The sequence below is a fragment of the Rhodococcus sp. K11/5 genome (assembly GCF_055193735.1).
Genome location: NZ_CM143721.1, coordinates 285,761 through 341,676, shown reverse-complemented (window position 1 = coordinate 341,676; position 55,916 = coordinate 285,761). Strand labels below are relative to the sequence as shown.

Here is a 55,916-nt window from a genome sequence, read left to right as displayed (position 1 = left end):
GTCGGACGATCTTCGTGCTCCGCCTTCGGGTCGAAGAGGTCGGCGCGGCCGATGCAGAGGGCGCCGTCCAGGCGAGGCAAGCCGCTCAAGACGTTCAACAGCAGCCCGTCGATACCAAGATCCACATGCTGCATCGGCCGCGGTCCCCGCTTCACGACGCGTCCCCCCGAGCGACACGCTTCGACTTCTCGACCGCGCAGTCGATGTGGACGCGGCCCCTGCTGGCTTCCGGCATCGGCTTGTCACACAGCGCGCACGAGCGGGGTTCAGTGGCCTGGGAGCGGTCGATCGGAATGACGTTGGAGACCTTGTTTTGCACAGTCGGCTCACTCTCACGGGCGTGAGCCGACTGTGATTTCGCCCCAGTTGGCTCACGGAGTTTCCCCAGGTCAAGCCCAGTTGGCTCAGCTGGCTCAGCTGGCTCACGTGAAGGCGGCGTGTGATCCGACTGAGCCGACTGCACCGTGGTCTCCGGCAGGGACCAGATCGACATCCGCGGGAACCCCTCATAGGTGTAGATCACGCCCAGTTTCTTCGCCGCCCGCTTGACCGTGGGTTCGGAGATCCGGGCCTTGCGGGCTGCGTCCTTCACCTGCCGCGCTTCGGGCTTGCCGTGCTCGGTGAGGTAATCGGCCAACCATGCCTCGGCCTCGGTGCGGTCGTCGGCGTCCGCTGCGTCGTCGGGCCCACTCAGCAGTTCGCGAGCGTCTCGGGTGGATTCCCCATGCCAGCGGAGCACACCGATCTCGGCGTCACCGTCCTCGGCCGCGATGGTGGTCGACTCGATCGACGCCTCCATCGACCGCACCCGCGGTGCGAGATTCCCCTTTGTGTTCGTGACGATCAGGTGCCCGGTCTCGTCGTCCTGCGCGACGGACAGCACCGACCGAGCGACCTGAGACCACGCAATCGAACCGAGGATGAGTTTGCCGGTGTCGGCCCCGTCCCGCTTCCCGAAATGACAAATACCGAGAACGACGCAGTCCCGTCGGCCGGCGAGCTGCGAGAGGGGCTCGAGGTACTGCCGGACGGCGCGGTCGTCCTTTCCGCTGAGTTCCGAGGACATGCTCGACGTGGCGGCGTCGAGCACCACCACCGCCACATCGTTGTCCGCGATCACCTTCTCCAGCGCGGGGGTGTCGAGCGGGAGAATCAGAGTTCCGTCGTCGGTGGTGTCGGTCTGCACGTCCACGAACAGCACCCGGTCCATGTCCGCCCCCGCCGCTCGGAGCCTCGGCGCCACCGTGAACTCACGGGCATCCTCGGTATGGACGTACAACACGGTGCGCGGCGTACCGGCGAGCTTGCCGTCGGTGGTTCCGGTGGTGACCTGAGCGCAGATCGACGCAGCGATCGTGGACTTTCCGAGCCCTTCACGTCCGGCGAGGAGGGTGAGCGATCCGGCCGGGATCCAGTCCTGAATCACCCAATCGACCCGCCGGGTGACGACGTCGGAGCCGCGGGTGATGCGAAGCTCTCGCGGCCGGGTGCGGATCGGTATGAGGTCGACCATCGTGCCGCCGGCAGCAACATGGTCGGACAAGTCCTTGCCGTGCTTGGGTTCGACGAGGGCGACGTCGGCGTGATCGGCGAGGATCGACACCTGCAGTGCACCGTGCTTGCGGCCCGCGGTGTCCTTGTCCTGGACCACGATCACGCGCTTGCCGAACAGCGGCGTGTAGTCGAACTTCTCGGCCCCCGATGTGGACGGTGTGCACGCGGCGACGACACCGAGAATCTCTGCGGCGTGCACGTCTTCTTCTCCTTCGCAGAGGTACACCACGTCGGCGGCGTCGAGACGATCGGCGCGGTACAGGGCACGGCCGGAATTGTTACCCGGCTGCGTGAACGCCTTCTTGACGGTGCTGCGGCGCTTGATCCTGCCGTCGGCGTATTTGTAGTCGACGTCGTCGTGGTCATAGAGGTCGCGCATCGTGAGGTTCAGGGCGGCGAGTACGTCGGTGGTGTCGCAGTGCGCGTGGCAGTGCACGAGTACGCGGGTCTCACCGTCGGTGACGGACAGCGACGGCGTTCGATCGGGGTGCGCCGGGCAGGTCGCGGAGATGCGTCCGTGCCCACCGTTGGTCATGGTGGCGCCGGTGTCGTTCAGCGCCTCGATGATGCGGGTGTACGCGGTGGTGGTCATGCGGCACCTGCTTCTTCGGAGGCGGCGTGGCGAGCGCAGACCGGCCCAAGATGGCGGCGGACGGACGACGGTGCGACGAGCCAGGTTCCGCAACGTGTGCATTGCACTGCAAGGCGGAAGTGCCCACCCACGAGCGCCGCCATCAGGATCTTGTCGGCGTGGTCGCGGTGCAATTCCAGGTAGTCGTCGAGCAGAACTTCGTAACTCGTTGGGGCGGGCGTAAACTCAGAATCAGAGGTCATGATGGTCCTCGTGTTGTGCCGGGGTCGGATTCCCCTGGGCGGGTGTTCCGACCCCGGCGTTCGTCAAATTGGGCTCGGCAGCTTTTTGACGGTGCTATTCAGTTGTTGTGATGGAACTTCTCCGGCAGTAGGTGACGGCTCCAGCGGCTGTCAGAAATGTGTTCTGCACGATGACGACGGCGGCCAACACGAGCTCGATCGTCGTCACAGCCCCTCCCTAACCTCAGCGGCGGCGCGAACATGCCCCTCGTTGCGGTTGAGTGAGCGCGGTTCGGCGGGGATGCTGCCGAGCACGGTGGCGACGGCGTCGACGAGATCGACGGCTTCGGCAATGGTCATCTGCACCGATGTCGAACCCCACGTCACCGTGACGGTCCTACCGGTGCTGCTGTGCGCTCGAACCGGATCGACGCACACGTCGTCGGTGACGAGGAACGCCATGTCAAACCCCCCTCAGGTGGCGGGGCGTGGGTTCGTGAAAATCGACGCGCAAGGTGCAGGTCGATTCGTCGACAAACACCGTGTACGTTCCGTTGTCCTGACCGGGATCTGCGGACCGTCGGCCCGTGTGATGTACGCGCTCACCGATGTTCGTCGCCCGGTACGGCCACACGTGGGTGGTGTAAACGCCCTCTTCGATGTCGATGCGCGACTCGATCGGCCTGCCGTCCGAATAGTGATCGACCAGTTTCGCGGCCCCGATCAGGTCCATCCGGGCGGTCTCGAGCGCATCGAACTCGGGTCCCTCGGTGTCGGCCCCGTTGCCGTTCATGGAGTCGGGGACCCAGTCGAGGGTGTTGATCGCCTTCCTGACCGCCCACGCCAGCGCATCCTGGGTGGTGTAAGTCATCACTCACCACCCGCCGAGACGGCCGCCGACATGGAGTGAAGAGCACCGACAATCCCCGGCACACTGTCGAGGTCGATCTCGTCGTCGTTCAGAAAGATCTTCTGCGGGCGCCGCTCCAAGCCTCCCGTGCGCGGGTCGAAAACTTCCTCGAGTTCGAGGCGAACAAGGTGGAGTCCGACCGGCCACATGCGTTCGTACGCCCGTAGTTGACGCCCCTCGGCATCGGAGATGTCGAACCGCGGTGGCGTACTCCCCTTCCACCACGAAGGTGGCGGGCTCGCCAGCACCTCGGCGGCTTCCGTGGCCTGGTCTCGCGCGTCGTTGTTGTCGCGGGAGTAGATCTCCACGGAGTCGCGCACGAACGCGCTGACGACGTCCTCGGTGGTGAACTTGTCCATCCGCTGCAAGCCGTAGACAAGCTTGTCGATCTGATCGTGTCGGATGTTCAAGGCGGGCCGGTACGTGCCGACGATCATCGCGACGAACTCGATTGCGAAGGCGCGGGAGAAGCCGGTCATCGTGCACCGCCGGTGATGAGGTGGGCGGCGGTGGTGAGGTCGGCGGCGATGGCGAGGGCCGTCTCCAGACCGGTGACGGTGGCATCGGTGATGATGATCTCGATCTCACCGTCATGGACGGCCAGGGTCCGGTGGTCGAACGTCTGCTGCGCGATGAGGAGGACGTGCTCACCGACCCGGCGCTCCCAATGTCGCTCCGCGAGCATGACACCGCCGTCGATGACCCACACGGACTCGAATTCCGGCGGTGGTGTGCCGACAAAGACGTCGTGGGGTGGTGTGCTCGGCGCGAGCGTGGTCGCGTTGCGGCACCGCTGGCCGACAGCGATCTCGTGGGCCATCAGGTTGACCCAGCCGTTCCAGCGGCCTGCGCCGTTCTCCAGGACGGTCTTCGCCGCGCTGTCGAGCACGTGATCGTCGATCACCACGTCGTCACACGCGAGGCGGTCTCGGATCGCCGCGACGATGGCGGATCGGGCGGGTGGAAGGGCTACAGTGGTGTGCATCAGTGCGCTTCTTTCGTGGTGGTTAGTTGCGGCTGGTTTCCGCCCTCGATGCCCTGGCCGGCGTCGGGGGCGTTCTTCTGTGCATGGAGCTGCTCAAGCTTGTGCGCGTACTTCTTCGCCTTGTTCGCGGATGTCCTCAGTTCGACTGTCAGACGCCGTACCACTGCGGGTTCGATGGCGGCTGGATCGACTGTCTCGAGGATCTCCACGAGCGTGGCGATGCTGGCGTTCGCTTCTTCGAGCATCTGCTGCGGTGAGTTTCTGATCCTGTACTTCTTGCTACGTCGCCCGCCCGTAGGCACTGGGGTCGGAGCGCTGGGATCGTGAACTCGCATCAGGCTGCGGTGATGTCGGCCGGCCGCTCGATCCCCAGCAGTTCGAGTAGTCCGACCGTTGGTACGACGTAGCGGGCGCCCACCTGAATAACTCGGGTCGGAAACTGTCCTTTCTTGGCGAGGGCGTAGCCGGAGCTGGTGCTGATTCCCAGCGCCCTGCAGGTTGTCGGTATATCGGTGCTTGCACCGAGTGCGAGAAGCTCTTCCCGAGTCATGGCCATCCTTGCTTGGTTTAGTAACATCTGGTTGCTCTCCGTGTGACTATCCGGAACGTATCACCGCCCTGCGCTTCCGCGCAACTATTCGGGACGGATGGCGCGGTATCGTGTCGCTATGCCAAGCAATGGGTCGAAAGAATCTCGGGGATCCGCCGAAGCCAAAGCGTGGGCGTTGGACGCGTCGGGCAGGGTTGGCCAAACGGTCGCGATGTTGCGGCGCCAACGTAAACTGACCGCGGTTCAACTGGCCGAAAAGACATCAAATCTGGGGTACCCCTTAACGCGAGGGACCATTTCGCGCATCGAAGGAAACCTTCGAGCCGGAAAGATGGACCTAGCCGAGATACTGGTTCTCAGTGCCGCCTTGGAAATTCCACCAATAGCGCTGATATACCCCCATCTTCCGGATGGTGCCGTAGAGGCACTGCCCGGCGTCCATGCTGCGAGTATTGATGCAGCACAATGGTTTAGCGGTCAGGGTGCCAACCCGTCTGGCGACCGAGTCGATGTACAGGCAATCTCCGTTGCTCGCCAGTACGCGGAACTCAAAGCAAAGCGAGACGTTGCGACCGTGGATGTCGCGCTCTCGAATGCAGATGGTTCCGGTGGGCCATTTGGAACATTGGAAGAAAGCAATCGCGCACTAGCACTCATCAACAAGCGGCTCGACTCGCTGCTGGAACGCATGCGCTCCGAACCGGGTACCTGGACGGTTCACGATGCCTAGGCCACCGCTCGCCCTGGGGACGTTCGGTCGCATCACGTCCACGGAGCTGAAGGACGGGAACGGCGACGGTACGGGCGTCTGGGTTGCTCGCACCCGATACCGCGACTACGACGGGGTCACCCGTCAGGTGAAGGCCACCGGAGCCAGCGAATTGAAGGCGGAGACCGCGCTGAAGGTTGCTCTGCGCGACCGGCATCGGTCTCAGGGCGGCGCGGGGATCACCGGCAAGTCAACGGTCGCAGAGCTGCTCAAGCTGTGGCTGGCGACGCCACCACCGAGGGGGTCGCGGTCGCCTCAGACCCTCGCCGGGTATCGACGGTGCATCGACAAGGTGATTGCACCGGGTTTGAGCCAGGTCCGACTCCACGAGGCCACCACGGGGCGGATCGAGATGTTCCTCCAGGCGCTGCGTACGGACTCGGGGAAAAGGGACGCGCGGGGGATTCTGAGTCAGGCATTCGACCTGGCAGCCCGTCTCGGGGGCGTCGACTACAACCCGGTGGACGCCACGACTCCTGCGCCCACGTCGAGCAACCCTGCTCGCGCCCTCGATGTGGACGATGTGCACGAACTACGCCGGCGGGTAGCGGCTTGGCAGGACAGGGACCTCGGTGATGGCCGGAAGCGTTTCGGCCCCGAACGGGCGTATGACCTGGCGGAAATCGTCGACGTGATGATCGGTACCGGTACCCGAATCGGTGAGTGTCTGGCGTTGCGGTGGCAGGACATCGAGGGGCTCGATAACGACGGTCCAGTGGTTGTCACAGTGGCCGGGACTCTCGTCGAGGTGACGGGCGACGGGATCCATCGTCAGGACCACACCAAGACGAAGAGCGGTCATCGCAGGGTGACCATTCCCCGGTTCACAGCCGATGCACTGAGAAGACAGCGCGGCCGCGGTATCCCCTCGGCGGAGGGGTTGGTGTTTCCGTCCAGGCTCGGCACCCCACGGTGGCCGGGGAATGTCCGCACCTCCTGGCGCAAGGTTCGCGGGGAGGACTACGCCTGGGTGAAGCCTCACAGCTTCCGGAAGACGGTGGGCACGATGGTGGAGCGGGAGTTGGGGTTGTCGGCAGCCTCGGCGCAGTTGGGGCACTCGGGTAGCGCGGTCACCGAGAAGCACTACATCGAGAGAGCCAAGAGCGCACCGGACGTCAGCGGCGTGCTCGACAAACTTGCCCCGCAGTCTTTCCGTGCCGTAAACGTGCCCGGAGACAAAAACAAGGGCAGGCCCTCGGCTGCTAAATAGCCGATGACCTGCCCTGATGTGAGCCGCCTAAGAGAATCGAACTCTTGACCTTTTCATTACGAGTGAAATGCTCTACCGACTGAGCTAAGGCGGCGCGGTCCCGAAGAACCTCGACAAGCTTAGCGGTTCCCCCCGGCCCACTTCAAAACGGGTGGTCAGTGCACTGCCGCGCCCAGGGTGGCGACCATCGCGTCGACGGCGAACTTGGGCTTGACGTTCATCGCCAGTGCCTCCCGACACTCCAGGATCGCCTCGATGCAGCGCAACAACGATTCGGCCGTCGCCACCCGCGCGAGCCCCGCCGCCTGACCGGCCATGTCCGGATGCGTGGCCGTCGACTCCGCGCCGAACGACTGCGCGAGCGCATCGCGATACAAGCCGGCGAGGTCGATGAGCGCACGATCGAGCGCGTCGCGGCCGGTCCTGGTCCGACGCGACTTCTGCCGCGCTTCCAGCTCCTTCAGCACCCCGGCCGAGCCGCGCAACGCACCCGCAGCGCCCTTGCCGGTACCGCCCGCGCCGAGGGACGTCCGCAGCTCGTCGGTCTCGCGCTCGTCGCGAGCGGCATTCATCTCGACGGCGTCGGTCTCGGCGGATTTCACCAACTCCTCCACCGACGCGTACTGCGTGGCGGGCCGGGTGGCGGCGCGGGCGATGCCGAGCGCCTTCTGACGACGGTCACGCGCGTCGGGATCCGTCGCCAAGCGTCGGGCTCGGCCCACGTGTCCCCCGCTGACCGACGCCGCCCACCGAGCGGTCTTCTCGTCGAGCGCGTCGTTCTCCTGCAGCACACGGGCGATGTCGTCGGACTTGGGCGTCACGAGCGCCACGTGTCGGCACCTGGACCGGATGGTGACCGCGATGTCCTCGGGATCCACCGACGGCGCACACAGCAGGAAGAGCGTACGAGCGGGCGGTTCCTCGACGGCCTTGAGCAGTGCGTTGTACGCCCGCTCGCCGAGCCGGTCCGCGTCCTCGATCACCACGATCTGCCACGCGCCGGTGGTGGGCCGTCGGGCGGCCATCTGCACCACCTCGCGCATCTCCTTCACCGAGATGCTCAGGCCCTGCGGGACGATGCGTCGAACGTCACCGTGGGTGCCCGCCATGGTGGTGGTGCAGGCATGGCAATGACCGCACCCGATGACGTCCGGATCCGTGCACTGCAACGCGGCCGCGAAACACACGGCGGCGACGGATCGGCCGGATCCGGGCGGACCGGTGAACAGCCACGAGTGCGTCATGCGTGATCCGATGTCACCGGCGCGCGCGGCGGCCGCGGCATCGGTCAGTTCGGCCACCACCTCGTGCTGGCCCACCAACCGATCGAACACACCTGACATGCCCGCGAGCCTAGTGCTCCGCGCCGACACTCTTTCCGCGCACTCGGGCGATACCGGCCAGCGCCGCGACCACCAGCGACCCGACGACGAAACCGAGCACGGCCGATGCCAGCGTGTTGACGATCCAGGCGAGGACGCCGCCGACTCCGGCCACCCCGGCCACGGCCTCCTCACCGTGATGCACAAGGTCGTAGATCGGGTGGAAACCGAGCTCGTCGATACCCACCAGCAGGATGTGTCCGCCGACCCAGAGCATCGCGGCGGTGCCGACGACCGAGAGCACGCTCATCACCTTCGGCATCGCCTGCACCAGGCCACGACCGAGCTTCTTCGCGAACCCGGACGAGGTGTCGGCCAGCTTCAACCCGATGTCGTCCATCTTCACGATCAAGCCGACCGCGCCGTAGACGATCACGGTGATGACGATGGCCACGACGGTCAGGATGATCAGGCGGTTCCAGAAGCCCTCGCCCGCAATGGTGTTGAGCGCAATGACCATGATCTCGGCCGAGAGGATGAGGTCGGTGCGCACGGCGCCCGCCACCACGGTGTCCTCGTCGCGCGGCTCGTCGGTCTCCTCGTGATGAGCGCCGTGACCGGTGAGGACGCCCCAGATCTTGTGCGCCGCTTCATAGGACAGGTACGCACCACCGAGCATGAGGATCGGGGTGAGCAGCCAGGGCAGGAACTGACTCAGCAGCAACGCGATCGGCAGAATGATCAGCAACTTGTTGCGCAGCGATCCGATGGCGATGCGCTTGACGATGGGCAGTTCGCGCTCGGCAGCGAGGCCGCGCACGTACTGCGGGGTCACGGCGGCGTCGTCGATGACCACACCGGCGGCCTTGGCGGTCGCCTTGCCGGTCGCCGCTCCGATGTCGTCGATGGAAGCGGCGGCGAGGCGCGAGAGCGCGGCGACGTCGTCGAGCAGAGCAACAAGTCCGCCGGCCATCAGGTCCCCCTATGGGAAGTAGTTACCGGGTGACAGTACCGCCGATGTCGGTCGTCTCACGAGTGCACAGCCCCCAGCAGTCCGCACCGGTCCGGGCGGGTGCGGACTGCCGGGCGATGTGCACCTGGCCGTCCGCAGAATTGCGGAACGACACTGTCGGCCCACGGCGCTACGGTCCTACGCACACCCACCGAGAGGATCCCGTCATGGCCGGTACCTACACACCCGTTGCGCTCGACGTCGAGGTGACGGGCGAGAAGTTGGACCTCGTCACCATCCTGGCCGACCAGCGCGGGATGCTCGCGATCACCGCCCGCGGTCTGACCGACGAACTGGCCCGGCAGCGCACGACGGTCAGCGAGTTCACGCTCGGAGCCGTGATCAAGCACGTCGCGACGGTCATCCGCGACAACGTCCAGATGCTCCGTGAACGCGACGAGAACTCGGCGGTCGACATGTCCGCGCTGGAGGATGCGTTCACGTTCGGCGCCGACGAGTCCATCGAGCACTGGCTGAGCGAGCTCGACGCCGCAGGCCGCGAACTCGAGCAGTACATCGCGTCGATCGACAGCCTCGACGAGATGATTCCGCAGCCCACCGCGCCCTGGGCGCCGGAGCGCATCTGGTGGTCGGCCCGGCGTGTGCTGCTGCACCTGCTGCGCGAGATCGCACACCACAGCGGGCACGCAGATATCGTTCGCGAGGCACTGGACGGTCAGACCACTATGGCCGCGATCACCGAGGGGACGGGAACCGACTGGGAGTAGCTCATCCGCACACCGCCCTCGGCCAGCTACTCGCTCGGCGGGGCCTTCTTCGCCGCGGTCTTCTTGGCCGCCGCTTTCTTCGCCGGAGCCTTCTTGGCGGCCGTCTTCTTGGCTGCGGCCTTCTTCGCCGGAGCCTTCTTGGCAGGCGCCTTCTTGGTGGCCTTCTTCTTCACCGGCCCGCGCGCACGGCGGTCGGCGAGCAGTTCCATGGCCCGATCGTCGGTGATCGACTCGACCTCGTCGCCCTTGCGCAGGCTGGCGTTGGTCTCGCCGTCGGTGACGTAGGGGCCGAAGCGACCGTCCTTGATCACCATCTGCTTCTCGCTGACGGTGTCGACGCCGAGTTCGCGCAGCGGCGGTGTGGCCGCACCCTGACGTCCACGACGCTTGGGCTCGGAGTAGATCTTCAGCGCCTCCTCGAGGGTGACCTCGAAGATCTGGTCCTCGGTGGCCAGCGACCGAGAGTCCGTGCCCTTCTTCAGGTACGGGCCGTAGCGACCGTTCTGCGCGGTGATCTCCTCCTTGCTTTCCGGGTCCACGCCGACGACGCGGGGCAGGGACAGCAACTTGAGCGCATCGTCGATGGTGACCGTGGCCAGGTCCATCGACTTCAGGAGCGATCCGGTGCGCGGCTTGGGGCCGGTCGCCTTCTTCGCGGCCTTCTTGGCCGGTGCCTTCTTCACGGTCTTCGTGGCCACGGCCGTACCGCCGCCACCGTTCGAATCCTGTTCCACCGGAACGATGTCCGGGGTCGGCTCGGGCTCCGGCTCGGGCAGGATCTCGGTGACGTAGGGGCCGAAACGACCCTCCTTGGCCACGATCTCGTGACCGGTCAGCGGATCGACGCCCAGCTTGCGACCCTCCTGCGGGGTGGAGAACAGCTTCTCCGCGAACTCCAGCGTGAGTTCGTCGGGCGGCAGATCGTCGGGAAGGTTGGCGCGCTGCGAGATCGGATCGCCCTCGGGATCGTCCGGGTTCTTCACCAGGCGCTCGAGGTACGGACCGTACCGGCCGACGCGCACGTGGATGTCGCGTCCCTCGTCGTCGTCGAACAGGTGGATCGAGTTGATCTCGCGGGCGTCGATGTCCTCGAGGTTGGTGCCCACCATCTTCTTCAGACCGCCGGACCGTGCCACCGAACCCTCGGCGCCGGACTCACCGCCGAAGTAGAAGGCGGACAACCAGTTTCCGCGCTGCGCGCGACCACCGGCGATGGCGTCGAGATCGTCCTCCATACCGGCGGTGAAGTCGAAGTCCACCAACCGGCCGAAGTGCGCCTCGAGCAACGCGATGACGGAGAACGCCACCCAGGACGGCACCATCGCACTGCCCCGCTTGTAGACGTAACCGCGGTCGAGGATGGTCTTGATGATCGACGAGTACGTCGACGGGCGACCGATGCCCAGCTCTTCGAGGGTCTTGATGAGCGACGCCTCGGTGAACCGTGCGGGCGGGTTGGTCGAGTGACCGTCGGGATCGAGGTTCGTGGCCGTGACGGCCTGACCCTTCTCCAGCACCGGCAGCCGGGACTCGGCGTCGTCGGACTGACCACCGGCCTGATCGTCGACGCTCTCGACGTAGGCCTTGAGGAAGCCGGCGAACGTGATGGTGCGGCCCGAGGACGAGAAGACACAGTCCTCACCGGTGCCGGCGGTGCCCGCGATGCGCAGCGACAGCGTCGTGCCGCGGGCGTCGGCCATCTGCGAGGCGACGGTGCGCTGCCAGATCAGCTCGTAGAGCCGGAACTCGTCGGTGTCGAGGCTTCCGTGCAACTGACCCGGGGTGGAGAAGGTGTCGCCGGACGGGCGGATCGCCTCGTGCGCCTCCTGCGCGTTCTTCACCTTGCGGGTGTACTGCCGCGGGGTGTCGTGCACGTACTCCGGTCCGTACAGCTCGGACGCCTGACGACGAGCGGCGTCGACCGCCGACGACGACAGGTTCGTCGAGTCGGTACGCATGTAGGTGATGTGGCCGTTCTCGTACAACCGCTGCGCGATGCGCATCGTGCGCTCGGAGGACATGCGCAGCTTGCGCCCGGCCTCCTGCTGCAGCGTCGAGGTCATGAACGGCGGGTACGGGCGTCGGGTGTACGGCTTGGACTCCGCCGACGCGACCGTGAGATCCTGACCGGCGAGAGCCTCGGCGAGGCGTCGGGCATGGGCTTCGTCGAGGACGGTGACGCCCTCGGACTTCAGCTTGCCGTCGGCGCCGAAATCGCGTCCCGACGCCACCCGGTCGCCGTCGACGCTGACCAGGCGGGCTCCGAAGGTCCGCGGAGACGCCTCGGCGCCCGCGTCGAGTTGGGCCGAGATGTCCCAGTACGACGCGGAGCGGAACGCCATGCGCTCGCGCTCGCGCTGGACGATGATGCGCGTCGCGACGGACTGCACGCGGCCCGCCGACAGCTTCGGCATGACCTTCTTCCACAGCACGGGCGAGACCTCGTAGCCGTAGAGACGGTCGAGAATGCGGCGAGTTTCCTGGGCGTCGACCAGGTCGGTGTCCAGGTCACGGGTGTCGTTGGCCGCGGCGAGGATGGCGGGTTCGGTGATCTCGTTGAAGACCATGCGTCGAACCGGGATCTTGGGCTTGAGCGTCTCGAGGAGGTGCCAGGCGATGGCCTCGCCCTCGCGGTCGGGGTCGGTAGCGAGATAGAGCTCGTCGGCGTCCTTGAGCAGGCTCTTGAGCTCGGCGACCTTGCTCTTCTTCTCGGGGCTGACGACGTAGAGGGCCTCGAAGTCCTGATCGACGTTGACGCCGAGACGGGCCCACGATTCGCCCTTGTACTTGGCGGGCACGTCGGCAGCGCCGCGCGGGAGGTCGCGGATGTGGCCCACCGAGGCCTCGACCACGTAGTTCTTGCCCAGGTACGGCGCGATCTTCTTCGCCTTGGTCGGAGACTCGACAATCACGAGCCGCCGCACGTCAGCCGTGCCGGACGTCGTCTTGTCTCGTGCTGCCACCTGGTGCCGAACCTTCCTGGACTCCGACTTTCGGTGTCCCGTTCACCTGCGCCGATCGTACGAACCGTACGGAGTCGACACAGTACAGCGTGACACACGGGTGCAACTCCTACCTCTGACGCGGCGGGGCGGGGCGCTCGGGTGACGGCGAGCAGTCCAGCAGTTCGCGTCCGGAATTTAATGTACGTACATTGGGTTGCACGGTTCGAGGATCACCCCAGACCCACCCGAGGAGAGCTCATGCTGCTGGAACGCTTCTACGATCAGGACCTCGCTCAGGCCAGTTACCTGATCGGTTGCCAGAAGACCGGCGAGGCCATCGTCGTCGACCCGCGCCGCGACATCGACGAGTACCTTCGCGTCGCCGCCGACAACGGAATGACCATCACCACCGTCACCGAGACCCACATCCACGCCGATTACCTGTCGGGCACCCGTGAGGTCGCCCGGGCGACCGGGGCCACCGCCTACGTCTCCGGCGAGGGCGGTCAGGACTGGCAGTACGGCTTCGACGCCGAGCGCCTGAACCACGGCGACGAGATTCGCATCGGCAACATCCGCATCGAGGCACGCCACACGCCGGGGCACACCCCGGAACACCTGGTGTTCCTGGTGACCGACGGCGCCTTCAGCGACGATCCCGGCTACCTGCTGTCCGGTGACTTCACCTTCGCCGGTGACCTCGGCCGACCGGATCTGCTCGACGAAGCGGCCGGCGGCGAGGACACCCGGTTCGAGGGCGCACAGCAGATGTACGACAGCCTGCGCACCGTCTTCCTCGAACTCGCCGACCACGTGCAGGTCTTCCCCGCACACGGCGCGGGCAGTGCATGCGGCAAGAGTCTCGGCGCCCTTCCGTCGACCACCGTCGGGTACGAGCGGCTCAACGCCTGGTGGGGACCGTTGCTCGCCGCCGACGACCGCGAGGGCTTCGTCGCCCAGCTCCTCGACGGCCAGCCCGACGCCCACGCCTACTTCGCGCGGATGAAGCGGGAGAACCGCGACGGACCGGCGATGCTCGGCGACCTGTCACCGCTGCCGAAGCTGACGGCCGACGAGGCCACGGCGCAGGTCGACGCAGGCGAATCGATTCTGGTCGACACCCGACCGGCCGACGAGGTCCGTGCCGGCACCGTGCCCGGTTCCCTGGCCATCCCCGCCGTCGGCAAGACGGCCGGCTGGGGCTCGTGGGCCTACGACCCCGAATCCGAGAACCGCCCCCTCGTCGTCTTCGCCTCCGGGCAGGAGGAAGCCGATCGCGTGCGTGACCACCTCGTCCGCGTCGGGATCGACCACTACGCCGGCTTCGTGGACTCCCTCGACGGCTTCGAGGTGCGACCGACCGACGTGGTCAGCCCCGAGAACCTCGGCGACTTCGATCACGCGATGCTCCTCGACGTCCGCGGCACCTCCGAGTTCGAGGAGGGCCATATCCCGGGCGCTGCCCACGTCAGCGCCGGCCGGGTCCTGTGGGAGCGCCACGAACTGCCGAAGGACGGCCGCCTCGTCACCTACTGCCAGTCGGGAGCTCGCAACATCGTCGCCGCTCAGGCACTGCGCCGCGAAGGCTTCGACGTCGTCGAACTCGAGGGCAGCTACGCCGGATGGCAGCAGACCAGCTCCTCCTGATTCCTCTCCACCACCGCTCGAAAGGACACCGTGACCACCCTCTCCACCCGTCACCCGTCGGAACTCGCCGCCGCCCACAAGGCCGGCGACCGACCTCTGATCATCGACGTCCGTACCCCGGCCGAATTCGAGGCGATCCACATCCGCGGCTCGTACAACGTGCCGCTCGACCTGCTCGGCGAGCACGCGTCGGATCTGGCCGCACGTGTCCATCCGGACACGGTCCTGGTCTGCGCGTCCGGCGTTCGGGCCGAACAAGCCCGTCAGCGTCTCGCGGCCGAGGGCGTGTCCGACGCCTGCATCCTCGACGGCGGCGTCGGCGCGTTCGACAAGGCCGGCGGTGAGGTCGTGCGAGGCCGCGCTGCCTGGGCCATGGAACGCCAGGTCCGCCTGGCGGCCGGCGCGTTGGTGCTCACCGGACTCACCGCAGGTCGCTTCGCCCACCCGCGCGCTCGTGCACTCAGCGGCGCGATCGGCGCCGGGTTGACCTTCTCCGCCCTGTCCGACACCTGCGCGATGGGTCGAGCGCTCGCGGTTCTGCCGTGGAATCGCGGCGCGCGCGATCTCGGTGGCGCCGAGGCCGTGAACGCCATCCCCCGGCACGGACACTGACCTACCCCAGCGACGACGACACCCGGTCTCCCCTTCACGGGGAGGCCGGGTGTTCTCGTCGTGGACAGAGGTGAATGACAGACACCCGGTCTCCCTTCACGGGGAGGCCGGGTGTTCTCGTCGATATCAGAGGTAGGTGACCGCGAGTTCCGCGCCGATCCCGAGCGCGACGAGGACCAGCAACGACGCGAAGGCCAGGGACAGAGTTCGTTCGGACACTCGATGTGCGGCGAGACGCCCCAGGAACGACGCCAGAATTGCGGTGGCGGTGAACGGAACGACCACGGCCCACTCGATCGTCAGGTCGCCGCCCAGGCGGAACGAGAACGCGACCGCCGAGTTCAACACGATCACCAGCAGCGACGTTCCGGCCGCGACCGGCATCGGCAAGCCGAGCAGGATCACCAACGCGGGCACCACGACGAATCCGCCGCCCACGCCGAGAAATCCGGTCAGAAAGCCGACGGCTGCCGCGGACACGACCACCAGAATGCGGCGTCGCCACGGGCCGGACTCACTCGCAGGCGCCTCGGCCTCGACCGGATCCGACGTTGCCGATCCGGCGAGCACCGGTTCCCGCGTCGCGATCCTCGCGGCTCGGCGCCACTTCACGGCACGGGCGATCATGGCCGTGGCGGACACGACGAGAAGCAGCGCGAACGACCCGAGCAGGACGGGTTCCGGAGCATGCCCGTTCAGCCGGGTGCCGAGGAACGAGAATCCGATGCCGATGACGGCGAACGCGACGCCGATGCCCCATCGCACGTGCCGGTCGCGGTGGTGGGTGAGCGTGCCGACGATGGCACTGAGACCGACGACGATCAGACTCGCCGTGGTTGCCTCCTGCGCTGTCTGTCCGAGCACGTAGACCAGCGCGGGGACCGCCAGCACCGAGCCCCCGCCGCCCAGGCCGCCGAGCACCATGCCGATCAGCATTCCACAGGCGATGGCCAGCGCGATGGTCACGCCGGGCCCTGCGACCGCGGCCGCTCGAACCCCGGCACGAACAGACGCGAACCGTCTTGCCCGGAGAAGTTCGTTCGGATGCGGAAGCGGTCGGCTCGCACCAGCGTCGTGCGCCATTCGAGCGGCTCGTCGTCCACGCAGGACGTGCGGTGGATCTCGAACGCGGGGGCGCCGGGGGCGGTGCCGAGCACCGTCGCCTGCGGTGCGTTGAGAACGACGGCGTCCACCTCTTCGACACCCGCGCTGGGACGAACCCCGCACCGTTTCGCGAGCTCGTCGTAGAGAGCGGTGTGCGAGAAGTCGACCTCGAGCAGGGGCCGGGCGACGGACGCCGGCATCCAGATTCGGTCGAGAGCGAGTGGCTCGTCGTCGGCGAGCCGCAGGCGGTGCAGGAAGATCAACGGTGCTTCCTCGTCGAGACCCAACTGCGCCGCCGCGTAGGCGTCGTGCCGTTCGTCGAGGGTGCGCACGACACTGCGCTGGCTCATTCCGGCGGCCTCGACCGAGGCGAACAGGCTGTACAAGGTTCCGAGGGGCTGTTCGATGCGGGGACGCAGCACCCGCGGTTCCTGCCCGCGAGCGGCGGAGATGACCCCGGCCTCGCGCAGCGATCGCAGGGCCATGCGCACCGTCTGACGACTCACGTCGTACTGCTCGCGCAGCGCGTTCTCACCGGGGAAGGTCTCCGTGAACTCTCCCGCCTCGATGCGTCGGGCGACGTCGTCGCGCAATTGACTCCACAGCGACGCCGAGCACGCGCGTCGTAGCGGACGCGGACCCTCGATAATCGTCGATTCCTGGTGTGCTGTCACGTCCATACCGACCTCCTCTGCACGACATCCATAATGTACGTACATTGAATCGGGCGCAAGCTTTCCCGGTGTGAGGTTGTGCGGGAGGTTCGAGTGCACACCTGTCGGCAGTCCGCACTGGCCCGGAGGCGTGCAGACTGCTGGGGGCTGTGCGGCCGAGACGACGAGTGCTCGAGAGGGCGGCGGTTCAGGGCGCCGTGGGCCACCCGCCGGCGGCGACGGCACCCGCGGGCGCGAGCCCGATGTTCTCCACCAGCCGCGTCAGTCTCTTACGTCCGGTGACGCGCAGCGCCGGGGTGGCGCCGTGCGCTCCCACCAGCGTCGGCGCGATGCCGGCGAGCATGAGCGCCTGCACGAGGAGTGGATGTGTGTCGGGGGCGTGCGGATCGACACCGAGGACGAAGCGCGCGCCCTCGGCCTCGCTACGACCGGAGACCAGCACCCACCCGCGCAACTCACGCGGTCCGGGGACCCAGCCGGATGGAACGGCCTTGACCGCACCCTTGGTCCAGCGCTTCGCGAGGCCGGCGAGTTCGGGCACAGCGGCGGTACGCACCAGGGGATGGCCCTCGTCGGTGCGGGTGATCTCCGCGTCGAGTCCGGTCGACTCGATGAGATCGGCGACGGCGAGCGCTCGCCACTCGGCATCGACGACCACCGAGATGCGCGCCGCGCCGCCCGAGGTCACCACTTGGCCCTGCGCAGCCAGCACCCCGGCGAGGTCGGTCACCGCGGGCGGCACCGAGTCGGCGGAGAAGAAGGACAGCTGGCTCACAGACGCGAGACTAGGTCACCGGGCGCGTTCCGGTGCGGAAGAAGGCCCAGCGCAGGCGTCACGAACGCGAAACGTCCCCGGACACCGTCATGGTGTCGGGGGACGTTTCGATCGAGCCGAATCCCAATGAAGCTCGGAGAAAGTCAGAGCTCGGAGAAAGTCAGAGGGAATCAGACTGCGCGAACACCCGTGGCCTGGGGGCCCTTGGTGCCCTGTCCGACCTCGAACTCCACGCGCTGGTTCTCCTCGAGGGTGCGGAAGCCGCTGCCCTGGATCTCGGAGTAGTGCACGAAGACGTCAGCGGAGCCGTCCTCGGGTGCGATGAAGCCGAAGCCCTTTTCGGCGTTGAACCACTTCACAGTTCCCTGTGCCATGCGCGTCTATCCTTTTCTTGAACACCGGATTCGATGAACCGCACTTACAGTCCACCGGGCCGGTTCCGACCGCCGTGATGATCTCCCCCGAGAACCGGGTCGAGTAGCACGCACCGCGCCCGCAACATCGATCCTGCGAGCGTGAAAACGAACACAGAAGCTGCGACCGAGGACAGTCAACCACGTCGAACGCGCCTGCAACAGTCGGCGAGACAACTAGTTTCCAAAAAAGTTCCCACCGGTCCGTGACCGGTCGCGCAGAGGCGGAGTTCTACCATCGAGACAGCACCCACCGACCACCCGAATCCCACCCGTGAGGCCCCCCGACACATGAGTTCAGCGGCGCCCGAACCCGCCGCATCCTTCGGCGCCACACTGCTCGAACGGGCGCTCGCGGGCACCCCCGCGGGCGAGTCGCCGCTGACCCACCGCGCCGAACTGCCCGCACGCGAGTCTCGCTATGCCCCATGGCCTGCGTGGCTGTCGGACACCCTGACACAGTGCTTCGTCGAGGCCGGAATCAGCCGTCCGTGGACGCACCAGGTACAGGCCGCCGACCTCGCGCACAGCGGTCGCCACGTGGTGGTCTCCACCGGCACCGCGTCGGGCAAGTCCCTCGCCTACCGGATGCCGATCCTGCAGGACCTGTCGGCGGACCCCCGAGCGACCGCGCTGTACCTCGCACCCACCAAGGCGCTGGGTGCCGACCAACTCCGCGCCACCACCGTGGTCACCGATGCCCTGGCGGCGCAGGGCCTTCCGGACCTCCACCCCACCGATTACGACGGCGACACCCCCGTCGAGGTACGGCAGTGGGCGCGGAGCAACGCACGGTGGATCTTCACCAACCCGGACATGCTCCACCTGTCCCTGCTGCAGGGGCACCGACGGTGGACGCACTTCTTCCGCAATCTGAAGTACGTCGTGGTCGACGAATGCCATTCCTACCGTGGCGTTTTCGGGTCGAACGTCGCGCTCATCCTGCGGCGCCTGCGCCGGATCGCCGCGCGTTACGGGGCCTCCCCGGTGTTCGTGCTCGCCAGCGCGACGGCGTCGAATCCCGGCGCCGCGGCCACCCGGCTGGTCGGCGCCGAGTGCGCGGAGGTCACCGAGGACGGTTCCCCACACGGTCCCCGCACCGTGGCGTTGTGGGAGCCGCCGCTGCTGGACATCACCGGGGAGAACGGGGCACCGGTGCGCCGCGCGGCCGGGACGGAGGCGGCGCGCATCATGGCGGACCTGGTGGTCGAGGGGGCGCGAACCCTCACCTTCGTGCGGTCCCGACGCGGTGCCGAACTCACGGCCCTCGGCACGTCACGACTGCTCGCCGACGTCGATCCCGATCTGCCGCAACGGATCGCGGCCTACCGGGCCGGGTACCTGGCCGACGATCGGCGCGCTCTCGAACAATCGCTGTCCGACGGGACACTGCTGGGTGTCGCCACCACCAACGCGCTCGAGCTCGGCGTCGACATCGCCGGACTCGACGCCGTGGTGGTCGCCGGATTCCCGGGCACGGTGGCATCGTTCTGGCAGCAGGCCGGTCGCTCCGGGCGGCGCGGTCAGGGATCGCTGGTGGTGCTCGTCGGCCGGGACGACCCGCTGGACACCTATCTGGTGCACCACCCGGCCGCCCTGCTCGACAAGCCCATCGAAGCCACGATCACCGACCCCACCAATCCGTACCTCCTCGGCCCGCAGTTGCTCTGCGCCGCAGCGGAAATCCCACTCACCGACGCCGAGGTCGAGGAGCTGCACGCCGAGCCGGTGGCGCGCGCGCTCGCCGAGCAGGGGCTGCTCCGACGGCGCGCGCACGGCTGGTACATCACGTCCGACGCCGCTCCGCACGCGGCGGTGGACATCCGCGGCGGGATCGGGAGCCAGATCGCCATCGTGGACGGTGGCACCGGGCGCATGCTCGGCACCGTCGACGCCGGCCGCGCCCCGTCCACCGCGCACCCCGGTGCGGTGCACATCCATCAGGGCGAATCGTTCGTCGTCGACACACTCGACTTCGACGACGGGCTCGCCGTCGTCCACGCCGAGGACCCCGAATGGTCCACCTCCGCCAGAGAAGTGACCGACATCGTCATCGAGGACGTGCACGAGCACCGCCGCCACGGCGAGGTCGACGTGTCCCTGGTCCAGGTCGAGGTCAGCCACCAGGTGGTCGGCTACCTGCGCCGCCTACCGTCGGGCGAGATTCTCGATTCCGTCGAACTCGACATGCCCGTGCAGCGCCTGCACACCCGAGCGGTCATGTACACCGTCACGCCGGAGCTGCTGCAGCGGTACGGCATCGGGCCGGACCGTACTCCCGGATCCCTGCACGCCGCCGAGCACGCGGCCATCGGGCTGCTCCCCCTCGTCGCCACGTGCGACCGGTGGGACATCGGCGGGGTGTCCACCGCCCTGCACGCGGACACCGGACTTCCGACGGTCTTCGTCTACGACGGGTACGACGGCGGGGCCGGATTCGCCGACCGCGGCCACGCCGTCCTGGCTCAGTGGCTGGACGCCACGCGCGAGGCCATCGACTCGTGCGAGTGCGCGGCGGGCTGCCCGTCGTGCGTGCAGTCCCCCAAGTGCGGCAACGGAAACGATCCTCTGGACAAGGACGGTGCCGTCAAGGTCCTCGACGCCGTGCTCGCCGCGATCGCGGACTGACGTCAGGCGTCGACCGTCGCGGGGTCCCCCAGATCGATCGGCAGCGACGAGAATCCGTGCAGCACACGGGTGTCGCGCTTGACGCCCGCGCCGGCCGACGACAGGTTCGGGAACCGATCGAACAACGTCTTGAGACCGACCTCGCTCTCGGCCCGTGCCAACGCCGCGCCGAGGCAGAAGTGACGGCCGCCGGAGAACGACAGGTGCTTGTTCGCGTTCTCTCGCCCCACGTCGAAGGCGTCGGGGTCGGCGAACACCTTCGGATCCCGGTTCCCGGCCGCGAGAACGCACACCACCAGCGAGCCCGGCTGCAGATCTCGGCCTTCGAGCGTGATGGCGTTCTTCGCCACGCGTGCCGTCATCTGCACGGGCGATTCCAGTCGCAGCATCTCGTCCACCGCGGTCCCCCACAGCGAGGGGTCCTCCTGCAGACGTGCCAGCTGATCGGGGTGCTTGACGAGCAGGTCGATCCCACTGCCGAGAAGGTTGACGGTGGTCTCGAAGCCGGCGGCGAGCACCAGTCCGGCGGTGGCCCGCAGCTCGCGGTCGTCGAGGAAGACCCCGTCCTCGGACGCGGCGATCAACTGGCTCAGCAAATTGTCACCGGGGTTGCGGCGCAGATCGGCGATGTGTCCGGCGAGCCAGGCGTCGAACCCGTCGAGGCCCTGTTCGACCTCACGGAACTGAGTCCAGGTGAGCCCGACGTCGAGACTCGGCGCCGCCAGCTCGCCGAACTCGAGGACCTTCTCGCGATCGGACTCGGGAACGCCGAGGATGTCGCTGATGACCGCGACCGGCAGCTTGGCGCAGTACGCGGACACGATGTCGACCGTCCCGCGACCCTCGGCCACCAGGTCGTCGAGCAGACGGTCGGCGACGTTCTGCACGTTGTCGCGCATCTTGTTCACGGCGCGCACCGTGAACACCGAGGAGACCAGCTTGCGATAGCGGGTGTGCGACGGCGGCTCCACGGACAGCAGCGACGGCGGGGCGAGGGGGTGCAACGCACCGGTGCGGGTGAGGCGCTCGACCGAGCGCAACGGCTTCGGCAGATTCCCGCCGACCACCACGGTGCGGTAATCGTCCGACCGCAGCAGGTCGAAGATCACCCCGTGATCGACGGTCAGATAGGCGACCCGGCCCTTGACCAGCGTCCCCTTCTCTCGAATCTCCCGGTACATTGGCAGCGGGTTCGCCCGCGTCACCGGGTCCGCGATCAGCTTGGCCTGAGGATCGCCGATCTTCACCCCCCGCTTGGCGAACAGTCGAACCACGCCGTGGACCGCCATCCACCGCATCCTCGACCGTGCTTCGTCCTTCACCGTGGCCAGTGCCGACATGCATCCCCCGCATCGTCGTATTGCGCGTGACGGCGTGTCACACGTGTGATGTACCCCATGATGCGTGGTCGCCGTCGCCGGTGTCTACCGTCGTGTCATGTCCTCGCGCCGGATCGCCGCCGTCTTGTGGATCGCCACAACGCTCTACTGGCCGATGCAGGTCGTCGTCTCGCGGTCTTGGTCCACCCCGTACAGCTGGCGTGACGACGTCATCAGTGCGCTCGGCGCGGCCACCTGCACCGACTACTGCTCACCCGATCACGCCCTCATGAACGGCACCTTCGTCGTCGTCGGCGCGCTCACCGCCGGCGGCGCGGCGCTGCTGATGCCGTCGGTCACGGGGATCGCCCGGACCGGACTCGCGCTCGTCGCCGCGTCGGGTGTGGCGACGGTCGCCGTGGGTTTTCTGCCGTTGGACGTCTCTCCGGTACCGCACGCCGTGGCGGCGCAGGTGCACTTCGGGCTCCAGGTGGCGGGAATGCTCGCTCTCGCCGGACCTCTGCGACGCCACCACCGCGGCGCGTACGTCTTCACGCTCGCGAGCGTGGCCGTCGCGGCCGTCGGAGCCGTGGCCTTCGTGACGCCGGGAAACTGGGGTCTCGGTGCGGGCGTGACCGAGCGGTTCGCGCTGGACACCCTGAACGTGTGGACCATCGGCATGGGCGCCCTGATCCTCGGCCGGAGCCGCGCCCGCGTCGGGATCTGAGCCCTCACCCCACCGGCCCCGCCCGCGCTCTCGCCACCGCCTCGCGAGAACCGAAGCGCAGCAACATGATCGGAACACGCACCTCCACCTGCACGTCCCATCCCTCCACTACGCACCCGGCCGTCACGGCCCCCATTCGCTCCGCGGACTCCCGCACCGCCGCGCACCCCGCCTCCTCCCCACTGCGCAGCGCCACCGCCCCCGCCAACGCCGACAGATCCGCCGCGGACTGCGCCTGATGACGCGCCGCGACCGACGCCCCCACCGACACCAGCAGCGCCGTCACCACCACCAACGTCAACGCCACGAACGCCCCCACCACCGACGCCGCACCGCGATCCCCCTCGATCATCGCGGTACGGCATCGGCTGTCGCGGAATCGAACTCGTCGACATCCGGCTCCATCGCCGCGTACGCCACCGCCGACACGTCCACCCCCGGAAGCGGCGCCGGCGACGCCACCCGCACCGTCACCACCCCCTCGCTCACCCCGATCTCGACGCGAGCACCCGGCGGCGCGACCCGGCGGGCCATGTCCTCGGCGGCCCCGTCCCCCACCGCGGACAACCGCGCCCCCTCCCGCGCCGCATCCACACAACGGATGTGCGCCGTGACCGTCATCAGCGCACCCAGACACAGCACGACCACCACCACGATCGACGAGATCGCCAGCGCCGCTTCGACGGTCACCCCACCGCCGTCACCCCTCAGACCTGCGTCTGCAGCGCCCTGTCGATGATCGACGTCAACGCCGACACGATGGAATCGCCCGTCACCACCGTGTACAGCACCGCACCGAACGCCGCGGCCGCGATGGTGCCGATCGCGTACTCCGCCGTGGACATGCCGTCGTCCTCGGTGATCACCATCAACACCCGTGCACCCAGTCGATCGAGTACCTTCATCGCGTTCTCCCCCTTCGTGATTCGCCGAGGACGTTCCCCGACGAAGTGTCGGTGCGGCGGTCACAGGAGACCGCCGCGCAGTACGGTTCCCGCCAGCCCCAGGACCACGGGCACGATGCCCAGGCACACGAAGGCGGGCAGGAAGCAGAGTCCGAGCGGGCCGCTGACCAGTACCCCGGCTCGCTCACCGGCCGCCGCGACGCCGTCCTCGGCGCGCGCACGGTGGTCGCGGGCCGCGTCGGCGACGGCGTCGGCCACGGACGATCCCGATCGAGCGGACCGCCGGACGGTGCGAGCCACCGAGTCGACGACCGGATCGCCCTCCGCCGTCGTCCACGCGGCGTCGGAATCGGCGCCCAAGGACAGCAGGTACCCCGCTCGGCCCAGTGCGCCGGACAACGGCTCGGGCGCGACCGGCGCCACCGCGCGGGCGGCGCGTCCCACGTCGAGACCGGCTCGCAGACACGCCGCGAACAGGTCCAGTGCGCCCGCCACCGCGTGCGGGTCGTTCACCGCCCCGGTCTCGACCACCGTCCCGATCACGCTGACGCACAACCGATTCGGCCTCGCCGGAACAGCCAACGCCGCCAGCGCCAGGAGCACCGCGGCGGCCGTCACGCCGTCACCTTCGCCACGATCGCATCGGTCCAGAGCAGACCTGCGCACGCCAGCGTGACGCCGATCAACAACAACGTGCCGCCCAGCCCGCCGCCGAACAGCACGGCCAACGGCGACGCGCCCATCGCCTGGCCCAGCCCGATGCCCAGCACCGGGAGTGCGGCCAACACGGTCGCCGTAGCCCGGGCGCCCGACAGTGCGGCCTCGGTGCGTCGGGCGAACCGCGCGCGGGATTCGAGGTCGGTCCGCACGGCGTCCATCAGCGCACCGAGTCCCAGTCCGTGCCGTTCGGCGACTCGCCAGACGGCCACCACGCGGTTCCAATGAGGGTCCGGTCCCTCGGCGTCGGACAGCACCCCGCCGAGACGGGCGGTGGCCGCCGCCGCCGCGAACCGATCGCCGACGGGCCCCTGCACCTCGGCGGCCGCGGCTTCGCACGCCGCCGCCGGGTGGGCACCCACCGCCAGTTCGGCGACCATCGTCTCCAGGCCCGCGGCGAGGGACGCCACCGCACGATCGGCATCTCGGCGTCGTCGACGACGGTTCCACCGCACCGTGACGGTTCCGCCCAGCACCGCCGCGGCGGCGGCCACCGGCCACCCGGCCACCGTCGCGAGTCCGACGAGCACCACCGCCGCCGGCATCCACATCGGCACGGGCACCTCGAGGTGCCGGCGCCGGGACGACCGGCCGAGCCGAGAACCCGGCCGGACGGTCGGAGCGACGACGACCGCGAGAGCGACCAGCAGGGCGGTGACGCTCACCGCGACGCCTCCCGCCGGGACAACACGGCATCGAGAACGGCTCGGCCGCGGCCGTTCGGCTCCTCCAGCGTCCACGCCGGGACGATCTCCACGACGCCGCGTCGATCGCGATCGAGCACCCCGATGGACGCGAGCACGCGGCGGCCCGACGACGCCCGTGCGGTGTGCAGCACCACCTGCACCGCCGCGGCGAGTTGGCTGTGCAGCGCCGCGCGGTCCATACCGCCCAGAGCCGCAAGGGCTTCGAGCCGCGCGGGGACCTCCTCCGGCGAGTTGGCGTGGACCGTGCCCGCCCCGCCGTCGTGTCCGGTGTTGAGCGCGGTCAGCAGGTCGACGACCTCCGCGCCGCGCACCTCACCGACGACGATGCGATCGGGCCGCATCCGCAGCGCCTGGCGCACCAGATCACGGACGCCGACGTGCCCCACGCCCTCGACGTTGGCATCGCGCGCCACCAGTTGCACCACGTGCGGATGGTTCGGCGCCAGTTCGGCGGCGTCCTCGACGCAGATGATGCGTTCGCTCGGGTCGACCTCGCCGAGAAGCGCGGCCAGCAACGTCGTCTTCCCGGTCCCGGTGCCGCCCACCACCAGGAACGCGAGACGGGCGGCGACGATACGGCGCAGCAGTGCATCGGCCTCCACCCCGAACGCCCCGGTCGCGGCCAGCGCCGACAACCCCTGCGTCGCCGGTCGGAGCACCCGCAGCGACAGGCACGTCCCGTTCTGGGCCACCGGAGCGAGTACAGCGTGCAAGCGCACTCCGAACGACCCGTGACCGACGCCGGGCAGTCGACCGTCGACCCACGGCCGGGCGTCGTCCAGGCGTCGTCCCGCCGACAAAGCGAGTCGTTGCGCGAGGCGCCGGACGGCGGCTTCGTCCGCGAAGGTCACCGGGGCTCGTCGTAGTCCCGAGCCGCGATCGACCCACACGTCCGACGGCGACGTCACCAGGACGTCGGTGACCCCCGGATCTCGCAGCACCGCCTCGAGCGGCCCCGCGCCGCGGAACTCGGTCTCGAGGACGTGGAGCGCGGCGAGCAGATCGGTGTCCCCGAGCACGCCGCCGGCCTCGCTGCGGACCGCATCGGCCAACATCGTCGCGGTGGGCGCTTCCGCCGCGTCGGCCAGACGTGCCCGCACTCGATCCAGCAGGTCCGTCGACACCCACCCCGTCACGACGCGTCCGCCCGGTCGGCGAGCATTCCGAGCACCGTGCCGGCCGCCCGGGCCAGCGGCGAACGCCGTCGCAGCACCAACCCGTGGCCGTCCACCATCGACTCCACCCTCGGTTCCGCCCGGCACGCCGCCAGGAGGGGAAGCGAGACCATGTCGGCGACATCGGCGGCGGTGAGCCCGGTCGGAGACGGCCCTCGGACGACCACACCGACGTTGGCGTTCCCGGCCGACACCGCGGCGGCCGTGCGCATCGACGCGGCCGCCGCGCGAACGCGGGCCGGAACCACCAGCACCACCAGATCGGCCGCGTCCACGCAGGCCTCACGAGCCTCGCCCGCGCCTCGCGGGGCATCACAGATCACCAGATCCCCACCACGGCGGCCGGATTCGACGACCACGCTCACCGCGAGATCGGACCCGACGCTCGTCTCGCCCCGCCCGGCGGACAGCACGGTCAGTCCGTCTCGACTGGGCAGCGCGTGGTGCAGCGAATCGCTCTCGACGCGCCCGCCGTCGACCACCACCAGATCCGCCCACCGCAGACCGGGTTCCTCCTCCCAGCCGAGCACCAGGTCCAGACCGCCGCCGATCGCGTCGGCATCGACCAGAAGCGTGCGGTGCGAACGGGATCCGACCAGGCCGAGCGCGGACGCGAACAGCGAGGCGCCCGCGCCGCCGCAGCCCCCGATCACCGTCACCACTCCGGCACCCGGCGCCGAGGCGGTGGTCGGTTCGCTCGCGAGCAGACTCACGAGAAGGGACTCGTCGGCGGGCAGGCCCATGACGTGGCGGGTGCCGATCGCGGCGGCGGATCGCCATTCCTCGACACCTGCCGTCCCACGCACCACGACGATCGCGCCGGGGTACGTCCCCCGAGTCGCGACGGCACGAGCCGCGGCGCCGTCGAGCAGGAGGACGGCCGCTCCGTCCCGCGCCGCGCGGTCGGGAGGCGCCGATCGCTCGACGAGCGGGCGCCCGGCCGCGGCGGCGATGCGGCGAACGTGGTCACCGAGGAGCGGGTCGGTGGACACCAGGAGGGCGACATCGCGCCGGTCGTTGATCACGGATCGACTGTGCGGCCCCGCCCGGTTCCCGCACCAGAGCCGAACCCCGAAGCCTGTGGACAACCCGCACCCGGGGACAACTTCTGCACGCGAATCGATTTCGGCGTAGTGCGGTCGGGCGTCGCCGACTCCCGCCGCCGAGGCGTGACGAAATGGTCCGGACATGGGACGACCCCCGCCTGGGGGGGAGGCGGGGGTCGTCGGCGTTCAGCCCCGGGGGGTCGGGCTGAACACGCCCGATCCAAGACCGGGCACCCGAAACTCTACACCCGCGAAGTGTCGTGCTCGCAACTGTCGACCGGGAGATTGTTTTCGGCTTTCAAGCAGGTGAGAGTGCGCAAACGCCGGACTCACCCGGTCCCGACGCCCCCTCGGGCGGACCCGAACCTCGGTCGAGACCGAGCGTGCCGCATACCCTGGAGAGCGTGAGCACTTCCACGGCCTCCGGCCGCACCGCCGCGTTCTTCGACCTCGACAAGACGATCATCGCGAAGTCGTCGACCCTGGCCTTCAGCAAGCCGTTCTTCGATCAGGGGTTGATCAACCGGCGCAGTGTTCTCAAGAGCAGCTACGCCCAGTTCCTGTTCCTGGTCTCCGGAGCCGACCACGATCAGATGGAGCGCATGCGCATCCACATCGCGAACATGTGCACCGGGTGGGACGTGGAGCAGATCCGCGCCATCGTCGCCGAGACGCTGCACGACATCGTCGATCCCCTGGTCTTCGCGGAGGCCGCGGACCTCATCGCCGACCACAAGCTGCGCGGGCACGACGTGATCGTGGTGTCCGCATCGGGCGAAGAGGTGGTGGCTCCGATCGCCGAGGCCCTCGGGGCGGACCACAACACCGCCACCCGCATGGAGGTCGAGGACGGCAAGTACACCGGCAAACTCGCCTTCTACTGCTACGGCCCCGGCAAGGTGGTCGCCATGGAGGAACTCGCCGAGGTCCACGGGTACGACCTGTCGACGTCGTTCGCCTACACCGACTCCATCACCGACCTGCCGATGCTGAAGGCGGTCGGTCACCCGACGGCGGTGAACCCGGATCGAGCGTTGCGCAAGGAAGCCGCCGGCAACGGCTGGCCGATCCTCACGTTCTCGAACCCCGTGTCGCTGCGGGCCCGGTTCCAGACGCCGTCGTCCGGCACCGTCGCCGGCGCGGCGGCGGTCTCGCTCGGCGCGGTCGCGGCCGGTGCCGTCACCTACGCACTGCTACGCAAGCGGCGCTGACCCCGACCGGCCTCCGGCCTGCCCGTTGACCCCGACCGGCCTCCGGCCTGCCCGCTCGCTGAATCGATCAGTCACCCCGCCCCCTTGATGTGAAGCGGATCACAGGGTAGACATACAGGCACGGGACGACGGAAGGCCAAGAGCGATTCGGAAGAGAAGAATCGTTCTCCCGACCGTACTTCCCCAGCACGACCACCGAGTACCCACGCGAGCGAGCCAACTATTGGCTGAAGCGTTGTGGGCCTGCGACAGTCGAGCGAATCGAGCAAGAACTCCGCACCGGTTGTGGACACGAACTCGAGTCGTATCGGACCGATCGCCGAGGCCTCGTGGAGTTCACTCCACCACAACCCACCCTGCACGCTTGGTAGCACGGTAGCTCGTGCTCACGGGCGGCGACGTCGAGGTGAGAACTCGGCAGCGCCGCCCGTACTCATGCGCACACCGGTCAGGTGGCCGCGTCGGCGATGGTGGTCGCCTCCGCCGCGCCGGCCTCGAAAGACCCGCAGCACAACATGACCCAGCTCCCGACGCCCTGCTCGGTGCCCAGCGCGAAACCTTCCGCACCCGATCGGTACGCGGAGATTCTCTTGAACCAGCTGATCTCCGGAACGCCGAGGTTGTGCGGATCGAACCCGCTCGACACCGCCACCAACCGGGACGCGGCGCGGGCCACGACTCCGTCCGCCGTCCCGAACGGCTTCAGCGACAACAGCTCTCCGTGCACCACGGCCGCGAGCACCGGTGCCGCCGCCTTGGTACCACCGGTCACCAGGTCGGCGAGCATCGACAGCCGCTCGGCCACCGCGTCACCCGGGCGGGGGCGGCCGAGCGCGTCCTGACTGTCCACCAGATCCGCAGCGGCGAGAAGGTGCAGCCGGGCGAGCGCCTGCAGCGGCGCGCGCTGCCACACTCCCACCATGATGGGGAGTCCGTCGCCGTCGAGCGCCTGGGCGACGCGCAGCGCACCTGCGAGCAGCGGCGGCGTCGCCTGCCCCTCCTCGGGGAGCGCGGTGTCCGAACCGTCGATCGCCGCCGACGCTCGGGCCGCGCGCACCGAGGCCTCGGCCGCGGTGGCGGGCCACCCGCGGCGGTTCGCCTTGTGCCGATGCACCTCGCCGAGGGCGTCGCGAGCACGGTTCGCCGCGTCGCGGACGCCGGGCAGGTCCAGCAGTGGGGCCAGGGGATCGGCCGCACCGGTTGCAGAAGAACTCACCAGGCGAGGCTAACGCTCGGCCCCGGCCGCCCTTCGCTCGGCGGCCATCAACTCGACCCGCTCCTGCCGGCGAATCGCCTGCTGCGCGGGATCGGGGACGGGCACCGCGGCGAGCAGTCGCTTGGTGTACGGATCGGCCGGCGACCGCAGAATGCGGTCGGTCCGGTCGAACTCCACCAACTTGCCGGCGCTCATCACCGCGATGCGGCGCGCGAGCACCTCGACGACGGCGAGGTCGTGGCTGATGAACAGGCACGCGAAGCCGTACTCACGCTGCAGTTCCTGGAACAGCTCCAGCACCTTGGCCTGCACGGAGACGTCGAGGGCGGACGTGGGTTCGTCGGCGACCAGCAGGTCGGGTTCCAGGGCGAGCGCCCGCGCGATACCGACGCGTTGACGCTGACCGCCGGAGAGCTGGTGGGGGTAGCGGTTGCGCATGTCACGGGACAGGTGCACCTGATCGAGCAGCTCCTCGATCTTCTTGTCGCGCTGGCCCTTGTCCAGATCGGTGTGCAGCAGCATCGGCTCCCCGATGGACTGACCGATGGGCCAGCGAGGGTTCAACGACGAGCCGGGATCCTGGAAGACGATGCCGACCTTGCTGCGCACGGGTCGCAGCTCTCGCGCGGACATCGACGTGATGTCGGTTCCGGCCACGGACAACGATCCGGAGTGCAGCTTCAGCAACCCCACGGCCGCCTTGCCGACGGTCGACTTGCCCGAGCCGGATTCGCCGACCAGGCCCACCACCTCACCGGGTTCGATGGACAGGCTGACCCCGTCGACGGCGCGGAACCCGCCGGTGCGGCGCGAGCCGGGGTACTCGATGACGGCATCGGTGAGCTGGAGCGCGTATCGCACGTCCGGGGTGTCGTCGGTCCCCGCCTGACCGGTCCGCGAACCGAGGTGCGGGACGGACGCCAACAGCTCGCGCGTGTACGGGTGCTCGGGCTTGTTGAAGATCTGATCCGCCGTGCCCTGCTCCACGAACTCGCCGTGGCGCATCACCAGCATGCGGTCGGCCATGTCCGCGACCACGCCCATGTCGTGGGTGATGAGCAGGATGGCTGCGTTGACGCGCTCGCGCAGATCGCGCATGAGTTGCAGGATCTCGGCCTGCACCGTGACGTCGAGAGCGGTGGTCGGCTCGTCGGCGATGAGCACCGACGGTTCCGACGCGAGCGCCTGCGCGATCATCGCGCGCTGGCGCTGCCCGCCCGAGAGCTGGTGCGGGTAGTACTTGACGCGCTTCTCCGGCTCCGGCATCTCCACCATGCGCAGCAACTCGACCACGCGTTCCTTGGCCTGCGCCTTGGTGGCGTCGCTGTGGGCTCGAATGGCCTCGGTGATCTGCCAGCCGATGGTGTACACCGGGTTCAGAGCCGTCATCGGCTCCTGGAAGATCACCGCGATGTCCTTGCCGCGCACCGAGTTCAGCTCCCGGTCCGAGAGCCCGGCGAGCTCACGGCCGTCGAGGGTGATGCTGCCGGAGACGCGGCTGTTGTCGGCCAGCAGTCCCGGTACGGCCATGGCCGTCGTGGACTTGCCGGATCCGGATTCGCCCACGATCGCGAGGACCTCGCCGCGGGCGACCTGGAACGAGACATCCTTGACCGCGGTGCGCCAGGTCTTGTCCACCTCGAAATCGATGGTCAGACCGGACACCTCGAGGATGGCGCCGGTGTGGGCGGCTTTCTCGGGACTCATTGCGTCAGCTCCGTTTCGGGTCGAGCGCGTCGCGCAGCGCATCGCCCATGAGGATGAAGGCCAGGACCGTCACCGACAGGAACGCCGCCGGGAACAGCACCAGGTGCGGAGAGGTCGAGATGTAGTTCTGACCGAGGTTGATCTGCAGCCCCCACGAGATGGCGGGCAGCTGGAGGCCGATGCCGAGGAAGGACAGCGTCGCTTCGGCGGCGATGAACGTACCGACGGCGATGGTGGCGTAGACCAGCACCGGAGCCAGTGCGTTCGGCAGGATGTGTCGCACCAGGATGCGGAACGTGGACGCCCCCAGGGCCTGTGCCGCCTGCACGTACTCGCTCTGCTTGATCGAGATGACCGACGAGCGCACCAGCCTCATGGCGGTCATCCACCCGAAGCTGATCAACGCCAGGGCCACGGTGGTCGCGGTGCGCTCCGGGATCACCGTCAGCAGCACCAGCGCCCCGAGCAGAAGGGGAATGCCGAAGAAGATGTCGGTGAACCGCGCGAGCAGGCTGTCGACGAATCCGCCGAAATAACCGGCCAGTGCGCCGATCAGCACCCCGACGACCAGCACTCCGATCACGGCGAGCAGCCCGATGGTCAGCGAGATCCGCGCGCCGTAGATGACGTTGGCGTAGTAGTCGCACCCCTGCAGGTCGGTCCCGAACCAGTGCACCGAACTCGGCGAGAGCCGGGTGTCGGTGAGATCGCACGCCCGGGGATCGATGCCGCGGGCGAACAGCTGGGGGAACACGGCCATGACCACGAGCACGACCGTGATGACGGAGCCGAACCAGAAGAAGACGCTGCGGCGCAGCTTCTTCCAGGCGTTGCCCCACAGGGAGGCCTGACCGACGAGCTCGACGGCGTCGTCCGTTTCGACGTTCGATTTGGGATCCATGCCACTCACTCGTATCTGATCCGAGGGTCGAGGAACGCGTAGAGCACGTCCACGACCAGGTTGAAGAAGATGTAGAAGAACACCATCATCGTCACGATGCCGACCACCACGGCGCCTTCCTGTCGCTGGACCGCGTCGAAGATCGCGCGGCCGAGCCCCGGGAGGTTGAACACCGACTCCGTCACGATGGCCCCGCCCAGCAGAGAACCGATGTCCGCGCCGATGAAGGTGACGACGGGGATCATGCTGTTGCGCAGCGCATGCCGCGTGACGATGCGTCGGTGGCCTACGCCCTTCGCTCGCGCCGTGCGGATGTAGTCCGCCGCCATGGCCTCGGCGACCGCCGAGCGGGTGAGCCGGGCAACGTAGGCCATGGACAGCGAGGCCAGCACGAGTCCGGGAAGCAGGTAGCTGTACCAGCCGTCGCTGATGCCGGCGATGGGGAACAGGTCCAATTTGAAGCCGAACACGTACTGCGCGACGAAGCCGAAGACGAACACGGGCACCGACACCAGCAGGGTCGTCGAGACCAGAACCAGGTTGTCGAAGAACGAGTTTCGACGCAGCCCGGCGAGCACACCGGCGGTGATGCCGATGATCGCCTCGAAGACGATGGCCACGATGGTCAGTCGTACCGTGACCGGCAGCCGCTGCGAGATCGTGTCGAGCACGGGCCGTCCGGAGAAGTCGGTGCCGAAATCGCCCTGCAGCAGGCCGCCGACGTACTTGGCGTACTGCAGGAAGAAGGGATCGTCGAGGTTGTACTGCGCTCGCAGCTGCGCCACGACGGCGGGGGCAAGCGGGCGATCGCCCGCGAGCGCGCGAATGGGGTCACCCGGCAGGGCGTAGACCATGGCGAAGATGAGGAACGAGGCGCCGATCAGGACCGGGATGGTCAACAGCAATCGGCGCGTGATGTAGCGACCCACTGGGTTCTCCTAGAGCAAGCAGAACGACCGGGAACGGTGGGGGCTGCCTGTGAGAACAGGCCGCCCCCACCGTTGTTCGATCAGTTGACCGTGACGTCCGCGACCTCGATGTCACCGAACAGGTCGATCGTGACGTTGTCGACCCGGTCGCTCCACACAGCCTGGTTCAGACCGTAGAAGAGGGGCGTGGCCGGCAGGTCACGGATCAAGATGTCCTCGGCCTGCTGGTACAGCTCGGTCGCCTCGTCGACGGACGCGGAGTTGTTGCCGGCCGACAGGGCGGCGTCGAACTCCGGGTTGTTGTAGAACGTGACGTTCGAGCCCGCCGGCGGCGTGGCGGCGGTGCTGTACAGCGGCGAGAGGAAGTTGTAGATCGACGGGTAGTCCATAACCCAGCCGGACCGGAACGGCCCGGTCATGCCCTGCTCGTCCTGCAGGGGCAGGTACTGAGCGAACTGCAGGTCACCGCGGAGCGCGTACTCGACCCCGAGGTTGGTGCGCAGCTGGTTACCGACGGCCGTCATCCACGAGTCGTGTCCCGCACCGGCGTTGAACCAGAGGTCCACGGGCTGCGAGCGATCGAACCCGGCCTCGTCGAGTAGCTGGTTCGCCTGATCGACGTTCAGCTCGCACTTGGTTCCGCACGCACCCTCGCGGTAGCCGTCCACGACGGGCGAGCCGAAGGAGTCGGCGGGGGTGCGGGTGTCGGTGAAGATCGCCGTGGTGATGGCCTGACGGTCGATGGCCATGGAGAACGCCTCGCGCACACGCGGATCCTCGAACCGAGGATCGTAGGTCGGGAAGCCCAGCGAGGTGATGTCGGGGCGGGGGCGCTCGCCGTACCGGTCACCGAACTGATCGCGAGCCGTGGCCCACGCGTCTTCCGGCAGGTCCAGCATCACGTCCAGGCCGCCGGCCTGGACGTCGGTGTAGCCGGTGGCCAGCTCGGTGTAGACCTTGTATTCCACACCCGCCGCCTGGGCCGGGTTGTCACCCGAGTAGTCCTCGTAGCGGGTCAGCGTGAAGCCCTGGCCCTCTACGTAGTCCTCGTTGGCCTGGAACGGGCCGTTGCCGATGGGACGGCGACCGAAGGCGTCGGGATCGGTGTAGAAGGCCTCGGGCAGCGGCGAGAAGGCCGAGTAGCCGAGGGTGATCGGGTAGATGGCGAACGGCTCGTTCAGCTCGACCTCGATGGTGGTCTCGTCGACCGCCGTCAATCCGGACATCTCGGTGGCCGCGGGCTCCGCGCCCTCCTCGGCCTGCAGCTGGTCGTAGCCGACGACGTTCTCGAAGAAGTACGACCCACCGAAGGCATTGGTGCTCAGCGCGGTGTAGTTCCACGCGTTGACGTACGACTCGGCGTTCACCGGCGTGCCGTCGTGGAACGTCCAATCGGGCTTGAGCGTGATGGTCCAGTTGATCTCGTCGTCCGACTCGACCGACTCGGCGACGCCGTCGAACTCGACCTCGCTGGTCTCGTCGTTGTACGTCACCAACGGCGTGAAGAGCGCCTTGAGAATCCGGTTTCCCTGGTTCTCGGTGGTGTTACCCGGAACCAACGGGTTCTCCGGATCCGTGACGTAGAGGCTGTAGGTGCCCTCCGTCGCGGAAGAGCCACCTCCTCCACCACAGGCCGCGAGCACGCCGATGGCCAGAAAGCCCACCGACGCGACCGCAAGTGCGCGCTTGTTCCTCAAAGTCGTGTCCTCCATAGGTACCCACGGACCAGGGTCGACTGGTCGCGCGGTGTTCGGTGAGCCACAGGCGATGACCGGTGTGACTCGGTAATTCGGTTGACTGTAGACACACTCCGGCGTCGTGTCGGCGACTCCCCCGAATTCCCCGTCGTTGGAATTCTTCACGAAACGGCCCCGTAACCTGACGGGACTGGACCTCACCGGTCGGACAGCCTGATGAGAAGGGGTTTCGTCCGGTTCGCGCCACCCATCGCAGCAGCACACCGCCCGTCGCATCCGATCAACCGGTCGGCGCACAGTCCGGGGTTGCACCTCACTGCAACGGTGCGGCGGCGGTCACACGTGACTACCCTCACAACGGCATCAGTCGGCCAGAAGTGAAAGAAGGCGCGTACTCCATGACCGAGACAGTGACAGGCAGCGAGACCTCGACCGGCAGCGAGTCCGAGCACCCGGTGTCGTACCCCCCGTCGACGGATTTCGTGGCGCAGGCCAACGCCGGCGCGGAGCTCTACGAGGCCGCGTCGACCGACCGGCTCGCCTTCTGGGCGGAGCAGGCCTCCCGCCTGCACTGGCACACCCCGTTCGACGAGGTGCTCGACTGGTCCGACGCTCCCGTCGCCAAGTGGTTCGTCGGCGGCAAGCTCAACGTCGCGTACAACTGCGTCGACCGGCACGTCCTCGAGGGCCGCGGCGACCAGGTCGCCATCCACTGGGAGGGCGAGCCCGGCGACAGCCGCAGCCTCACCTTCTCGGACCTGTTGGCCGAGGTCAGCCGCGCGGCCAACGCCTTCACCGAACTCGGCCTGGTGGCCGGCGACCGCGTCGCCATCTACATGCCGATGGTCCCCGAGGCCATCGTCGCGATGCTCGCCTGCGCCCGGCTCGGCCTCACGCACAGCGTCGTCTTCGCCGGCTTCTCCTCCACCGCTCTGCGCTCGCGCATCGACGACGCGCAGGCCAAGCTCGTGGTGACCACGGACGGTCAGTGGCGTCGCGGCAAGGCCGCCTCGCTCAAGGCGTCGGTCGACGAGGCCGTGGACGGGGCCGAGAGCATCGAGCACGTCCTGGTGGTCAAGCGCACCGACATCGAGGTCGAGTGGACCGAGGGCCGCGACCTGTGGTGGCACGAGAGCGTCGGCACGGCCTCCGCCGAGCACGAGGCGGAAGCCTTCGACTCCGAGCACCCGCTCTTCATCCTCTACACCTCCGGCACCACCGGGAAGCCGAAGGGCATCATCCACACCTCGGGTGGCTACTTGACGCAGACCGCGTACACGCACCACTACGTCTTCGACCACAAGCAGGGCAAGGACGTCTACTGGTGCACCGCCGACATCGGCTGGGTCACCGGACACTCCTACATCGTCTACGGCCCGCTGGCCAACGGCGCGACGCAGGTGGTCTACGAGGGCACGCCCAACTCGCCCGACGAGCACCGCCACTGGAACATCGTCGAGAAGTACGGCGTCTCCATCTACTACACGGCACCGACGCTGGTCCGCACGTTCATGAAGTGGGGCCGCGAGATCCCCGACGCCCACGATCTGTCCTCGATCCGCCTGCTCGGCAGCGTCGGCGAGCCCATCAACCCCGAGGCCTGGCGCTGGTTCCGGGACGTCATCGGCGGCGGCACCGCGCCGATCGTGGACACCTGGTGGCAGACCGAGACCGGCGCCATCATGGTCTCCCCGCTGCCCGGCGTGACCCACACCAAGCCCGGCTCGGCCCAGACGCCGCTGCCCGGTATCTCGGCGATGATCGTGGACGACGACGCCAAGCCGCTCGGCGCGGGCGGCAACGGCTACCTGGTTCTCGACGAGCCGTGGCCGTCCATGCTCCGCGGCATCTGGGGCGACATGGACCGGTACAAGGACACCTACTGGTCCCGCTACGCCACCGAGGGCTGGTACTTCGCCGGCGACGGCGCCCGCTTCGACGACGACGGCGACCTCTGGGTCCTCGGCCGCGTCGACGACGTCATGAACGTCTCCGGTCACCGCATCTCCACCTCCGAGGTGGAATCCGCACTGGTCACGCACCCCGGTGTCGCGGAGGCGGCCGTCGTGGGCGCCGCCGACGAGACCACCGGACAGGGCATCGTCGCCTTCGTGATCCTGCGCGGCGGCATCGAGAACACCGGAGACGACCTCATCGCCGAACTCAAGGCGCAGGTGTCGAAGGAGATCTCGCCGATCGCCAAGCCGCGGCAGGTCACCATCGTTCCCGAGCTTCCCAAGACCCGGTCCGGCAAGATCATGCGTCGCCTGCTGCGCGACGTGGCCGAGGGCCGCGATCTGGGCGACACGTCGACGCTGGTCGATCCGGCCGTGTTCGACGCGATCAAGAACGCCGGGAAGTAGGCCCACCGGTAGACACCGGAGCGGGCGCCCTCGATTCGTCGAGGGCGCCCGCTCTCGTGTGTCACCGGCGGCCGCTCGCGGGGCGGCGGGGCGAGAGCACCACCCTCGCGGCGATAGGCTGAGCGCCGACCGGGTAAAGACCTAAGGTGTACGACGACACGACGGCAAGTAAAAGGGGATCGCAGTGAGCAGCAGCCGAGGCACCAACGAGGGTCGGGGCATCGACGCACCCGCCGGTATCTCCTCGATCCCTCTGACCGACGTCGAGGACCACAACCCTGCGTCGGCGAGTATCGGCACCCTGGTCAAGGACGCCACCGCGCAGGTGTCCACCCTCATTCGCGCCGAGGTCGAGCTGGCCAAGGCCGAGGTCACCGGCGAGGTCAAGAAGGGGCTGCAGGGCAGCCTCATGTTCGTCCTCGCCCTGGCCGTCCTGATCTTCAGCTCGTTCTTCTTCTTCTTCTTCCTCGCGGAGCTGCTCAACATCTGGCTCTCGCGTTGGCTCGCCTTCCTCATCGTCTTCCTGATCATGGTGGCCCTGGCCGCGGCACTGGCGTTCCTCGGATATCTCCGGGTGAAGAAACTGCGCAAGCCCGAGAAGACCATCGACTCGCTCAAGGCGAGCGCGTCCGTGCTCCCGGGCAAGGGCGACGATTCCGAGAAGTCACTGGACCCGTCGAAGATTCGCAACACTCTCTCGACCTGAGCGGTCGATCGGTTCGAGAAAGCGGTTCGCACGTTCCATGGCTGCACCAGATCCGTCCACGGTCCGCTACGACGGACCGTGGTATCACCGCGACGTCCGCGCCAACGGCATCCGGTTCCACGTCGCCGAGGTCCGGCCTGCCGGGGGCGGACGCGACACCGAGGCACCCCTGGTCCTGCTTCTTCACGGATTCGCCGACCTGTGGTGGTCGTGGCGCCACCAACTCACCGCCCTCGGTGAGCAGGGTTTCCATGCCGTGGCCGTCGACCTCCGCGGCTACGGCGACAGCGACAAACCCCCGCGTGGCTACGACGGCTGGACCCTCGCCGGCGACGTCGCCGGCCTGGTCCGCGCCCTCGGCCATGCCGAGGGACACCTCGTCGGTCACGCCGACGGCGGGTTGGTCTGCTGGGCCACCGCGGTCCTGCACCCCCGGTTGGTCGCCTCGATCACGTTGCTCGCCTCCCCGCATCCCCTCGCTCTGCGGCGAGCGGCCGTCCGCCACCGCGATCAGCGGTCCGCACTGCTCCCGACGTTCCTGCGCTACCAGCTTCCCCGGCTTCCCGAACGCGCACTGACCCGCGATCACGGCGCCGAGGTGGAACGTCTTCTGCGCGAGCGTTCCTCGGAAGCGTGGCAACGCACGTCCGAGTTCGACGAGGTGGCCACGCGTCTGCGCTCGGCCATCACCGTCCCCAACGTGGCCCACAGCGTCCTGGAGTACCAGCGCTGGGCGTTCCGCAGCCAGTTCCGCACCGACGGTCGCAAGTTCATGGCCACCGTCGACAGGCCCGTCGACGTACCGGCCCTGCAGATCCTCGGCGGCGCCGATCCGTACGTGCTGCCCTCGACCGGCAGCCGCGACGTGACGTGGGCACCGCGCATCGTCGAGAGAACGCTGCCGGGCGCCGGTCACTACGTCCACCAGGAACAGCCCGCGGCGGTGACGGACCTACTCGTCGACCACCTGCGCCGACGCTGAACCGTTCGGACCGGAGTACGGATCGACGAGACCGTCGGTGAGGTGCGCCTCGAGGTCGATGCGCACACGTCCGGACGGCGGCGGCGTGCCCCGACCGAACCGCCGCACCGCGGCCGCCACCGACGCCCCGCCGAGTGCGACGTCGCTGCCGAGTTGCGGCCACGTCGACAGCGTCGTTCCGATCTCCGGCAACGACGCCGCCATGCGCGCGGTGATCTTGTCGAAGCCGAGCAGTCGGCCGGCGAGCGACCCCTTCTCCGCCGGGCTCATGGACGCCACCGCGTCGGCGTCGATGTCCCCGAGCAGACCGTGGAACAGCGGCCGGTCGCGATCGAGGTCGAACCGCTCGATGTCGAGCACCCCGCCGTCGCTGGTCTCCATGATCACCGGGATGCCCCGACGCCGGGCGTGCTCGCGCACGGAGACCTTCGCGTCGATCGAATCGCATTCCTCGATCACGATGTCCAACCCGTCCAGGAACGCGTCTACGGTCGACGCGTCGATCCCGGTCTGCTGAGCGATCACCGAAAGATAGGGATCGAGCTCCGCGATGCGCCGGGCGGCGAGGATCGCCTTGTTCACGCCGAGATCGAACACCGTCGCCGGGACCCGGTTGAGGTTGGACAGATCCAGCTCGTCGAAGTCCACGAGGCGCAGCTCGCCGCACAGACCCTCGAGGGCCAGCGTGTGGGCCACGGCGTGCCCGACGCTGAGACCCACCACGCCGATCCGAGTTCGTCCCGACGCGTCCTGCTCGTCCGCGGTGATCTTGTTGCGGTTGCGGTCGAGCCGTAGTCGCCGGAACCCCCGGGGGCCGAGGACCCGGACCATGGACCGGCGCCACGGGTAGTGCACCCAGCGCGGCGATTCGTTCAGCAGGTCCTCGTCCGGCGTCGGCAACAGTGCCGCGAGCGAGGCACGCTGCTCGTCCGTGGTGTCGAGAACCTCGACCACGCCCGGGGACGAGAGCAATCGCGTCGCCTCGGCGTCGTCGGCGGGAACGGACGGATCGAACACGTGGTGCAGCCGGGCGTCGGGCACGTCGGAACTCTCCTGGATCGAGGGATGCGGGGCGAGGGCGGTGGTTCAGTTCTCGGACTCGACGCGGCTGTCGGCGGACGAGGTGAGGGGCGGCCACACCACGACGTCCTCGTAGGCGTACGCCACGCGGTCGCGTCCACCGGTCTTGGCGGCGTACAGCGCGCGGTCCGCAGCGTACGTCAGCCGGTCCAGCGTCGCCTCGACGTCCGGGGACTCGGCGGAAGACCCGCCGGACTCGACGCCGGCGCGCGCGACACCGATGCTCACGGTCACGTCGCAGGCCGCACGCACACTCTGCAGAATCAACTCCTCGAGTCCCGCGATGGACACCGTGGTCCCGAACACCAGGAACTCCTCGCCGCCGAGCCGAGCCAGGACCGCGTCGTCGGGAACGACCGACGCGATGGCGTCGGCGACGTCGGTGAGGACCTCGTCACCCGCCGCGTGGCCCCGGGTGTCGTTGACCGACTTGAAGTGATCGACGTCGACCAGCGCGACCACCACCGCTCTTCCGGCCGACGACGCGTCGTCGAGCATGGTCTTCACACGAGGCAGCATCCCGCGCCGGTTGAGGAGACCGGTCAGCGGATCGGTGTTGGCGAGGGTCTCGAGTCGCCCCGTCACGGCCTCGAGCGACGTGCGCATGATCGCGATGAGAATCGCGGGCACCACGACGGTGGTGACCGCGGCACCCGCCGCGACGAACCGCACCGCGCCGTCCGCACCGTCGATGGACAACGCGGTCGCGAGAACGACGCCACCAACGGTGAGCGCGACGGTCACCCGGCGCGGCGATCCGGACGCGGCGATGGCGGGAACGGCGGCGAGCATGGCGGTCACCGCGCGCGATCCCGACGGGTCGGCGATGAGGTACGCGGACGTCGCGACACCGAGCATGCCGCCGGCACCGAGAATTGCGAACTGCGTCTCCGACAGCACTCCCGCGTGCAGGGTCACCCCGACGGTGACGAGGGTGAAGACGACGATGACCCCGAGGACGGGCAGCGTGCCCTCGCGCAGGAACGCCGGCTGCAGGAGCGCGATGAGCATCAGCGGCAGGGCCCCGGAGGCGCTGGCCATCACGGCTTTCGACCGAGTGTCGAAGCGACGAGCGATCACCGCGGCCGACCTCTCGTGTCCGTCCGGCTCAACTCCGGAGCCCGGTATCGGCGAATGTCACCGGGGAGCCGAATACCCCCGGGGGGAATCGGCGACCTGGACGCGCCCGTGTACCGATCACCGTTGTTTCCCCCCGTGCGCCGACATGACGTGTACGTCACCCCGGCGTACACGCGCAACGCTACTAGCCCGCGCCGACATCGTGCGCGTCGGAGGCACAGTCGTCAGGCGACACACGAACCGGTACCGACACGTTCCCCGCTTCGGGTCCCCGACGCCACTTCTTCGGCGACTTCCGCGGCCGTGAGGACGAATCCGGTATCCGAATTGTCGACGGCCGCACCGAAAACCACACCCAGGACCCGACCCGACGCGTCGACCAACGGCCCACCGGAATTGCCCTGACGGATCGATCCGCGCACGGTGTACACCTCACGATTCACCGTCCCGGCCTTGTAGATGTCCGGTCCCGTGAGGTTCAGCGTCTCGCGCACCCGCGCCGCGGAGGCGGTGTACGGACCACCGCCGGGGTAGCCGAGCACCAGGGCGTCGGCGCCGGGCTCGGCCGGTTCCGGGGCGAAATCGAGGACGCGCGCCTCGAGTCCGGGAACACGCAGCACCGCCACGTCGATCGTCGGGTCGAACAACACCACCTCGGCGTCGAGAGTTCCGGTGAGCGTGTCCACGGCCACGGACGAGGTGCCCGCCACCACGTGGGCGTTGGTGATGACCGACTCGGGGCCCACGACGAATCCCGATCCCTCGAGCGCGCGCTGGCAACTCTGCGCGATACCGCGGATTCTCAGCACGCTGCCGGCCAGATCCTGTGCCACCGGAGACGCGAGCACGCTGGCGTCGGGTTCGGCGACCTCGGCGACCGGGGTGCGGCCGAACGGTCCGATGACGTCGGGCAGACCGGAGGTGTCGAGCAGCGCGGAGAACTCGTTGGGGACCTGCCGCACCCATTCCGGCGCCACGTCGTCCACGGTGGACAGCACGGTGGAACCACGCACCGCCGCCGCGATCTGAGGTTGGGAGGAGGTGGTGAGCGGGATCGCGAGCAGCCACGCGGCCACGAGCACCGCGACGGCCTGCAACCCGGCGCCGATCACGCTGTCCACCGAGCGGGCGACCGGACTGTGCATGCCGCTGCGCAGCGCGCGGCCGAGCACCATGCCCGCCACCTCGCCGATGATGACCATCAGCACGATGAGAAGGATGCCGACCAGGATTCGGGTCCGGCCTTCCTCGACCTGGGTGAGCACCCGCGGCGCGAGCAGAATCCCGGCGACCGCGCCGAGGACCACGCCGAAGAACGCCAGTCCCGACGCCACCGCGCCCTGTCGCCATCCCGACGACGCCGCCAGCAGAGCGACCAGACCGATGCCGATGTCCAGCCACAGAGAGGACGTCATGGGTGAAGCTCCGATCCGACGGCGGCCAGCGAGGTCTCGAGATCGCGGATGTCGTCGGTGTTCCACCCGCCGGCCCATCCCGCGCCCGCCAGAATGCCCGAGAGCACGCCGGCGGTGAAACCCCACACCAACATGTCGCGCACGGCGAACGCCGGACCCTGGTAGCCGAGGGGGTGACGGACGACGAACCGATTGCCGGGATCGACGAGTTCGGCGACGGGCACCGCGAGCACGCGCTCGGTCTCGGCGGTGTCCACCACCGCCACCTCGCTGGGGGTGTGCCAGTAGGCGAGGACCGGGGTGACCTCGAATCCGGACGGGGGAACGTAGATGGAGTCGAAGGTGGTGAGCGGCTGCACTCCGTCGAGCGCCACGCCCGTCTCCTCCTGTGCCTCTCGCAACGCGGTGCCGACCGGGCCGTCGTCACCGGGGTCGGCCGCCCCACCGGGGAACGAGACCTGACCGCGGTGCTGACGCATCGACGACGACCGCTGCGTCAACAGAACCGTCGCGTCGTCGGGGAGCACGGGGCTCGCCGCGTCGCCCCCGAACAGGATCAGCACGGCCGCGGGACGCCCGACCACGCCGTCGGGCGCGTGCCGGTCGATCACCGGGTTGTCCGCGCCGTCCTCGACACCGCGAGAGGCGGCGAGGTCGGTGAGCCACGGCGGAACCGGCCGTGAGGAAACCATCATGCGTCCACTCCGAGATTCGTTCGCACCGCGTCGGCGACGTCCTCGACGGACCGGAACGGTTGGGGCAGTACCCGAGCGATGCTTCCATCGGCCGCCACGAGGACCGACACGGGGAGCACGGGAGGGGCCCCGACGGCCGCCGCGATGCGACCGGTTCCGGTCTGCACACCCGGCAACTGCACGTCGTAGTCGGCGAGGCGGGCCAGGGCGTTGCCCTCCCGCGGATCCTCGTGGGCGGTGATCACCGTGATCGAGTCGCCCGCGCGCTCCGCGTACTGCTGCAGGAAGGGCAGCTCCTCGGCGCACGGTTCGCACCAGTACGCCCACAGGTTGATCAGGGCGGGTCGACCGGCCAGCGACGCGGCCAGATCGACGGGTGCGCCGGTCGCCAGACAGGTCGCGCTCACCCCGGCCAGTACCGAGTCGCCGGGCGCGGCCTCACCGAGGTCCGGGCACGGCTGCAGCGCGGCGGCGTCGCGCACCGGGGCGAGTTCGGCGTCGCTCGCCGCCGCGGGAGCGGACGTCCCCTGTGCGTCGCGCAGATCCTGGAAGCTGCTCGGCGAGGTCGCGTCGTCCCCGCGCGGCCAGATCGCGACCACCAGGGCCACCACGACTACGAGGGCGGCGAGCGACCACCGGGCCGAGGCCGACGGCGTCACGCCTCGACCCCCGCGATCGTCAGGATGTGGTCGCGCTCCGGTCCGCGCACGAGGGCGGCGGCCGCCACCGGGTCCGTCGGGCCGAGCCCGTACGACGGACAGTCCTTCGCGAGGATGCACACCCCGCACGCGGGCTTGCGGGAATGGCAGACCCGACGGCCGTGGAAGATCACCCGGTGCGAGAGCAGGGTCCAGTCGCGCCGCTCGATCAGCGCTCCGGTCGCGTGCTCGACCTTCACCGGATCCTCCTCGGCGGTCCACGCCCAGCGGCGCACCAGCCGCCCGAAGTGCGTGTCGACGGTGATGCCCGGGATGTCGAACGCGTTTCCCAGGACCACGTTGGCGGTCTTGCGACCGATGCCCGGGAGGAGCACGAGCTCGGCCAACGTGGCGGGAACCTCACCGTCGTGCTTCTCGAGCAATGCGCGCCCGAGTCCGATGAGCGAGTTCGTCTTGTTGCGGTAGAAGCCCGTGGAGCGGACGTACTCCTCGAGTTCGGTGCGGTCCGCCTCGGCGTAGTCGCGGGCGGAGCGGTAGCGGGCGAAGAGCGCCGGGGTGGTCTCGTTGACGCGCTTGTCGGTGCACTGCGCGGACAGGATGGTCGCGACCGCCAACTCCAGCGGCGTGGTGAAGTCCAGTTCGCAGTAGACGTGAGGGAACACCTCCCCCAGACGACGGTGCATCCGGCGGGCTCGACGGGTGAGCGCCAGCGGCGTCTCGGTCCGCATCCGCACGTGGGAGGGCTCCGCGCCAGTCTTCTGCACCCCATGACTCTACGGAACCCGTGGGGCGGGTCGGTCCGTCCGACACCCGAACGGCGACCCGCTCGAGTTCGTTTCGAGACTTCGACAGTGTTTACTCCTCGGTATGCAAGCACTCGCTGTGATCCTGTTTCCGGTCTTGCTGATGCTGTTCGCGCTGGCCATCGAGCGGTTCGAGGCACGGTTGAACCGCGCCGGCGTTCGGGAACAAGAAGTGCAGGAATTCCTCGACGCGGCCGACAGCTCCGAGGTCGCGACCCTGGCCACCGAGGGCTTTCCCAACGCTCTCGCCCGCTTCCGCAGTCGGCGTCGCCGCGGCGGAGAGGTTCTCGACGAAGACGTCGCGATGCTCGACGATCGCGCGCGACGCGCCAGCTGACACCGAGGAATTCACCACCGGATCGTCCTGCGGTTTCCACCGGGGTTCCGTCGCGGGATCCGACACTTCGGACCCGATCGTGGCTGCGATCACTCACCGGGCGCATCCGCGACGTAGACTCCCCTCGGTACCAGGGAACGGCGACTCATCTCACAGGTGACGTCGGCGATATCCCAGAATTTTTCTCAGCCCAGAAGTTTTATCAGCGAGGAGTGCACGTGGACGAGGTTCTGGCACGGGCCGGCATCTTCCAGGGAGTCGAGCCGTCGGCAGTATCGGCGCTCACGAAACAGTTGCAGCCGGTGGACTTCCCGCGCGGCCACGTCGTGTTCAACGAGGGCGAGCCGGGTGATCGGCTCTACATCATCGTGACCGGCAAGGTGAAGCTCGGACGACGCTCCCCCGACGGTCGGGAGAACCTCCTGACCATCATGGGTCCGTCCGACATGTTCGGTGAGCTCTCCATCTTCGATCCCGGCCCCCGCACCTCGACCGCCACCACGGTCACCGAAGTTCGGGCCGTCAGCATGGACCGCGAAGCGCTCAAGGCGTGGATCGACCAGCGCCCCGAGATTGCCGAGCAGTTGCTCCGCGTCCTCGCGCGCCGCCTGCGTCGGACCAACAACAGCCTCGCGGACCTCATCTTCACCGACGTCCCCGGACGTGTGGCCAAGGCTCTGCTGCAGCTCGCACAGCGTTTCGGCACCCAGGAAGCCGGATCCCTGCGCGTCACGCACGACCTGACGCAGGAAGAGATCGCGCAGCTCGTCGGTGCTTCACGTGAAACAGTGAACAAGGCGCTCGCCGACTTCGCGCACCGCGGGTGGCTGCGGCTCGAGGGCAAGAGCGTGCTGATCTCCGACTCGGAGCGATTGGCGCGTCGAGCGCGCTGATCTTCGGGTGTACCGAGCGGGCCGCTCGGTGGTGAGCGGGTCCTGCAGGGGCCGCACACCACCGAGCGGCCCGCTCGTTCTCGCGTCCGGCCGGGCCGCTCAGCCCCGCAGATAGTCCAGCTGCGCCTTCACGGACATCCGCGCCGCCGGCCACAACTTCTTGTCCACGTCGGCGTAGACGTGGCGCACCACCTTCAGCGGTGACGCATCCTCGCCCAGAACCTCGAGTGCCTCGCGCACCTGCTGCAGACGTTCCTCGCGATGCGCGCGGTAGGCGCGGGCGATGGCGGCGGTGTCCGGCTGATCGGGTCCGTGGCCGGGGAGCGCGATGCGACCCGCGCCGATCTCGGCCAACCGGTCCAGCGAGGACAGGTAGTCGGCGAGGCTGCCGTCCTTCCCGTCGAGCACGCTGCTTCCCGCGCCCAGGACGGTGTCGCCGGTGAGCACCGCATCGTCCATCACGAAGCTCACCGAATCCGCCGTGTGACCGGGCGTCGCGAGCACGGTCACCTCGAGCCCGGCCACGGAGATCACCTCGCCGTCGGTCAACGGCGCCGCCTCGCCGCGACGATGAGCCTCGGTCACCGCACGCACGGGCGCCCCGGTGCGGCGGTGGATCCGGGCGATTCCGCCGGTGTGATCGTGGTGGCGGTGGGTGATCAGCACCAGCGCCACCCGACCGACGTCCACCACCCGGTCGATGTGCGCGCGACTGCGCGGACCGGGGTCGACCACCACGATCTCGTCGCTCCCCGGCGCTCGCAGGATCCAGGTGTTGGTGCCGTCGAGCGTCATCTTGCCGGGGTTCTCGGCGAGCAGTACCGACGCCGTCGGCGTGACCTCGCGGAGCTGGGCGTAGGCGGGGTGAGTCGGTGCCATCGGCCCACCATGCCACGCGGCCGTCTACGCTCGCACGATGAGGTCTGCGCGGTGAAGTTCGGCGTCGTGGGTGCGGGTCCCTGGGCACGGCAGGCGTCGCTCCCGGCGCTGATCGCGCACCCCGAGGCGGACCTGGTGGGGATCTGGGCTAGGCGTCCGGAGGCCGCCGCCGACGCAGCTCCGGGGATACGCGTGTTCGACGACGTCGAGGAGCTGTTCGATGCCGTCGACGCCGTCGCGTTCGCGGTTCCTCCGGACGTGCAGTCCGAACTCGCGACGCGGGCGGTACGCGCGAAAAAGCATGTGCTGCTGGACAAGCCGATCGCGGCGGACCTGGCGGCGGCGCAGGCTCTGGTCGACGAGATCGACGCCGCCGGGGTGGGATCGATGGTCACTCTCACCCGACGCTTCGCGCCCGAGACCCGACGCTTTCTCGACGCGGTGACCGCCGGAGACTTCTCGACGGCCTCTGCGAGTTGGTTGTCGGGTGCGTTGCTGGGCGGCGACTTCGCCGGGTCGACCTGGCGGCAGGAGGGCGGGGCGTTGATGGACGTCGGTCCGCACGTGTTCGACCTGATCGACGCCGCACTCGGCCCCATCGTCGGCGTAGCGTCGGCACACCGTGCCGCGGCGTCGGACACGTGGTCCATCACGCTCGCGCACGCAGGCGACCGGCGCAGTCAGATCACGCTCTCGATGCGCACCCCGGTTCGGCCGTCGGTGTTGCGCGTGGCCGTCAGCGGGGAATCCGGACTCGTGGAGTTGTCGGATCGCACCACCGGGCCCGACGTCTGTTACGGAGTGCTGCTGACCGAGTTCCTCGACTCGGTGCGCGAGGGCACCCGGCACGCCTGCTCGGCGCACCGGGGCCTCGAACTGCAGCGGGTCATCGAGTGGTGCCAGGACGAACTGGAGCCCTGACTCAGGCCGTCAGCTCGACGATCATCTCGACCTCGACGGGTGCGCCGAGAGGCAGTTCCGCGACTCCGACGGCCGATCGCGCGTGGATCCCGGCGTCGCCGAACACCTCGCCCAGGAAGTTCGACGCACCGTTGATCACTCCCGGCTGACCGGTGAATCCCGGTGCGGAAGCCACGAATCCGACGACCTTGACGATGCGCGCGACGGAATCGAGCCCCACCAGCGCGTCGATGGCGGCGAGCGCGTTGAGGGCGCAGATCCGCGCTGCCTCGGTGGCGTCCTCGGCGGACACCTCCGCGCCGACCTTGCCCTCGGCCGTCAGCTTCCCGTCCACGAACGGCAACTGCCCCGAAGTGAAGACGTGATCACCGGAACGAACCGCCGGAACGTAGGAGGCCACGGGCGGAACGACCGAGGGCAGTTCGATTCCGAGGTCGGCCAACGCCTGCCGCGGAGACGGCACGTCAGCCCTTGGGACGCTTGAAGTACGCGACGAGCTGCTCGCCGGTGGGTCCCTGAAGGACCGTCACCAGCTCCCAGCCGTCCGACCCGAAGTTGTCGAGGATCGTCTTGGTGTTGTGGATCAACAGCGGTGCCGTGAGGTACTCCCACGTGGTCGATGCGCTCATGGGCGCCAGCCTATAGGCAGTGGCCGCCGCCGCGAGGCCCGGACTCGTCGCCCGCTTCGGGAATCGTCGTCCGGGGAACAGGACAGAAGTGGCTCTATATTCTCGAGGAGTGTCAGTGACCGAAGATTCGGAGGCGGGGCCCTCGCAGCTCCGCGAGGGATGGCCGGCGGAAGCCGATGCCGCGCGCGTGCATTTCGTGTCGGGAAAGGGCGGCACCGGGAAGTCGACGGTCGCGGCCGCCCTGGCCCTCGCACTCGCCGCCGGCGGCCGGAACGTGCTGCTCGTCGAGGTCGAGGGTCGTCAGACCATCGCGCAGATGTTCGACGTACCCGCCCTGGACCCGGTCGAGACCCGAGTGGCGTCCGCCGAGGGCGGTGGACAGGTCCACGCACTCGCCATCGACCTCGAGACCGCCTTCCTGGAATACCTCGACATGTTCTACAACCTGGGGTTCGCGGGCCGCGCCATGCGCAAGGTCGGCGCGGTGGAGTTCGCCACCACCATCGCTCCGGGTCTGCGGGACGTCCTGCTCACCGGCAAGGTCAAGGAGTGCGCCATTCGCGTCGACTCCCGCGGCGCACGGGTGTACGACGAGATCGTCGTCGACTCGCCGCCGACCGGCCGCATCGGCAGCTTCCTGGACGTCACCACCGCGATGCGCGACCTCGCCAAGAGCGGACCCATCCGGTCGCAGAGCGAGGGTGTGGTGCGGCTGCTGCACTCCGAGCAGACCCTGGTGCACCTGGTGACGCTGCTCGAAGCCCTGCCGGTGCAGGAAACCTCCGATGCCGCAGCGGAATTGCAGAAACTCGACATCCGGCTCGGCACCGTGATCGTGAACCGCGCCGACACCTCGTTCCTCCCCGAGGCGGCACTTGCCGACGCGGCCGAGGGGCGCCTGGACGCTCCCGCCATCGAACAAGCGTTGGCGGACAGTGGAATCACGCTGTCGGAGGACGATTTCGCCGGGTTGCTGACCGAATCCATCGAACACGCGTCGACTCTGCAGGCGCAGCGGGACAGCGCGAGGCATCTGCAGACGCTGCAGATGTCGCGGTTGACGCTCCCCACGCTGCCCGACGGCATGGACCTCGGCGGCATCTACGAACTCGCGCAGCATCTCACGGAACAGGGCGTTCGATGAGTATCGTTCCCACACTGGACATCTCGGCCATCATCGACAGTCCCGATTCCAAGATCGTCGTGTGCTGCGGCTCCGGCGGAGTCGGCAAGACCACCACCGCCGCGTCGATGGCGTTGCGGGCGGCCGAGAACGGTCGCAAGGTCGTCGTTCTCACCATCGACCCGGCCCGGCGCCTTGCGCAGGCCCTCGGCGTGGGTGAACTGGACAACTCACCGCAGCCGGTGGAGCTCGGACCGAACGCGACGGGCGAGCTGCACGCGATGATGCTCAACATGCGGCGCACGTTCGACGAGATGGTCCTCGAGCACTCGACGCCGGAGAAGGCCGAGCAGATCTTCGCCAACTCCTTCTATCAGACCGTCGCGTCGTCGTTCTCGGGCACGCAGGAGTACATGGCGATGGAGAAGCTCGGCCAACTCGCGCAGAGCGGGGACTGGGATCTGGTGGTGGTGGACACGCCTCCCTCGCGCAACGCACTCGACTTTCTCGACGCACCCCAGCGCCTCGGGTCCTTCCTCGACGGCCGCATGATCAAGCTGCTCATGGCGCCGGGCCGCGGCATCGGCCGCGTGATGACCAGCGCGTTCAGCCTTGCCATGCGCGGCGTCTCGGCGATCGTGGGCAGCCAGATGCTCTCGGACGCCTCGGTTTTCGTGCAGTCGCTGGATCAGATGTTCGGTGGTTTCCGCGAGCGGGCTCGGCACACGTACGAGCTGCTGCGCCAGGACGGGACCCACTTCGTGGTGGTCTCCGCCGCCGAGCCCGACGCGTTGCGCGAGGCGTCGTACTTCGTCGATCGCCTGTCCGAGGACGGCATGCCGCTGGCCGGTCTGGTCCTGAACCGCACGCACCCCACCCTCAGCTCGCTGGGCGCGGACCACGCGAGCACGGCCGCGGATCACCTCGAGAAGAAGGGCGACGCGGCGTCGGATCTGGCGGCCGGGGTCCTGCGCGCCCACGCCCATCGGGCGATCACGGCGAAGCGCGAACTCGGACTGCTGCGACGCTTCACCGCCGCGCACCCGCGAGTACCGGTGGTCGGTGTTCCGTCCCTGCCGTTCGAGGTGTCCGATCTCGACGCGCTGCGCGCGGTGGCCGATCAGCTCACCGACAAGGCCTGACCTCGCAACGCGATCGCGGTCCCGCTCGGTGACTCACCGAGGGGACCGCGATCGCGTCGACGTTCGGGTGTCAGACCGCCGACTGGTGCTGACGCTGGTTCTCGAAGAACTCGGACCAGGAGTCGACCTCCGGGTGCTGCTTGATGAGAGCGCGGCGCTGACGCTCCGTCATGCCGCCCCACACACCGAACTCGACCCGGTTGTCGAGAGCGTCGGCTCCGCACTGCATGAGCACCGGGCAGTGGCGGCAGATGGTGGCGGCCTTGCGCTGTGCTGCTCCTCGTACGAACAGCTGATCCGGGTCGACCCCGCGGCAACGCGCCTGCGACACCCACGCGATCCGCGCTTCGGCCTCCCCGCTGGCGGGCGTGCTGTTCGTCGTCGTCACTGACTGCATCCGTTGACCCCTTACGTCGGCGAACGCCGGTTTTCGTGGCGTTCCGGGCCACCTCCGACCGGCGTACGACGTGCACACCGAGCTGAGGAGCGCCCCACTAACCGAAGTGATTGTTAGCTGAATCACATCGTCTCGTTCAATGTAGGGGAAAGGCCCCGAACGAAGCAAGGCGGGACCCCCGATTTCTGGTACGACCGTGCGGTGATCGGCGTTTTCCCAGTTCAGAGGCCTGTCGGCGGGGGATCTCCGCACCGAGTTCCACATCTGCGGCCACACCGACCGCGCCACGTAGTCTGTAAACGTGTCGTTCGCCAAAACTGTCGCCAAACTCGCCGGCTGCTCCGCGCTCGCCGGAGCCCTGCTCGCCGGAGTGATGTTTCCGCTCGCCGGTGGATTCGGCTACGCCTCCAACCGCGCCGCGGACACCGTGGACAACGTCTCGGCCGAACTGGTGGAGGGCACCGTCCCCGCCGTCTCCACGATGGTGGACGCCGCCGGTAACCCCATCGCCTGGCTGTACGAGCAGCGACGGTTCGAGGTGCCGAGCGAGCAGATCTCCAACGAGATGAAGCTGGCCATCGTCTCCATCGAGGATCGACGATTCGCCGAGCACGACGGCGTCGACTGGCAGGGCACCGTGCGCGCGTTCCTCACCAACACCACCAGCGGTCAGGTGGAGCAGGGTGCGTCGACGCTCGATCAGCAGTACGTGAAGAACTACCAACTGCTCGTCGTCGCCAAGACGGACGCGGAGCGACGCGCTGCGATCGAGACGACCCCGGCTCGCAAGATCCGAGAGATCCGCATGGCCCTCACCCTGGATCAGCGACTGACCAAGGACGAGATCCTCACCCGCTACCTGAACCTGGTGCCGTTCGGTAACTCGTCGTACGGAATCCAGGACGCCGCCCAGACCTACTTCGGCATCGACGCCAGTGAGCTGAACCTGACGCAATCCGCGATGCTCGCGGGCATGGTGCAGTCCAGCTCGGCGCTGAACCCGTACACCAACGAGGAAGGCGTCACCGCTCGTCGCAACGTCGTCCTCGACACGATGATCGAGAACATCCCCGAGCGCGCCGAGGAGATCGCCGCGGCGAAGGCCGAGCCCCTGGGCGTTCTGCCGGAACCGAACTCGCTGCCCCGAGGCTGCATCTCGGCCGGTGACCGCGGCTTCTTCTGCGACTACGCCCTGGAGTACCTCGCCGAGGCGGGCATCAGCAAGGAACAGATCGACGAGGGCGGTTACCTCATCCGCACCACCCTCGACCCCCGTGTCCAGGACTCCACGGACGCCGCACTCGTCGGCAATTCCAATCCCGACGTCGACGGTGTCGCCACGGTCATGAACGTCGTCCAGCCCGGTCAGGACTCGCACCGCATCCTCGCGATGGGATCGAGCCGCCAGTACGGCCTGGACGGCGAGGCGAACGAAACCGTCCAGCCTCAGCCGTATTCCCTGGTGGGCAGCGGCGCGGGCTCGATCTTCAAGGTCTTCACCACTGCGGCGGCCATGGAGCAGGGGCTCGGCACCAACGCAGTGCTGCAGGTACCCAACCGCGTCGAGGTCCGTGGACTCGGTGACGGCGGCGCGCGGGGCTGCCCGCCGCAGACGTACTGCGTGACCAACGCGGGCAACTACCCGCCGCAGCTGTCGGTCTCCGACGCGCTCGCCCAGTCCCCCAACACCACGTTCATCCAGATGATCGAGTCCGTGGGCGTCGCTCCCGTCGTCGACATGTCGGTTCGCCTCGGACTGCGCTCCTACGCGCAGCCCGGCTCCGCCGGCAACGGCACGGACCAGTCCCTCGCGGACTTCCAGAAGGAAGCCAGCCTCGGATCGTTCACGCTGGGCCCGACGTACGTGAACCCGCTCGAGCTCTCCAACGTGGCCGCGACGCTCGCGTCGGGTGGGGTGTGGTGCCCGCCGACCCCCATCGACAGCGTCTTCGACCGTGAGGGAAAGCAGATCCCCATCACGCAGCAGGCGTGCGAGCAGGTCGTCGAGCCCGGGCTCGCCAACACGCTGTCCGTCGCGATGAGCAAGGACGACCAGGCCGGCGGCACCTCCGCCGCCGCCGCGTCGACCGTCGGGTGGACGCTGCCGATGTCCGGCAAGACCGGAACCACCGAGTCCAACCGGTCGTCGGGCTTCCTCGGATTCACCAACCGGTACGCCGCTGCGGCCTACACCTACGGTGATTCGCCGACGCCCAGCGAGATCTGCTCGTTCCCGCTGCGTTCCTGCAGTTCCGGCAACCTGTTCGGCGGCAACGAGCCCGCTCGGACCTGGTTCGACGCCATCTCGCCCATCGCGACGGACTTCGGAGACATCACGCTGCCGCCGGAGGATCCTCGCTACGTGCGGGGTTCGGCCAACGGCCAGGTTCCCGACGTGATCGGCCTGAACCAGAACTCCGCGACCTCGCAGATCCAGGCCGCCGGGTTCCGCGTCCAGGTCCGCGACACCGCGTCGTCCCAGACCCGCGGAACCGTGGTGAGCACGTCACCGGGTGGATCCGCGATCCCCGGATCCACCGTCACGATCTTCATCAGTGACGGATCGGTACGGAATGCGCCGGCACCGACGCCGCAGATCCAGCTCCCCGAATTGCCCCCGGGTATCACCCTTCCGGCGATACCCGGGCTGACCGCGCCGCCGAACTAGAGCTAGAGGCGGGCCTTGACGGCCGCGGAGATCCGCGTGCCGTCGGCCCGCCCGGCGGCGATCGTCGTGGCCGCCTTCATGACCTGGCCCATCTGCCGCATCGCGGGGCGTTCGCCGATCTCCTCGGCGACCTGCGCGATCGCGGTGTCGGCCACGTCGGCCAGTTCCGCGTCGGTGAGCGGGGTCGGCAGGTACTCGTCGATGATCTGCGCCTCGGCCCGCTCGTTCGCGGCCAGTTCCCCACGACCGTTCTGGGTGTAGATCTCGGCGGACTCGCCGCGCTTCTTGGATTCCTTGGCCAGAACCTTCACCACGTCGTCGTCGGTGAGGTCGTGTGCGGCCTTGCCGGAGACCCGCTCGGTCTGCACCGCTGCGAGCAGCATGCGCAGCGTTCCCGTCCGGAGCTTGTCCTTCGCCTTCATCGACGCGGTGAGGTCGGCCCGCAGGCGCTTTTCCATGTCTGAGTTCTCGGTCATGCCGAAAACGGTATCGTCGTGAGGGTGTCCGGCAAATCTGCGTCCTCAGTCACGTCCGCGATCGCCTCGGTGAGTTCGTCGCTGACTCCGGGAAGAGTCGCGGCCGCCGCCGCCGGTTCGGCCCTCGCCGGCATCACCTACGCCACCACCATCGAACGGAACGCGTTCGCCCTCCGGGAGGCGACGCTGCCGGTGCTGGCCCCCGGTTCGTCCACGTTGCGGGTGCTGCACGTGAGCGATCTGCACATGATGCCGAACCAGCGACTCAAGCAGAACTGGGTACGCGAGCTCGATCGGCTGGAGCCGGACCTGGTGGTGAACACCGGTGACAATCTGTCCCACCAGCGTTCCGTGCCCGCCGTCGTGCAGTCGCTCGACGCGCTGCTGGCCCGGCCCGGACTCTTCGTGTTCGGATCCAACGACTACTTCGCACCGGTCGCCAAGAACCCGCTGAAGTACTTCTCGAAGAATCACGAGAAGGTGCACGGCGAGCCGCTTCCGTGGCAGGACCTGCGCGCCGCGTTCTCCGAGCGAGGCTGGCTGGACGTCACCCACACCCGTCGCGAGCTGGAGGTGGGCGGTGTGCGCATCGCCACCGCCGGCGTCGACGATCCGCATCTGTTGCGCGACCGGTACGAGACCATCGCCGGAGCCCCGAATCCGGTGGCCGACGTCAGCATCGGCATCACCCACTCCCCCGAACCTCGCGTTCTCGACCGGTTCGCGGACGACGGATACGATCTGGTGCTCGCCGGGCACACCCACGGCGGACAGATGTGCCTGCCGTTCTACGGTGCGCTGGTCACCAACTGCGAGCTCGACCGCTCCCGCGTCAAGGGTGCGTCGCGGTGGGGAGCGCACACCCGGTTGCACGTCTCGGCCGGACTCGGCACGTCCCCGTACGCGCCGTACCGCTTCTGCTGCCGGCCCGAGGCCACCCTGCTCACGCTGGTCCCCACCACCGGCAAGCCCCCGCGCGCCTCCGATCAGGGCGTTTCGCGTTCCGAAGCATCCGTACGATAGAGTAAGGATCGCTGCCCGGGAGGGCAGTTCGTCATCACGGGGTGTGGCGCAGCTTGGTAGCGCGCTTCGTTCGGGACGAAGAGGTCGTGGGTTCGAATCCCGCCACCCCGACTCGTGGTTGAGACACGAAAGAGACCCTGGACCGGGATGCCGGTCCAGGGTTTTTCTCTTTCCGTACCTACCATGTTCGTATGGTTCGCTCTCGGATCTTTCTCGTCCTGCTCGCGTCGACGGCGGTGCTCGGCCTGGCCGGTTGCTCCGACGGTCCCCCGGCGACGTTCGAGGGGCTGACCGCCGACCAACGGGTGTACGACACCACCGGCGACTCCCTCGACGCCGCCGAGACCGACGCTCTGGAACGACGTCTCGCGGCGCTGAACACCGACACCGGCGCCGACGTGGTGGCCTACGTCCGCGACCTCGACGCCGATTCGGACGACACGCTCGAGCAGGTCGAGTCCCTGCACGGGCAGTGGGCGACGGCCGCCGGCATCGACCCGGACACCGCCGGCGCCATCCTGATCAACCGGGAACCCGGCACCGACGACGAGGCCCGCGCCGGAATCTTCGTCGGCACCACCTTCGACCAGGGCAACGTCCCCGGGGACGAGCAGGAAGCGATCGTCGACGACGCGCTGATCCCGCCGCTGCGCGACGGTGATGTCGCGGGCAGCCTGACCGCCGGCATCGACCGGCTGGAATCGTCGATCGTGAACGGCCCGCCGGTGACCGCCGTC

59 protein-coding genes and 2 tRNA genes (2 of these 61 running past the window's edge) are annotated in these 55,916 nt (G+C 68.4%); 20 read left to right on the top strand and 41 right to left on the bottom strand.

Annotated features, from left to right (window positions below):
• The 9 genes from ACY466_RS01645 to ACY466_RS01605 all read right to left on the bottom strand — a co-directional run.
• A protein-coding gene (locus tag ACY466_RS01645; protein WP_463249301.1) for a WhiB family transcriptional regulator crosses the window boundary here: on the bottom strand, positions 1-134 show its 5' end (the start). Its footprint begins 151 nt before the window's first position; 134 of the gene's 285 nt are visible here — the first part of the coding sequence; it begins with the start codon at positions 132-134; the stop codon falls past the left edge of the window.
• Between the two features lie 17 nt (positions 135-151).
• Positions 152-2,146, bottom strand: coding sequence for an AAA family ATPase (locus ACY466_RS01640; RefSeq protein ID WP_463249299.1), 1,995 nt, complete (start codon positions 2,144-2,146; stop codon positions 152-154).
• Positions 2,143-2,388 (bottom strand): DUF6011 domain-containing protein, encoded by a 246-nt coding sequence (locus ACY466_RS01635; protein ID WP_463249296.1) that lies wholly within the window; start codon positions 2,386-2,388, stop codon positions 2,143-2,145. Before ACY466_RS01635 ends, ACY466_RS01640 begins: the two co-directional genes overlap by 4 nt.
• A gap of 204 nt (positions 2,389-2,592) precedes the next feature.
• Entirely contained in the window at positions 2,593-2,829 is a 237-nt protein-coding gene (locus ACY466_RS01630) for a hypothetical protein (protein WP_463249294.1), read from the bottom strand.
• 1 nt (position 2,830) lies between these two features.
• Positions 2,831-3,238 (bottom strand): hypothetical protein, encoded by a 408-nt coding sequence (locus tag ACY466_RS01625; RefSeq protein ID WP_463249293.1) that lies wholly within the window; start codon positions 3,236-3,238, stop codon positions 2,831-2,833.
• Complete coding sequence (locus tag ACY466_RS01620) at positions 3,238-3,756, bottom strand: hypothetical protein (protein ID WP_463249291.1); 519 nt, start codon at positions 3,754-3,756, stop codon at positions 3,238-3,240. Before ACY466_RS01620 ends, ACY466_RS01625 begins: the two co-directional genes overlap by 1 nt.
• On the bottom strand, positions 3,753-4,262 hold the full coding sequence (locus ACY466_RS01615) for a hypothetical protein (protein WP_463249289.1): 510 nt from the start codon (positions 4,260-4,262) through the stop codon (positions 3,753-3,755). Before ACY466_RS01615 ends, ACY466_RS01620 begins: the two co-directional genes overlap by 4 nt.
• Positions 4,262-4,507 (bottom strand): hypothetical protein, encoded by a 246-nt coding sequence (locus tag ACY466_RS01610; RefSeq protein WP_463249288.1) that lies wholly within the window; start codon positions 4,505-4,507, stop codon positions 4,262-4,264. The genes ACY466_RS01615 and ACY466_RS01610 overlap by 1 nt, the downstream gene beginning before the upstream one ends.
• Before the next feature lie 89 nt (positions 4,508-4,596).
• Positions 4,597-4,812: a DNA-binding protein gene (locus tag ACY466_RS01605; protein WP_463249286.1), complete on the bottom strand. Its 216-nt coding sequence runs from the start codon at positions 4,810-4,812 to the stop codon at positions 4,597-4,599.
• Between the two features lie 118 nt (positions 4,813-4,930).
• On the opposite strand from ACY466_RS01605, the gene ACY466_RS01600 reads away from it, so the two are divergent.
• Both ACY466_RS01600 and ACY466_RS01595 read left to right on the top strand, forming a co-directional pair.
• Positions 4,931-5,542, top strand: coding sequence for a helix-turn-helix domain-containing protein (locus ACY466_RS01600; protein WP_463249284.1), 612 nt, complete (start codon positions 4,931-4,933; stop codon positions 5,540-5,542).
• 127 nt (positions 5,543-5,669) lie between these two features.
• Positions 5,670-6,791, top strand: a complete 1,122-nt coding sequence (locus tag ACY466_RS01595; protein ID WP_463249282.1) for a site-specific integrase — start codon at positions 5,670-5,672, stop codon at positions 6,789-6,791.
• A 21-nt stretch (positions 6,792-6,812) separates the two neighbouring features.
• Here the strand turns inward: ACY466_RS01595 and ACY466_RS01590 are convergent.
• The 3 genes from ACY466_RS01590 to ACY466_RS01580 all read right to left on the bottom strand — a co-directional run bounded on the left by ACY466_RS01590 (position 6,813) and on the right by ACY466_RS01580 (position 9,086).
• A tRNA-Thr gene (locus ACY466_RS01590) sits at positions 6,813-6,885 on the bottom strand.
• Positions 6,886-6,946: 61 nt separating this feature from the next.
• Positions 6,947-8,134: a DNA polymerase III subunit delta' gene (locus ACY466_RS01585; RefSeq protein WP_463249280.1), complete on the bottom strand. Its 1,188-nt coding sequence runs from the start codon at positions 8,132-8,134 to the stop codon at positions 6,947-6,949.
• Between the two features lie 10 nt (positions 8,135-8,144).
• Positions 8,145-9,086: a DUF808 domain-containing protein gene (locus tag ACY466_RS01580; RefSeq protein WP_463249278.1), complete on the bottom strand. Its 942-nt coding sequence runs from the start codon at positions 9,084-9,086 to the stop codon at positions 8,145-8,147.
• A gap of 206 nt (positions 9,087-9,292) precedes the next feature.
• Here ACY466_RS01580 and ACY466_RS01575 point away from each other — a divergent pair, with 206 nt between their 5' ends.
• Entirely contained in the window at positions 9,293-9,853 is a 561-nt protein-coding gene (locus ACY466_RS01575; protein WP_463249276.1) for a mycothiol transferase, read from the top strand.
• 26 nt (positions 9,854-9,879) lie between these two features.
• Here ACY466_RS01575 and topA read toward each other — a convergent pair whose 3' ends face one another.
• Positions 9,880-12,816: a type I DNA topoisomerase gene (gene topA, locus ACY466_RS01570; protein ID WP_463249274.1), complete on the bottom strand. Its 2,937-nt coding sequence runs from the start codon at positions 12,814-12,816 to the stop codon at positions 9,880-9,882.
• A 240-nt stretch (positions 12,817-13,056) separates the two neighbouring features.
• Here topA and ACY466_RS01565 point away from each other — a divergent pair, with 240 nt between their 5' ends.
• Together ACY466_RS01565 and ACY466_RS01560 are read left to right on the top strand one after the other, a co-directional pair.
• The gene (locus tag ACY466_RS01565; protein ID WP_463249272.1) at positions 13,057-14,445 is read left to right on the top strand and encodes an MBL fold metallo-hydrolase; all 1,389 of its coding nucleotides are present in this window, start codon (positions 13,057-13,059) and stop codon (positions 14,443-14,445) included.
• Between the two features lie 30 nt (positions 14,446-14,475).
• Positions 14,476-15,057 (top strand): rhodanese-like domain-containing protein, encoded by a 582-nt coding sequence (locus tag ACY466_RS01560; RefSeq protein ID WP_463249270.1) that lies wholly within the window; start codon positions 14,476-14,478, stop codon positions 15,055-15,057.
• Between the two features lie 126 nt (positions 15,058-15,183).
• Here the strand turns inward: ACY466_RS01560 and ACY466_RS01555 are convergent, their stop codons facing one another.
• The 4 genes from ACY466_RS01555 to ACY466_RS01540 form a co-directional block, all read right to left on the bottom strand.
• Positions 15,184-16,023: a sulfite exporter TauE/SafE family protein gene (locus tag ACY466_RS01555; RefSeq protein ID WP_463249268.1), complete on the bottom strand. Its 840-nt coding sequence runs from the start codon at positions 16,021-16,023 to the stop codon at positions 15,184-15,186.
• Positions 16,020-16,841: a GntR family transcriptional regulator gene (locus ACY466_RS01550; protein WP_463249266.1), complete on the bottom strand. Its 822-nt coding sequence runs from the start codon at positions 16,839-16,841 to the stop codon at positions 16,020-16,022. Before ACY466_RS01550 ends, ACY466_RS01555 begins: the two co-directional genes overlap by 4 nt.
• 181 nt (positions 16,842-17,022) lie before the next feature.
• Positions 17,023-17,610, bottom strand: coding sequence for a hypothetical protein (locus ACY466_RS01545; protein ID WP_463249264.1), 588 nt, complete (start codon positions 17,608-17,610; stop codon positions 17,023-17,025).
• A gap of 170 nt (positions 17,611-17,780) precedes the next feature.
• A complete protein-coding gene (locus ACY466_RS01540; RefSeq protein ID WP_005248460.1) occupies positions 17,781-17,984 on the bottom strand; it encodes a cold-shock protein in 204 nt (67 codons plus the stop codon).
• 330 nt (positions 17,985-18,314) lie between these two features.
• Between ACY466_RS01540 and ACY466_RS01535 the strand changes: the two genes are divergently transcribed.
• Entirely contained in the window at positions 18,315-20,651 is a 2,337-nt protein-coding gene (locus tag ACY466_RS01535; protein ID WP_463249262.1) for a DEAD/DEAH box helicase, read from the top strand.
• A gap of 2 nt (positions 20,652-20,653) precedes the next feature.
• Here ACY466_RS01535 and ACY466_RS01530 read toward each other — a convergent pair whose 3' ends face one another.
• A complete protein-coding gene (locus ACY466_RS01530) occupies positions 20,654-21,991 on the bottom strand; it encodes a cytochrome P450 (protein WP_463249260.1) in 1,338 nt (445 codons plus the stop codon).
• A 97-nt stretch (positions 21,992-22,088) separates the two neighbouring features.
• Between ACY466_RS01530 and ACY466_RS01525 the strand changes: the two genes are divergently transcribed.
• The gene (locus ACY466_RS01525; protein WP_463249258.1) at positions 22,089-22,697 is read left to right on the top strand and encodes a DUF998 domain-containing protein; all 609 of its coding nucleotides are present in this window, start codon (positions 22,089-22,091) and stop codon (positions 22,695-22,697) included.
• A gap of 4 nt (positions 22,698-22,701) precedes the next feature.
• On the opposite strand, the gene ACY466_RS01520 is transcribed toward ACY466_RS01525, so the two are convergent.
• The 7 genes from ACY466_RS01520 to ssd all read right to left on the bottom strand — a co-directional run bounded on the left by ACY466_RS01520 (position 22,702) and on the right by ssd (position 27,226).
• Positions 22,702-23,049: an Rv3654c family TadE-like protein gene (locus ACY466_RS01520; RefSeq protein ID WP_463249256.1), complete on the bottom strand. Its 348-nt coding sequence runs from the start codon at positions 23,047-23,049 to the stop codon at positions 22,702-22,704.
• On the bottom strand, positions 23,046-23,387 hold the full coding sequence (locus ACY466_RS01515) for a TadE family type IV pilus minor pilin (protein WP_463249254.1): 342 nt from the start codon (positions 23,385-23,387) through the stop codon (positions 23,046-23,048). Before ACY466_RS01515 ends, ACY466_RS01520 begins: the two co-directional genes overlap by 4 nt.
• Positions 23,388-23,404: 17 nt before the next feature.
• Positions 23,405-23,566 carry a DUF4244 domain-containing protein gene (locus ACY466_RS01510; RefSeq protein ID WP_463252102.1) on the bottom strand — a complete coding sequence of 54 codons (162 nt, stop codon included), beginning with the start codon at positions 23,564-23,566 and terminating at the stop codon, positions 23,405-23,407.
• A 96-nt stretch (positions 23,567-23,662) separates the two neighbouring features.
• Complete coding sequence (locus ACY466_RS01505; RefSeq protein WP_463249252.1) at positions 23,663-24,220, bottom strand: type II secretion system F family protein; 558 nt, start codon at positions 24,218-24,220, stop codon at positions 23,663-23,665.
• Complete coding sequence (locus tag ACY466_RS01500; RefSeq protein WP_463249250.1) at positions 24,217-24,984, bottom strand: type II secretion system F family protein; 768 nt, start codon at positions 24,982-24,984, stop codon at positions 24,217-24,219. Before ACY466_RS01500 ends, ACY466_RS01505 begins: the two co-directional genes overlap by 4 nt.
• The gene (locus ACY466_RS01495; protein WP_463249248.1) at positions 24,981-26,162 is read right to left on the bottom strand and encodes a TadA family conjugal transfer-associated ATPase; all 1,182 of its coding nucleotides are present in this window, start codon (positions 26,160-26,162) and stop codon (positions 24,981-24,983) included. Before ACY466_RS01495 ends, ACY466_RS01500 begins: the two co-directional genes overlap by 4 nt.
• Complete coding sequence (gene ssd, locus ACY466_RS01490) at positions 26,159-27,226, bottom strand: septum site-determining protein Ssd (RefSeq protein ID WP_463249246.1); 1,068 nt, start codon at positions 27,224-27,226, stop codon at positions 26,159-26,161. The genes ACY466_RS01495 and ssd overlap by 4 nt, the downstream gene beginning before the upstream one ends.
• A 404-nt stretch (positions 27,227-27,630) precedes the next feature.
• Between ssd and ACY466_RS01485 the strand changes: the two genes are divergently transcribed.
• Positions 27,631-28,458, top strand: a complete 828-nt coding sequence (locus ACY466_RS01485; protein WP_463249244.1) for an HAD family hydrolase — start codon at positions 27,631-27,633, stop codon at positions 28,456-28,458.
• A 448-nt stretch (positions 28,459-28,906) separates the two neighbouring features.
• Here the strand turns inward: ACY466_RS01485 and ACY466_RS01480 are convergent, their stop codons facing one another.
• The 5 genes from ACY466_RS01480 to ACY466_RS01460 form a co-directional block, all read right to left on the bottom strand.
• Positions 28,907-29,674: an oxidoreductase gene (locus tag ACY466_RS01480; protein ID WP_463249243.1), complete on the bottom strand. Its 768-nt coding sequence runs from the start codon at positions 29,672-29,674 to the stop codon at positions 28,907-28,909.
• A 9-nt stretch (positions 29,675-29,683) separates the two neighbouring features.
• Entirely contained in the window at positions 29,684-31,381 is a 1,698-nt protein-coding gene (locus tag ACY466_RS01475) for an ABC transporter ATP-binding protein (protein ID WP_463249241.1), read from the bottom strand.
• A gap of 4 nt (positions 31,382-31,385) precedes the next feature.
• The gene (locus tag ACY466_RS01470; RefSeq protein ID WP_463249238.1) at positions 31,386-32,282 is read right to left on the bottom strand and encodes an ABC transporter permease; all 897 of its coding nucleotides are present in this window, start codon (positions 32,280-32,282) and stop codon (positions 31,386-31,388) included.
• Between the two features lie 5 nt (positions 32,283-32,287).
• Entirely contained in the window at positions 32,288-33,211 is a 924-nt protein-coding gene (locus ACY466_RS01465; protein WP_463249236.1) for an ABC transporter permease, read from the bottom strand.
• A gap of 80 nt (positions 33,212-33,291) precedes the next feature.
• A complete protein-coding gene (locus tag ACY466_RS01460) occupies positions 33,292-34,908 on the bottom strand; it encodes a peptide ABC transporter substrate-binding protein (protein ID WP_463249234.1) in 1,617 nt (538 codons plus the stop codon).
• Between the two features lie 398 nt (positions 34,909-35,306).
• Between ACY466_RS01460 and acs the strand changes: the two genes are divergently transcribed.
• From acs to ACY466_RS01445, 3 genes are all read left to right on the top strand, one after another.
• Positions 35,307-37,271, top strand: a complete 1,965-nt coding sequence (gene acs, locus ACY466_RS01455) for an acetate--CoA ligase (RefSeq protein ID WP_463249232.1) — start codon at positions 35,307-35,309, stop codon at positions 37,269-37,271.
• A 184-nt stretch (positions 37,272-37,455) separates the two neighbouring features.
• A complete protein-coding gene (locus ACY466_RS01450; protein ID WP_463249230.1) occupies positions 37,456-37,977 on the top strand; it encodes a phage holin family protein in 522 nt (173 codons plus the stop codon).
• Between the two features lie 37 nt (positions 37,978-38,014).
• On the top strand, positions 38,015-38,959 hold the full coding sequence (locus tag ACY466_RS01445; RefSeq protein WP_463249228.1) for an alpha/beta fold hydrolase: 945 nt from the start codon (positions 38,015-38,017) through the stop codon (positions 38,957-38,959).
• Here the strand turns inward: ACY466_RS01445 and ACY466_RS01440 are convergent.
• From ACY466_RS01440 to nth, 6 genes are all read right to left on the bottom strand, one after another.
• Positions 38,930-40,000: an Rv1355c family protein gene (locus tag ACY466_RS01440; RefSeq protein ID WP_463249225.1), complete on the bottom strand. Its 1,071-nt coding sequence runs from the start codon at positions 39,998-40,000 to the stop codon at positions 38,930-38,932. The genes ACY466_RS01445 and ACY466_RS01440 overlap by 30 nt on opposite strands.
• 45 nt (positions 40,001-40,045) lie before the next feature.
• Positions 40,046-41,119 (bottom strand): GGDEF domain-containing protein, encoded by a 1,074-nt coding sequence (locus ACY466_RS01435; RefSeq protein ID WP_463249223.1) that lies wholly within the window; start codon positions 41,117-41,119, stop codon positions 40,046-40,048.
• A 224-nt stretch (positions 41,120-41,343) separates the two neighbouring features.
• On the bottom strand, positions 41,344-42,534 hold the full coding sequence (locus tag ACY466_RS01430; protein ID WP_463249221.1) for a MarP family serine protease: 1,191 nt from the start codon (positions 42,532-42,534) through the stop codon (positions 41,344-41,346).
• Positions 42,531-43,229 (bottom strand): NUDIX hydrolase, encoded by a 699-nt coding sequence (locus ACY466_RS01425; RefSeq protein WP_463249219.1) that lies wholly within the window; start codon positions 43,227-43,229, stop codon positions 42,531-42,533. Before ACY466_RS01425 ends, ACY466_RS01430 begins: the two co-directional genes overlap by 4 nt.
• Positions 43,226-43,888: a TlpA family protein disulfide reductase gene (locus ACY466_RS01420; RefSeq protein ID WP_463249217.1), complete on the bottom strand. Its 663-nt coding sequence runs from the start codon at positions 43,886-43,888 to the stop codon at positions 43,226-43,228. Before ACY466_RS01420 ends, ACY466_RS01425 begins: the two co-directional genes overlap by 4 nt.
• Positions 43,885-44,616 carry an endonuclease III gene (gene nth, locus ACY466_RS01415; protein ID WP_463252101.1) on the bottom strand — a complete coding sequence of 244 codons (732 nt, stop codon included), beginning with the start codon at positions 44,614-44,616 and terminating at the stop codon, positions 43,885-43,887. Before nth ends, ACY466_RS01420 begins: the two co-directional genes overlap by 4 nt.
• A 139-nt stretch (positions 44,617-44,755) precedes the next feature.
• Here nth and ACY466_RS01410 point away from each other — a divergent pair, with 139 nt between their 5' ends.
• Positions 44,756-45,028, top strand: a complete 273-nt coding sequence (locus ACY466_RS01410; protein WP_463249215.1) for a hypothetical protein — start codon at positions 44,756-44,758, stop codon at positions 45,026-45,028.
• Between the two features lie 218 nt (positions 45,029-45,246).
• On the top strand, positions 45,247-45,921 hold the full coding sequence (locus ACY466_RS01405; RefSeq protein ID WP_463249214.1) for a Crp/Fnr family transcriptional regulator: 675 nt from the start codon (positions 45,247-45,249) through the stop codon (positions 45,919-45,921).
• Positions 45,922-46,020: 99 nt separating this feature from the next.
• Here ACY466_RS01405 and ACY466_RS01400 read toward each other — a convergent pair whose 3' ends face one another.
• A complete protein-coding gene (locus ACY466_RS01400) occupies positions 46,021-46,800 on the bottom strand; it encodes an MBL fold metallo-hydrolase (protein ID WP_463249212.1) in 780 nt (259 codons plus the stop codon).
• Positions 46,801-46,851: 51 nt separating this feature from the next.
• Between ACY466_RS01400 and ACY466_RS01395 the strand changes: the two genes are divergently transcribed.
• A complete protein-coding gene (locus ACY466_RS01395) occupies positions 46,852-47,721 on the top strand; it encodes a Gfo/Idh/MocA family protein (RefSeq protein WP_463249210.1) in 870 nt (289 codons plus the stop codon).
• Between the two features lies 1 nt (position 47,722).
• Here the strand turns inward: ACY466_RS01395 and ACY466_RS01390 are convergent, their stop codons facing one another.
• A complete protein-coding gene (locus ACY466_RS01390; protein WP_463249209.1) occupies positions 47,723-48,184 on the bottom strand; it encodes a RidA family protein in 462 nt (153 codons plus the stop codon).
• Position 48,185: 1 nt separating this feature from the next.
• Positions 48,186-48,350: a DUF4177 domain-containing protein gene (locus ACY466_RS01385; protein WP_463249207.1), complete on the bottom strand. Its 165-nt coding sequence runs from the start codon at positions 48,348-48,350 to the stop codon at positions 48,186-48,188.
• A gap of 115 nt (positions 48,351-48,465) precedes the next feature.
• Between ACY466_RS01385 and ACY466_RS01380 the strand changes: the two genes are divergently transcribed.
• Both ACY466_RS01380 and ACY466_RS01375 read left to right on the top strand, forming a co-directional pair.
• Entirely contained in the window at positions 48,466-49,494 is a 1,029-nt protein-coding gene (locus ACY466_RS01380) for an ArsA-related P-loop ATPase (protein WP_463249206.1), read from the top strand.
• Complete coding sequence (locus tag ACY466_RS01375; protein WP_463249204.1) at positions 49,491-50,615, top strand: ArsA family ATPase; 1,125 nt, start codon at positions 49,491-49,493, stop codon at positions 50,613-50,615. Before ACY466_RS01380 ends, ACY466_RS01375 begins: the two co-directional genes overlap by 4 nt.
• Positions 50,616-50,685: 70 nt before the next feature.
• Here ACY466_RS01375 and ACY466_RS01370 read toward each other — a convergent pair whose 3' ends face one another.
• Positions 50,686-51,012, bottom strand: a complete 327-nt coding sequence (locus ACY466_RS01370; RefSeq protein WP_463249202.1) for a WhiB family transcriptional regulator — start codon at positions 51,010-51,012, stop codon at positions 50,686-50,688.
• A 301-nt stretch (positions 51,013-51,313) separates the two neighbouring features.
• Here ACY466_RS01370 and ACY466_RS01365 point away from each other — a divergent pair, with 301 nt between their 5' ends.
• A complete protein-coding gene (locus tag ACY466_RS01365) occupies positions 51,314-53,680 on the top strand; it encodes a penicillin-binding protein (RefSeq protein ID WP_463249201.1) in 2,367 nt (788 codons plus the stop codon).
• 2 nt (positions 53,681-53,682) lie between these two features.
• On the opposite strand, the gene ACY466_RS01360 is transcribed toward ACY466_RS01365, so the two are convergent.
• Complete coding sequence (locus ACY466_RS01360; RefSeq protein ID WP_463249199.1) at positions 53,683-54,156, bottom strand: GatB/YqeY domain-containing protein; 474 nt, start codon at positions 54,154-54,156, stop codon at positions 53,683-53,685.
• A gap of 69 nt (positions 54,157-54,225) precedes the next feature.
• Here ACY466_RS01360 and ACY466_RS01355 point away from each other — a divergent pair, with 69 nt between their 5' ends.
• From ACY466_RS01355 to ACY466_RS01345, 3 genes are all read left to right on the top strand, one after another.
• Entirely contained in the window at positions 54,226-55,179 is a 954-nt protein-coding gene (locus tag ACY466_RS01355; protein ID WP_463252100.1) for a metallophosphoesterase, read from the top strand.
• 37 nt (positions 55,180-55,216) lie between these two features.
• Positions 55,217-55,290: transfer RNA gene (locus tag ACY466_RS01350), tRNA-Pro, on the top strand.
• Between the two features lie 80 nt (positions 55,291-55,370).
• Positions 55,371-55,916 carry the start of a TPM domain-containing protein gene (locus ACY466_RS01345; protein WP_463249197.1) on the top strand. The gene runs 975 nt beyond the window's last position, so only the first 546 of its 1,521 coding nucleotides appear in the window; its start codon is at positions 55,371-55,373; its stop codon lies beyond the right edge, outside the window.

Excerpts from the sequence above, each read along its gene's own strand:
- ACY466_RS01640 (WP_463249299.1), bottom strand. The coding sequence starts at position 2,146 with ATGACCACCACCGCGTACACCCGCATCATCGAGGCGCTGAACGACACC.
- ACY466_RS01635 (WP_463249296.1), bottom strand. The coding sequence starts at position 2,388 with ATGACCTCTGATTCTGAGTTTACGCCCGCCCCAACGAGTTACGAAGTT.
- ACY466_RS01630 (WP_463249294.1), bottom strand. The coding sequence starts at position 2,829 with ATGGCGTTCCTCGTCACCGACGACGTGTGCGTCGATCCGGTTCGAGCG.
- ACY466_RS01625 (WP_463249293.1), bottom strand. The coding sequence starts at position 3,238 with ATGACTTACACCACCCAGGATGCGCTGGCGTGGGCGGTCAGGAAGGCG.
- ACY466_RS01620 (WP_463249291.1), bottom strand. The coding sequence starts at position 3,756 with ATGACCGGCTTCTCCCGCGCCTTCGCAATCGAGTTCGTCGCGATGATC.
- ACY466_RS01615 (WP_463249289.1), bottom strand. The coding sequence starts at position 4,262 with ATGCACACCACTGTAGCCCTTCCACCCGCCCGATCCGCCATCGTCGCG.
- ACY466_RS01610 (WP_463249288.1), bottom strand. The coding sequence starts at position 4,507 with ATGCTCGAAGAAGCGAACGCCAGCATCGCCACGCTCGTGGAGATCCTC.
- ACY466_RS01605 (WP_463249286.1), bottom strand. The coding sequence starts at position 4,812 with ATGACTCGGGAAGAGCTTCTCGCACTCGGTGCAAGCACCGATATACCG.
- ACY466_RS01600 (WP_463249284.1), top strand. The coding sequence starts at position 4,931 with ATGCCAAGCAATGGGTCGAAAGAATCTCGGGGATCCGCCGAAGCCAAA.
- ACY466_RS01585 (WP_463249280.1), bottom strand. The coding sequence starts at position 8,134 with ATGTCAGGTGTGTTCGATCGGTTGGTGGGCCAGCACGAGGTGGTGGCC.
- ACY466_RS01580 (WP_463249278.1), bottom strand. The coding sequence starts at position 9,086 with ATGGCCGGCGGACTTGTTGCTCTGCTCGACGACGTCGCCGCGCTCTCG.
- ACY466_RS01575 (WP_463249276.1), top strand. The coding sequence starts at position 9,293 with ATGGCCGGTACCTACACACCCGTTGCGCTCGACGTCGAGGTGACGGGC.
- ACY466_RS01565 (WP_463249272.1), top strand. The coding sequence starts at position 13,057 with ATGCTGCTGGAACGCTTCTACGATCAGGACCTCGCTCAGGCCAGTTAC.
- ACY466_RS01550 (WP_463249266.1), bottom strand. The coding sequence starts at position 16,841 with ATGGACGTGACAGCACACCAGGAATCGACGATTATCGAGGGTCCGCGT.
- ACY466_RS01540 (WP_005248460.1), bottom strand. The coding sequence starts at position 17,984 with ATGGCACAGGGAACTGTGAAGTGGTTCAACGCCGAAAAGGGCTTCGGC.
- ACY466_RS01535 (WP_463249262.1), top strand. The coding sequence starts at position 18,315 with ATGAGTTCAGCGGCGCCCGAACCCGCCGCATCCTTCGGCGCCACACTG.
- ACY466_RS01530 (WP_463249260.1), bottom strand. The coding sequence starts at position 21,991 with ATGTCGGCACTGGCCACGGTGAAGGACGAAGCACGGTCGAGGATGCGG.
- ACY466_RS01525 (WP_463249258.1), top strand. The coding sequence starts at position 22,089 with ATGTCCTCGCGCCGGATCGCCGCCGTCTTGTGGATCGCCACAACGCTC.
- ACY466_RS01520 (WP_463249256.1), bottom strand. The coding sequence starts at position 23,049 with ATGATCGAGGGGGATCGCGGTGCGGCGTCGGTGGTGGGGGCGTTCGTG.
- ACY466_RS01510 (WP_463252102.1), bottom strand. The coding sequence starts at position 23,566 with ATGGTGATCACCGAGGACGACGGCATGTCCACGGCGGAGTACGCGATC.
- ACY466_RS01475 (WP_463249241.1), bottom strand. The coding sequence starts at position 31,381 with ATGAGTCCCGAGAAAGCCGCCCACACCGGCGCCATCCTCGAGGTGTCC.
- ACY466_RS01470 (WP_463249238.1), bottom strand. The coding sequence starts at position 32,282 with ATGGATCCCAAATCGAACGTCGAAACGGACGACGCCGTCGAGCTCGTC.
- acs (WP_463249232.1), top strand. The coding sequence starts at position 35,307 with ATGACCGAGACAGTGACAGGCAGCGAGACCTCGACCGGCAGCGAGTCC.
- ACY466_RS01445 (WP_463249228.1), top strand. The coding sequence starts at position 38,015 with ATGGCTGCACCAGATCCGTCCACGGTCCGCTACGACGGACCGTGGTAT.
- ACY466_RS01430 (WP_463249221.1), bottom strand. The coding sequence starts at position 42,534 with ATGACGTCCTCTCTGTGGCTGGACATCGGCATCGGTCTGGTCGCTCTG.
- ACY466_RS01425 (WP_463249219.1), bottom strand. The coding sequence starts at position 43,229 with ATGATGGTTTCCTCACGGCCGGTTCCGCCGTGGCTCACCGACCTCGCC.
- nth (WP_463252101.1), bottom strand. The coding sequence starts at position 44,616 with ATGCGGACCGAGACGCCGCTGGCGCTCACCCGTCGAGCCCGCCGGATG.
- ACY466_RS01410 (WP_463249215.1), top strand. The coding sequence starts at position 44,756 with ATGCAAGCACTCGCTGTGATCCTGTTTCCGGTCTTGCTGATGCTGTTC.
- ACY466_RS01400 (WP_463249212.1), bottom strand. The coding sequence starts at position 46,800 with ATGGCACCGACTCACCCCGCCTACGCCCAGCTCCGCGAGGTCACGCCG.
- ACY466_RS01385 (WP_463249207.1), bottom strand. The coding sequence starts at position 48,350 with ATGAGCGCATCGACCACGTGGGAGTACCTCACGGCACCGCTGTTGATC.
- ACY466_RS01375 (WP_463249204.1), top strand. The coding sequence starts at position 49,491 with ATGAGTATCGTTCCCACACTGGACATCTCGGCCATCATCGACAGTCCC.
- ACY466_RS01370 (WP_463249202.1), bottom strand. The coding sequence starts at position 51,012 with ATGCAGTCAGTGACGACGACGAACAGCACGCCCGCCAGCGGGGAGGCC.
- ACY466_RS01360 (WP_463249199.1), bottom strand. The coding sequence starts at position 54,156 with ATGACCGAGAACTCAGACATGGAAAAGCGCCTGCGGGCCGACCTCACC.